52 protein-coding genes, 2 tRNA genes, 3 rRNA genes, 2 pseudogenes and 1 riboswitch (1 of these 60 running past the window's edge) are annotated in these 55,573 nt (G+C 59.9%); of the genes and pseudogenes, 32 read left to right on the plus strand and 27 right to left on the minus strand.

Annotated features, from left to right (window positions below):
* Positions 1–171 precede the first annotated feature (171 nt).
* Both folE2 and ACG2K1_RS04275 read left to right on the plus strand, forming a co-directional pair.
* A complete protein-coding gene (gene folE2 / locus ACG2K1_RS04270) occupies positions 172–945 on the plus strand; it encodes a GTP cyclohydrolase FolE2 (RefSeq protein WP_395429379.1) in 774 nt (257 codons plus the stop codon).
* Between the two features lie 125 nt (positions 946–1,070).
* The gene (locus tag ACG2K1_RS04275; protein WP_395429380.1) at positions 1,071–1,682 is read left to right on the plus strand and encodes a glutathione S-transferase N-terminal domain-containing protein; all 612 of its coding nucleotides are present in this window, start codon (positions 1,071–1,073) and stop codon (positions 1,680–1,682) included.
* A gap of 29 nt (positions 1,683–1,711) precedes the next feature.
* On the opposite strand, the gene ACG2K1_RS04280 is transcribed toward ACG2K1_RS04275, so the two are convergent.
* Positions 1,712–3,529, minus strand: a complete 1,818-nt coding sequence (locus ACG2K1_RS04280) for a monovalent cation:proton antiporter-2 (CPA2) family protein (protein WP_395429381.1) — start codon at positions 3,527–3,529, stop codon at positions 1,712–1,714.
* 172 nt (positions 3,530–3,701) lie between these two features.
* Between ACG2K1_RS04280 and truA the strand changes: the two genes are divergently transcribed.
* The 5 genes from truA to ACG2K1_RS04305 all read left to right on the plus strand — a co-directional run bounded on the left by truA (position 3,702) and on the right by ACG2K1_RS04305 (position 8,097).
* The gene (gene truA, locus ACG2K1_RS04285; protein ID WP_036495862.1) at positions 3,702–4,535 is read left to right on the plus strand and encodes a tRNA pseudouridine(38-40) synthase TruA; all 834 of its coding nucleotides are present in this window, start codon (positions 3,702–3,704) and stop codon (positions 4,533–4,535) included.
* A gap of 76 nt (positions 4,536–4,611) precedes the next feature.
* Entirely contained in the window at positions 4,612–5,235 is a 624-nt protein-coding gene (locus tag ACG2K1_RS04290; RefSeq protein ID WP_395429382.1) for a phosphoribosylanthranilate isomerase, read from the plus strand.
* Positions 5,236–5,317: 82 nt separating this feature from the next.
* Positions 5,318–5,716, plus strand: coding sequence for a hypothetical protein (locus ACG2K1_RS04295; RefSeq protein ID WP_009425839.1), 399 nt, complete (start codon positions 5,318–5,320; stop codon positions 5,714–5,716).
* A gap of 90 nt (positions 5,717–5,806) precedes the next feature.
* Complete coding sequence (thrC, locus tag ACG2K1_RS04300; protein WP_009425840.1) at positions 5,807–7,216, plus strand: threonine synthase; 1,410 nt, start codon at positions 5,807–5,809, stop codon at positions 7,214–7,216.
* An 86-nt stretch (positions 7,217–7,302) separates the two neighbouring features.
* The gene (locus ACG2K1_RS04305; protein ID WP_395429383.1) at positions 7,303–8,097 is read left to right on the plus strand and encodes a hypothetical protein; all 795 of its coding nucleotides are present in this window, start codon (positions 7,303–7,305) and stop codon (positions 8,095–8,097) included.
* Between the two features lie 421 nt (positions 8,098–8,518).
* Here the strand turns inward: ACG2K1_RS04305 and mnmC are convergent, their stop codons facing one another.
* A complete protein-coding gene (gene mnmC, locus ACG2K1_RS04310) occupies positions 8,519–10,087 on the minus strand; it encodes an FAD-dependent 5-carboxymethylaminomethyl-2-thiouridine(34) oxidoreductase MnmC (RefSeq protein ID WP_395429384.1) in 1,569 nt (522 codons plus the stop codon).
* Between the two features lie 185 nt (positions 10,088–10,272).
* Between mnmC and eno the strand changes: the two genes are divergently transcribed.
* The 5 genes from eno to ACG2K1_RS04335 all read left to right on the plus strand — a co-directional run bounded on the left by eno (position 10,273) and on the right by ACG2K1_RS04335 (position 15,065).
* Entirely contained in the window at positions 10,273–11,559 is a 1,287-nt protein-coding gene (eno, locus tag ACG2K1_RS04315) for a phosphopyruvate hydratase (RefSeq protein WP_009425846.1), read from the plus strand.
* A gap of 9 nt (positions 11,560–11,568) precedes the next feature.
* Positions 11,569–11,847 (plus strand): cell division protein FtsB, encoded by a 279-nt coding sequence (gene ftsB / locus ACG2K1_RS04320; RefSeq protein WP_009425847.1) that lies wholly within the window; start codon positions 11,569–11,571, stop codon positions 11,845–11,847.
* Between the two features lie 222 nt (positions 11,848–12,069).
* Positions 12,070–13,329, plus strand: a complete 1,260-nt coding sequence (locus ACG2K1_RS04325; RefSeq protein WP_395429385.1) for a glutamate-5-semialdehyde dehydrogenase — start codon at positions 12,070–12,072, stop codon at positions 13,327–13,329.
* A 117-nt stretch (positions 13,330–13,446) separates the two neighbouring features.
* Positions 13,447–14,280 (plus strand): YoaK family protein, encoded by an 834-nt coding sequence (locus ACG2K1_RS04330; RefSeq protein ID WP_009425849.1) that lies wholly within the window; start codon positions 13,447–13,449, stop codon positions 14,278–14,280.
* Positions 14,281–14,384: 104 nt separating this feature from the next.
* Positions 14,385–15,065, plus strand: a complete 681-nt coding sequence (locus tag ACG2K1_RS04335; protein WP_009425850.1) for an OmpA family protein — start codon at positions 14,385–14,387, stop codon at positions 15,063–15,065.
* A 179-nt stretch (positions 15,066–15,244) separates the two neighbouring features.
* Here the strand turns inward: ACG2K1_RS04335 and rng are convergent, their stop codons facing one another.
* Both rng and ACG2K1_RS04345 read right to left on the minus strand, forming a co-directional pair.
* Entirely contained in the window at positions 15,245–16,738 is a 1,494-nt protein-coding gene (gene rng / locus ACG2K1_RS04340; protein WP_036495867.1) for a ribonuclease G, read from the minus strand.
* Positions 16,739–16,849: 111 nt separating this feature from the next.
* The gene (locus ACG2K1_RS04345) at positions 16,850–18,016 is read right to left on the minus strand and encodes a trans-sulfuration enzyme family protein (protein WP_395429386.1); all 1,167 of its coding nucleotides are present in this window, start codon (positions 18,014–18,016) and stop codon (positions 16,850–16,852) included.
* Positions 18,017–18,228: 212 nt separating this feature from the next.
* Between ACG2K1_RS04345 and ACG2K1_RS04350 the strand changes: the two genes are divergently transcribed.
* The gene (locus tag ACG2K1_RS04350; RefSeq protein WP_009425853.1) at positions 18,229–18,960 is read left to right on the plus strand and encodes a LytTR family DNA-binding domain-containing protein; all 732 of its coding nucleotides are present in this window, start codon (positions 18,229–18,231) and stop codon (positions 18,958–18,960) included.
* Positions 18,961–19,211: 251 nt separating this feature from the next.
* Here ACG2K1_RS04350 and ACG2K1_RS04355 read toward each other — a convergent pair whose 3' ends face one another.
* Together ACG2K1_RS04355 and ACG2K1_RS04360 are read right to left on the minus strand one after the other, a co-directional pair.
* A complete protein-coding gene (locus ACG2K1_RS04355; protein WP_157697509.1) occupies positions 19,212–19,754 on the minus strand; it encodes an energy transducer TonB in 543 nt (180 codons plus the stop codon).
* A 260-nt stretch (positions 19,755–20,014) separates the two neighbouring features.
* Positions 20,015–20,875, minus strand: coding sequence for an RnfABCDGE type electron transport complex subunit B (locus tag ACG2K1_RS04360; protein WP_036495887.1), 861 nt, complete (start codon positions 20,873–20,875; stop codon positions 20,015–20,017).
* Positions 20,876–21,167: 292 nt separating this feature from the next.
* On the opposite strand from ACG2K1_RS04360, the gene ACG2K1_RS04365 reads away from it, so the two are divergent.
* Positions 21,168–22,961, plus strand: coding sequence for a 2-isopropylmalate synthase (locus ACG2K1_RS04365; RefSeq protein ID WP_395429387.1), 1,794 nt, complete (start codon positions 21,168–21,170; stop codon positions 22,959–22,961).
* Between the two features lie 232 nt (positions 22,962–23,193).
* Here the strand turns inward: ACG2K1_RS04365 and ACG2K1_RS04370 are convergent, their stop codons facing one another.
* Positions 23,194–23,808 carry a riboflavin synthase subunit alpha gene (locus ACG2K1_RS04370; RefSeq protein ID WP_395429388.1) on the minus strand — a complete coding sequence of 205 codons (615 nt, stop codon included), beginning with the start codon at positions 23,806–23,808 and terminating at the stop codon, positions 23,194–23,196.
* Positions 23,809–23,956: 148 nt separating this feature from the next.
* Positions 23,957–24,880, minus strand: coding sequence for a homoserine kinase (gene thrB / locus ACG2K1_RS04375; protein WP_395429389.1), 924 nt, complete (start codon positions 24,878–24,880; stop codon positions 23,957–23,959).
* Between the two features lie 402 nt (positions 24,881–25,282).
* Here thrB and ACG2K1_RS04380 point away from each other — a divergent pair.
* From ACG2K1_RS04380 to ACG2K1_RS04405, 6 genes are all read left to right on the plus strand, one after another.
* A 16S ribosomal RNA gene (locus tag ACG2K1_RS04380) occupies positions 25,283–26,823 on the plus strand.
* Between the two features lie 59 nt (positions 26,824–26,882).
* Positions 26,883–26,959: transfer RNA gene (locus ACG2K1_RS04385), tRNA-Ile, on the plus strand.
* Positions 26,960–26,995: 36 nt separating this feature from the next.
* Positions 26,996–27,071, plus strand: a tRNA-Ala gene (locus ACG2K1_RS04390).
* A gap of 354 nt (positions 27,072–27,425) precedes the next feature.
* Positions 27,426–30,317, plus strand: a 23S ribosomal RNA gene (locus ACG2K1_RS04395).
* Positions 30,318–30,440: 123 nt separating this feature from the next.
* Positions 30,441–30,553 (plus strand): 5S ribosomal RNA (gene rrf, locus ACG2K1_RS04400).
* Together the 16S, 23S and 5S rRNA genes with 2 tRNA genes alongside form the textbook arrangement of a ribosomal RNA operon.
* Positions 30,554–30,916: 363 nt before the next feature.
* A complete protein-coding gene (locus ACG2K1_RS04405; RefSeq protein ID WP_395429613.1) occupies positions 30,917–31,243 on the plus strand; it encodes a ComEA family DNA-binding protein in 327 nt (108 codons plus the stop codon).
* 117 nt (positions 31,244–31,360) lie between these two features.
* Here ACG2K1_RS04405 and ACG2K1_RS04410 read toward each other — a convergent pair whose 3' ends face one another.
* Both ACG2K1_RS04410 and ACG2K1_RS04415 read right to left on the minus strand, forming a co-directional pair.
* Positions 31,361–32,218, minus strand: a complete 858-nt coding sequence (locus ACG2K1_RS04410; protein ID WP_395429578.1) for an EamA family transporter — start codon at positions 32,216–32,218, stop codon at positions 31,361–31,363.
* Between the two features lie 119 nt (positions 32,219–32,337).
* Entirely contained in the window at positions 32,338–33,000 is a 663-nt protein-coding gene (locus ACG2K1_RS04415) for an NAD(P)H-dependent oxidoreductase (protein ID WP_395429579.1), read from the minus strand.
* Between the two features lie 107 nt (positions 33,001–33,107).
* On the opposite strand from ACG2K1_RS04415, the gene ACG2K1_RS04420 reads away from it, so the two are divergent.
* Entirely contained in the window at positions 33,108–33,623 is a 516-nt protein-coding gene (locus ACG2K1_RS04420; protein WP_395429580.1) for a MarR family winged helix-turn-helix transcriptional regulator, read from the plus strand.
* A 283-nt stretch (positions 33,624–33,906) separates the two neighbouring features.
* On the opposite strand, the gene ACG2K1_RS04425 is transcribed toward ACG2K1_RS04420, so the two are convergent.
* The 6 genes from ACG2K1_RS04425 to ACG2K1_RS04450 form a co-directional block, all read right to left on the minus strand.
* The gene (locus ACG2K1_RS04425; RefSeq protein WP_395429581.1) at positions 33,907–34,722 is read right to left on the minus strand and encodes a symmetrical bis(5'-nucleosyl)-tetraphosphatase; all 816 of its coding nucleotides are present in this window, start codon (positions 34,720–34,722) and stop codon (positions 33,907–33,909) included.
* Between the two features lie 187 nt (positions 34,723–34,909).
* Complete coding sequence (gene recX, locus ACG2K1_RS04430; protein ID WP_395429589.1) at positions 34,910–35,377, minus strand: recombination regulator RecX; 468 nt, start codon at positions 35,375–35,377, stop codon at positions 34,910–34,912.
* 184 nt (positions 35,378–35,561) lie between these two features.
* Entirely contained in the window at positions 35,562–36,278 is a 717-nt protein-coding gene (locus ACG2K1_RS04435; RefSeq protein WP_009426484.1) for a phosphoglycolate phosphatase, read from the minus strand.
* Positions 36,279–36,435: 157 nt separating this feature from the next.
* The gene (locus ACG2K1_RS04440) at positions 36,436–37,140 is read right to left on the minus strand and encodes a 5'-methylthioadenosine/adenosylhomocysteine nucleosidase (protein WP_395429582.1); all 705 of its coding nucleotides are present in this window, start codon (positions 37,138–37,140) and stop codon (positions 36,436–36,438) included.
* Positions 37,137–37,589 (minus strand): S-ribosylhomocysteine lyase, encoded by a 453-nt coding sequence (locus tag ACG2K1_RS04445; RefSeq protein WP_009426487.1) that lies wholly within the window; start codon positions 37,587–37,589, stop codon positions 37,137–37,139. The genes ACG2K1_RS04440 and ACG2K1_RS04445 overlap by 4 nt, the downstream gene beginning before the upstream one ends.
* Positions 37,590–37,723: 134 nt before the next feature.
* On the minus strand, positions 37,724–38,527 hold the full coding sequence (locus tag ACG2K1_RS04450; RefSeq protein ID WP_009426489.1) for an RNA methyltransferase: 804 nt from the start codon (positions 38,525–38,527) through the stop codon (positions 37,724–37,726).
* Between the two features lie 264 nt (positions 38,528–38,791).
* Between ACG2K1_RS04450 and ACG2K1_RS04455 the strand changes: the two genes are divergently transcribed.
* Entirely contained in the window at positions 38,792–39,589 is a 798-nt protein-coding gene (locus ACG2K1_RS04455) for an inositol monophosphatase family protein (protein WP_009426491.1), read from the plus strand.
* A gap of 121 nt (positions 39,590–39,710) precedes the next feature.
* On the opposite strand, the gene ACG2K1_RS04460 is transcribed toward ACG2K1_RS04455, so the two are convergent.
* From ACG2K1_RS04460 to ACG2K1_RS04490, 7 genes are all read right to left on the minus strand, one after another.
* Entirely contained in the window at positions 39,711–40,499 is a 789-nt protein-coding gene (locus tag ACG2K1_RS04460; protein ID WP_036496249.1) for a thiazole synthase, read from the minus strand.
* Positions 40,500–40,539: 40 nt separating this feature from the next.
* The gene (thiS, locus tag ACG2K1_RS04465; RefSeq protein ID WP_009426493.1) at positions 40,540–40,734 is read right to left on the minus strand and encodes a sulfur carrier protein ThiS; all 195 of its coding nucleotides are present in this window, start codon (positions 40,732–40,734) and stop codon (positions 40,540–40,542) included.
* 10 nt (positions 40,735–40,744) lie between these two features.
* Positions 40,745–41,323: a flavin reductase family protein gene (locus ACG2K1_RS04470; protein ID WP_395429583.1), complete on the minus strand. Its 579-nt coding sequence runs from the start codon at positions 41,321–41,323 to the stop codon at positions 40,745–40,747.
* A 91-nt stretch (positions 41,324–41,414) separates the two neighbouring features.
* The gene (locus ACG2K1_RS04475; protein WP_009426495.1) at positions 41,415–41,849 is read right to left on the minus strand and encodes a DUF6636 domain-containing protein; all 435 of its coding nucleotides are present in this window, start codon (positions 41,847–41,849) and stop codon (positions 41,415–41,417) included.
* Positions 41,850–41,924: 75 nt separating this feature from the next.
* Entirely contained in the window at positions 41,925–42,539 is a 615-nt protein-coding gene (thiE, locus tag ACG2K1_RS04480) for a thiamine phosphate synthase (protein WP_395429584.1), read from the minus strand.
* A gap of 118 nt (positions 42,540–42,657) precedes the next feature.
* The gene (locus tag ACG2K1_RS04485) at positions 42,658–43,104 is read right to left on the minus strand and encodes an META domain-containing protein (protein ID WP_395429585.1); all 447 of its coding nucleotides are present in this window, start codon (positions 43,102–43,104) and stop codon (positions 42,658–42,660) included.
* 134 nt (positions 43,105–43,238) lie between these two features.
* Entirely contained in the window at positions 43,239–44,372 is a 1,134-nt protein-coding gene (locus ACG2K1_RS04490; RefSeq protein ID WP_395429586.1) for an FAD-dependent oxidoreductase, read from the minus strand.
* 58 nt (positions 44,373–44,430) lie between these two features.
* Positions 44,431–44,543, minus strand: a riboswitch (TPP riboswitch).
* 193 nt (positions 44,544–44,736) lie between these two features.
* Here ACG2K1_RS04490 and ACG2K1_RS04495 point away from each other — a divergent pair.
* From ACG2K1_RS04495 to ACG2K1_RS04540, 10 genes and pseudogenes are all read left to right on the plus strand, one after another.
* Positions 44,737–45,159 carry a PTS sugar transporter subunit IIA gene (locus tag ACG2K1_RS04495; RefSeq protein ID WP_009426500.1) on the plus strand — a complete coding sequence of 141 codons (423 nt, stop codon included), beginning with the start codon at positions 44,737–44,739 and terminating at the stop codon, positions 45,157–45,159.
* Positions 45,153–45,422, plus strand: a complete 270-nt coding sequence (locus tag ACG2K1_RS04500) for an HPr family phosphocarrier protein (RefSeq protein ID WP_009426501.1) — start codon at positions 45,153–45,155, stop codon at positions 45,420–45,422. Before ACG2K1_RS04495 ends, ACG2K1_RS04500 begins: the two co-directional genes overlap by 7 nt.
* 2 nt (positions 45,423–45,424) lie before the next feature.
* Complete coding sequence (gene ptsP, locus ACG2K1_RS04505) at positions 45,425–47,176, plus strand: phosphoenolpyruvate--protein phosphotransferase (protein WP_094031198.1); 1,752 nt, start codon at positions 45,425–45,427, stop codon at positions 47,174–47,176.
* A 292-nt stretch (positions 47,177–47,468) separates the two neighbouring features.
* Positions 47,469–47,726 (plus strand): hypothetical protein, encoded by a 258-nt coding sequence (locus ACG2K1_RS04510; protein WP_395429587.1) that lies wholly within the window; start codon positions 47,469–47,471, stop codon positions 47,724–47,726.
* 87 nt (positions 47,727–47,813) lie between these two features.
* Entirely contained in the window at positions 47,814–47,915 is a 102-nt protein-coding gene (locus ACG2K1_RS04515) for a hypothetical protein (protein ID WP_369799227.1), read from the plus strand.
* Between the two features lie 91 nt (positions 47,916–48,006).
* Positions 48,007–48,129: a hypothetical protein gene (locus ACG2K1_RS04520; RefSeq protein WP_395429588.1), complete on the plus strand. Its 123-nt coding sequence runs from the start codon at positions 48,007–48,009 to the stop codon at positions 48,127–48,129.
* A 12-nt stretch (positions 48,130–48,141) separates the two neighbouring features.
* A pseudogene (locus ACG2K1_RS04525) lies at positions 48,142–48,823 on the plus strand (IS1595 family transposase).
* A gap of 344 nt (positions 48,824–49,167) precedes the next feature.
* A complete protein-coding gene (locus tag ACG2K1_RS04530) occupies positions 49,168–50,034 on the plus strand; it encodes an alpha/beta fold hydrolase (protein WP_395429620.1) in 867 nt (288 codons plus the stop codon).
* 68 nt (positions 50,035–50,102) lie between these two features.
* On the plus strand, positions 50,103–50,882 hold the full coding sequence (locus ACG2K1_RS04535; RefSeq protein ID WP_395429619.1) for a hypothetical protein: 780 nt from the start codon (positions 50,103–50,105) through the stop codon (positions 50,880–50,882).
* Positions 50,883–51,294: 412 nt separating this feature from the next.
* Positions 51,295–52,142: pseudogene (locus ACG2K1_RS04540) on the plus strand (IS630 family transposase).
* Positions 52,143–52,257: 115 nt separating this feature from the next.
* Here the strand turns inward: ACG2K1_RS04540 and ACG2K1_RS04545 are convergent.
* The 4 genes from ACG2K1_RS04545 to ubiB all read right to left on the minus strand — a co-directional run.
* The gene (locus ACG2K1_RS04545; RefSeq protein ID WP_395429552.1) at positions 52,258–52,953 is read right to left on the minus strand and encodes a thiol:disulfide interchange protein DsbA/DsbL; all 696 of its coding nucleotides are present in this window, start codon (positions 52,951–52,953) and stop codon (positions 52,258–52,260) included.
* 28 nt (positions 52,954–52,981) lie between these two features.
* Positions 52,982–53,749 carry an SPOR domain-containing protein gene (locus ACG2K1_RS04550; protein WP_395429553.1) on the minus strand — a complete coding sequence of 256 codons (768 nt, stop codon included), beginning with the start codon at positions 53,747–53,749 and terminating at the stop codon, positions 52,982–52,984.
* Between the two features lie 151 nt (positions 53,750–53,900).
* Positions 53,901–55,394 carry a YifB family Mg chelatase-like AAA ATPase gene (locus ACG2K1_RS04555; protein WP_395429555.1) on the minus strand — a complete coding sequence of 498 codons (1,494 nt, stop codon included), beginning with the start codon at positions 55,392–55,394 and terminating at the stop codon, positions 53,901–53,903.
* Between the two features lie 58 nt (positions 55,395–55,452).
* Positions 55,453–55,573: the final stretch of a ubiquinone biosynthesis regulatory protein kinase UbiB gene (gene ubiB, locus ACG2K1_RS04560; RefSeq protein ID WP_395429556.1), read on the minus strand. The gene runs 1,391 nt beyond the window's last position; the window shows 121 of its 1,512 coding nt (coding positions 1,392–1,512); its start codon lies off the right edge, out of view; its stop codon occupies positions 55,453–55,455.

Here is a 55,573-nt window from a genome sequence, read left to right on the forward strand (position 1 = left end):
TCCTTTTTATCGGCAGGGGGTGGCAAAAGGCCGCGATTATACCGTATCGGCAGAAGGCCGTCTGAAAAGAGCGGGGGCTTTTTAAGACGGCCTGCCGCCCGTTGCCGCCCGCACGGCGCATCTATATACTCGCGCCTTTCCCGCACACGCACCCCAAAGGACAAAAAACGCATGAACGCCATTGCCGACGTGCAAAGCAGCAAAGACCTGCGCAACCTGCCGATCAACCGCGTCGGCATCAAAGACCTCCGCTTCCCCATACAAATCGCCGCCGCCGACGGCACGCAGTCCACCGTCGCCCGCCTCACTATGACCGTGCGCCTGCCCGCCGACCAAAAAGGCACGCATATGTCGCGCTTCGTCGCCCTGATGGAAGGGCAGCAGCGCGCGCTCGATTACGGCGAAATGCAGAACCTCACGCAGCAGATGCTCGAACTCTTGGGCGCAGACGCGGGCGCCATCAGCGCCTCGTTTCCCTTTTTCCGCCGCAAATCCGCGCCCGTGTCGGGCATCCAGTCTTTGCTCGATTATGATGTCACCCTCGGCGGCGAAGTGGAAAACGGCGTCTACCGCCACACGCTGAAAGTGCTCGTTCCCGTCACCAGCCTGTGCCCCTGCTCCAAGGAAATCTCGCAATACGGCGCGCACAACCAGCGCTCGCACGTTACCGTCTCCCTCGTCTGCCGCGAACACGTCGCCATAGAAGACATCATCGACATTGTCGAAGAACAGGCCTCCTGCCAGCTCTACGGCCTGCTCAAACGCCCCGACGAAAAATACGTCACCGAACGCGCCTACGAAAACCCGAAATTCGTCGAAGACATGGTGCGCGACGTGGCCGTCGCTCTGCGCGGCGATGAGCGCATCGCCTCGTTTGTCGTCGAAAGCGAAAACTTCGAGAGCATCCACAACCATTCGGCCTACGCCTATATCGCCTATCCGTAACCCTTGCCAAGCGGCAAAAGGCCGTCTGAAAGTCTGCAAAACGGGCTTTCAGACGGCCTTTTGGCACGCTAAGGGCGCGGGCGTACAATCGTACCTTTCCCGACCTTACCGAAAAGGAGAAAACCGTGAAACTCTACACCAGCACCACCTCGCCGTATTCCCGCGCCATCCTCCTCGCCGCCCTCGCACAAGGCGGCCTCGACGGCCTGCAACTCGTTTATGCCGACCCGTGGGCGACGCCCGACGAACTCACCGCCGCCAACCCGCTCTCGCAAGTGCCCGCCCTGATAACCGACGATGGAACGGTTATCTGCGGCACGGCCTACGTCGCGGATTTCCTGCTCGGACACCCGCTGCAAAACGCCGCCCAAGCTGCCGTTGCGGGCTATGCGCAGGCGCTGCTCGACCAAGTTGTCAAAGCCTTTTCGCTGGCGAAATTCCTGCCGCAAGGTCAGGCCGAACACCCGCACATCCCCCGCGCCCGCGAAGCCGTCGTGCGCGGCCTCGAACACGCGCCGCAGCTGGACGCGCAATGCAGCGGCTTCGACCAGCACCTGCTCGCCATGGCTGTTTCCTATGCCGAGTTGCGCCACCCGACCCTGTTCCCGCATCTGAACGAGGCCAACCGCGCCGCCTTTGCCGCATACCAACAGCGCCGCGACGTGCAGGCCGTGTCCATCGAATCCTTGGAGCGCAAACCTGCCAGCCTCGCCGCCGTGCGCGCCGCCGCCGCGTAAGCCTTAGGCCGTCTGAAAGACAAGAGGCCTTACACGCTCTCGTCTATCTCTTCTTCGCCGCGCAGCAGCGCCTGTACGGCTTCGGCGATAAGGCGGTCTTGGCGCAGGCCTTCTTCGAGCATGGCCTGGTTGGCAAACGATTCCAGCTCGGGGTTGTAGAGTACGGCCATTTTATGCATGCCGTTTCTGTCCATGCGGAAGAACAAATCGCCCGCTTTTTCGGCGGTTTCGTGCGGCAGCCCCAGCATTTCCAACGCCCGCTTGCCCGCGCGGATGCCCGAATCAAACGTCTCGCGCACGATTTCGTCGGCATCGGCCTGGAAGAGCTTGAAGGTATGGATGCGGTCGTAGGCGCGGGCAACGATTTTGATGTTGGGATTGGCTTCGCGGGCAAATTCTACGATTTGCAAAATCTGCTCGGGATCGTCAATCGCCACCACCAGCACGGCGGCTTTTTCAATGCCGGCGGTGCGCAGCAGCTCGGGGCGCGAGGCGTCGCCGAAATAGGTTTTCACGCCGTATTTGTTCATGCCGGCAACGGTTTTTTCGTCTTTATCAATGATGGTGATGGAATAGCTCGCCGCGTTGAGAATGTAATACACAATCTGCCCAAACCGCCCAAAGCCCACTTGTAAAATGGCGTGTCGCTCGTCAATTTTGTCTGCTTCGCGCTCGGCGGCGGCTTTTTTCGGCAGCTTGCCGTGCAGGATCATAAACAGCGGCGTGAGCACCATAGACAGCACCACGATGGCGGTCATATTGGCGTTGTTGGTGTCGCTGATTACGCCTTGCAATGTGGCGGCGGTGAACAACACAAAGGCAAATTCGCCGCCCTGCGCCATCAACACGGCGCGTTCTAAGGCTTCTTCGTGATTGCTTTTTGCCAAGCGGGCAACCAAGTAGATGCACACGGCTTTGGCGGCCATCAGCGCGAGCACGCTCGAAACAATCAGCGGCCAGTTGCGCGCAACGACATTCAAATCCAGCGACATGCCCACGGCTAGGAAAAACAGCCCCAAGAGCAGCCCGCGAAACGGCTCTACATCGGCTTCAAGCTGGTGGCGGAAATGCGATTCAGACAGCATCACGCCCGCCAAAAACGCGCCCATCGCCATAGACAAGCCGCCTTTTTCCATCAACACGCCTGCGCCCAGCACCACCAACAGCGCGGCGGCGGTCATCACTTCGCGCGCCTGACTGCGCGCCAGCAGCCTGAAAAGCGGGTTGAGCAGCCAACGCCCTGCCGCCACCAATACTGCCACGCAGCCCAGCGCAATGCCGATGCTCTGCCAAACAGGCTGGCTGCTTTCGGTGTGATGCGGCGACAAAAAGGCGACGATAGCCAGCAGCGGCACAATCAGCAGGTCTTCAAACAACAGAATCGACACTATTTTCTGCCCGCCCGGGCTGTCGATTTCGCCCCGCTCGCCCAGCACCGACATCACAATCGCGGTGGAGGTGAGCACGAAGCCCGATGCGGCGATAAAGGAAATCTGCCACGAAAAGCCGAACAGCATTCCCACAATGGTCAGCAAAATGGCGGCCACCACTACCTGCATGCTGCCCAAGCCGAAAATCTGCTTGCGCAGATGCCAAAGGTGCGACGGCTTCATCTCCAAGCCGATAACGAATAGGAAAATCACCACGCCCAATTCGGCGACGTGCAAGATGGTGTGCCCGTCTGAAAACAGCCCTAAGCCGAACGGCCCGATGGCAAGCCCTGCCGCCAAATAGCCCAATACCGAGCCTAAGCCGAGCCGCTTGAACAATGGCACGGCAACCACCGCCGCGCCCAACAGGGACACGACCTGGATGATGCTGATGCCGCTTTCTGCCGCTGCCGACATAAAAAACTCCTGTGTGTTTGTGAAAAAAGCCGTTTCAGACGGCCTTTTTTATGATTAGAAAAAAAGGAGCGCTATTATACAGAATCCCGCCCGCATGAAACGTTTTTCCGTTTGGCAGGCCGTCTGAAAAGTTCGGACGTATAATGCCGCCTTTTTTCCGACAGCTCCCGCCATGACCGACACCCCGCCCGAACGCAGCCGCTGGGCGCTCACCCTCGCTTACGACGGCAGCCGCTTTTTCGGCTGGCAGAAACAGGCCGGCGGCGTGCCCACCGTTCAGACGGCCTTGGAAGACGCGTTGGCCGCCATTGCGGGCGAACCCGTAGCCGTCACCGCCGCAGGCCGCACCGACACCGGCGTGCACGCCGCCGCCCAAGTCGTCCACTTCGACACAGGCGTCCGCCGCGCCGCCCAATCGTGGATACGCGGCACCAACAGCCTGCTGCCCGCGGGCGTTGCCGTGTTGCACGCGCAGATTGTCGCGCCGCATTTTCATGCCCGCTTCGACGCCTGCGGCCGCCGCTACCGCTACCTGCTGCAATCCTCGCCCGTGCGCTCGCCGCTGCTGGCGGGCAGGGCAGGGTGGACGCACACCCCGCTCGACATCCGCGCCATGAGCCGTGCCGCCGCCCTGTTGGCAGGCGAACACGATTTTTCCGCTTTCCGCGCCGCCCAGTGCCAGGCCAAATCGCCCGTCAAAACCCTTTATTCCGTCCGCCTCAGCGGCACGCCAAGCCTGATGGCACTCGATCTGCACGGCAACGCCTTTCTGCACCATATGGTGCGCAACATCGTCGGCGCGCTGGTTTATGTCGGCAACGGCCGTCTCAGCGTCGAAGGCTTCGCGCGCCTCTTGGCGGAAAAAAACCGCCTCAAAGCCCCGCCCACCTTTATGCCCGACGGCCTCTACCTCACCGGCGCCGATTATCCGCCCGAGTTCGGCATAACAACCCCGCCGCTGCCCGACTGGCTGTGGCCGAACTTAGAGATCGTCAAGGCCGTCTGAAACGGCGCAACCCCTTTTCAGACGGCCTTCCGCACCGTCAATGCCGTCTGAAAAACCGAAACAAGGAATCCGCGATATGAAAACCAAAATCCGCACCAAAATCTGCGGCCTCACCCGCGCCGAAGACGCCGCCGCCGCCGCCGCGCTCGGTGCGGACGCCGTCGGGCTGGTGTTTTACGAAAAAAGCCGCCGTGCCGTCACGGCGCAGCAGGCCGCGCAGATTGCCGCCTCGCTGCCGCCTTTCGTCTGTGCCGTCGGCCTGTTCGTCAACGAAAGCGCCGACAACATCCGCGAAGTGCTGCGCCGCGTGCCGCTTGACGTGATTCAGTTTCACGGCGACGAAGATGATGAGTTTTGCCGCCAGTTCTCCCTCCCTTACCTCAAAGCCGTGCGCGTGCGCTCGGCGGAGGACATTCAGACGGCCTCAAACCGCTTTCCGAACGCCCGCGCGCTGCTGTTCGACGCCTACCATCCGCAGGAATACGGCGGCACGGGGCAGAGCTTCGATTGGACGCTTTTGCGCGAATACGCGGGCAAACCGTGGATACTGGCGGGCGGGCTGACGCCGCAAAACGTGGCCGAAGCCGTGCGCGTTTCGGGCGCGGCGGCGGTGGACGTGTCCGGCGGCGTGGAAAGCGCGGCAGGCATCAAAAGCGCGGAGAAAATGGCCGCGTTTTTGCGGGCGGTGCAGGCCGTCTGAACAGGGCGGCTGTGATGCCGCGGGCGCTTTGCGGTAGAATGCGCGCTTTGGCAAACCGTGGATTAGATTAAAGGAAAACGCGATGAAAAAATTTGCATATTTGGCGGCGCTTGCCGTGTTGTTGTCGGGCTGTGCGGACGCGGGCGGCGGCAATATGTCGCTGGGCAGCCTGATGGGCGGCGGTTCGCAGCAGTCGGCAGGCGGTCTGGCCGGTTCGCTGGTGAAAAGCGTGATTAACAACCAATGCGTCAGCGAGCTGCAACAGCGCAAGGAATGGCGCATGATCGCGCTGGCGATGAGTGCCGAAAAACAGGCCGAGTGGGAACGTAAAATCTGCAGCTGTGCCAGCGAGGAAGCGCCCAACCAGCTTTCGGCCAACGACCTGATGAGCCTGGCGACCAACCGCGACACCGTGCCGCAAACCGTGGCGAACATCACCGCGAAAACGGTAACCGCCTGCTTCAAACGCCTCTACCGCTAAACCCTTTTCAGACGGCCTCCATTAAGCCATGCAGGCTGTGGAGGCCGTCTGAAAACACGTTACCCATCCCGAACAGAAAAAGACCAGAACATGAAATACATCAGCACGCGCGGCAACACCGCGCACAAAGCATTCAGCGAAGTTTTACTGATGGGGCTCGCCCCCGACGGCGGCCTGATGCTGCCCGAGCGTTATCCGCACATCGACGCGGCCACGCTGCAAAAATGGCGCGGCCTGAGTTATGCCGAACTGGCCTTTGAAATCATCAGCCTGTTTGCCACCGACATCCCCGCCGAAGATTTGCGCGACATCGTCAGCCGCACCTACACCGAAGCAACTTTCGGCACGCAAGCCATCACGCCTGTACGCACTCTTTCAGACGGCCTCAAAATCCAAGCCCTCTCCAACGGCCCGACGCTGGCGTTTAAAGACATGGCGATGCAGTTTCTCGGCAACGCGTTTGAATACGTGTTAAACAAAGAGGGCAAAACGCTCAATATTCTGGGCGCAACCAGCGGCGACACCGGCTCGGCTGCCGAATACGCGCTGCGCGGCAAAAAAGGCATCAATGTGTTTATGCTTTCGCCCGAGGGCAAAATGAGCGCGTTCCAGCGCGCGCAAATGTACAGCCTGCAAGATGCAAACATCCACAATATCGCCGTGGAGGGTATGTTTGACGACTGTCAGGACATCGTTAAAGCCGTGCAAAACGATGCCGCGTTTAAAGAGCAATACCACATCGGCACGGTCAATTCCATCAACTGGGGGCGCATCGTCGCGCAGGTGGTGTACTACTTCGCCGGCTATTTCAACGCCACGCAAAACAACGGCGAAACCGTCAGTTTCTGCGTACCCAGCGGCAATTTCGGCAACGTCTGTGCCGGACACATCGCCAAACAGATGGGCTTGCCGATAGGCCGTCTGATTGTCGCCACCAACGAAAACGACGTGCTCGACGAGTTTTTCAAAACCGGCCGCTACCGTCCGCGCAACGCGGCGCAAACCCATGTTACGTCCAGCCCGTCGATGGACATTTCCAAAGCATCCAACTTCGAGCGTTTCGTGTTCGACCTGATGGAGCGCGATGCGGGCGAAATCGAAACGCTGTGGGCAGAAGTGGGCGTGGGCAAAGGCTTCGATTTGCATTTTGCGCTGGACAAAGTGCGGCAGAAATACGGTTTTGTTTCCGGCAAATCCACCCATGCCGACCGCCTCGCCACCATCAAACAGGTGTATGAGCAAGACGGCGAACTCATCGACCCGCACACCGCCGACGGCGTGAAAGTCGCCCGCCAAGTGCGTGAAAACGGCGAAATTATCGTCTGCCTCGAAACCGCGCTGGCGGCCAAGTTTGAAGACACCATCCGCGAAGCCGTGGGCAGCGTTGCCGTTCCGCGCCCCGAAAAGCTCGCGGGCTTGGAAAACCTGCCGCAGAAAGTGCAGAGCGTGCCCAACAGCGCGCAGGCCGTGAAAGACATTATCCGCGCCGCATCGGCATAAACCCGTCGTTTGACATCCCGCAGTACGACAGCCGATTCCGCGCCTGCGGTTCGGCTTTTTTTATCCGCAGCACAAGCAAAAGAAAGATGAACGAAACAGACACCCCGCAGCACAACTTTGCCGCCGAACTCGCCCGCCTCGCCGCCGCGCAGAAAGGCGGCATCGCCCGCTACACCTTTTCAGACGGCCTCACCGTCTGGATACGCAAGGCGGGCAGGCGCAATGCCGCGTGGCGCTACGCCCTGCTGGGCATGGTTACCAAACCCCTGCGTTTGGGCGTACTCAAACCCGTGCCCAACCTCGGCGGCGAAAAAGCCGTCGCCACCGAAGCGCGCCGCCTGCGCGAACTGAAAGCGGCGGGCGTCAATGTGTCCGAACTTCTGGCGCAGCAGCCCGACGCCCTGATGATCGGCAATCTCGGCGGCATCCAGCTCGATACGCAAATCGAACAGGAAGCCAAAGGCCGCCACCTCGCGGCATGGACGGCAGGCTTGGACGCGATTGCCGATGTGCACGCCAAAGGACAGTTTCTCAGCCAGGCCTTCGCCCGCAACATGATGATTGCGGACGGCACGGTCGGCTTTCTCGATTTTGAAGACGACCCCGCCGAAGTGCTCACCCTTACCGAATGCCAAAGCCGCGACTGGCTGTGCTACCTGCATTCCACCGCCCTGCTGCTCAAACGCCACGGCCTGCTGGCGCAGGCGGCAGCGCTGTGGCACGACAAACTGCTGGCGCAGCCCGAAGAAGTGCGCCGCCTCGTTTTGCAAACCGAAAAACCCGTCGCCTGGCTGCACTGCCTGAGCCACTCGCGCTGGGGACGCGACGTCCTGCGCCTCGCCGCCCTCGCCGCTCTGTTTGCACTGGCGGATTTGGACTGACGGCGCTCGTGCAGGCAAAAAGGCCGTCTGAAAAGCCGATTTCAGACGGTCTTGAACCGCGTGCATGGCAGAGCCACACACCCTACATCATGCAGGCTACGCTTGCTAGCAAGCGTAGTTCGGTAGGTCGGGCATTTATGCCCGACAAGCATGGCGCACAAACGGGCGAGCGTCGGGCATAAATGCCCGACCTGCGCGGCTGCCGTATCGGGTGGCACGCCGTGCCACAACAGCGCGTTTTGCACGCGGCGCAGTTCGCGGCGGATGTGTTTGGCGTGCTCGGGATGGGGCGGTTTTTTTGTGTCGTCTAAAACTGCGCCTGCAGCAAGCGTAGCCCTTATGCCGTAGGGTGTGTGGCTCTGCCACGCACGCGGTTTTTGCCATCGGGAAGGCCGTCTGAAAGGCATTCAGACGGCCTGTGTTATGCCGCCTCGTGCCCGCGCACGAGGGCGCGGACGATGTGGCGGTTGGGGTGCAGGGCTTCGCGCAGGCGGCGGGAGAAGGGTTGCGGCAGGCCGAGGATTTCGGCGGCGGTCTGTTCGGCGCACCAGGGGGCGGTGGCGAGGCCGCGGCTGCCGTGGGCGGCGTTGACCCAGGCGTTCGGCAGCCAGGGACAGGGCTCGTCGAGCGGGTAGTTTTTGTCGTGGGCGAGTTTGGCGTACAGGTGCTGCATGGCGGCGTAGTCGGCGATGCGGCCGACTGCGGGCAGGTGGTCGGGGCTGTCGCAGCGCACGGCGGCGTGGCCTGCGGCGGTCGGTTCGGCAAGCAGCGAGGCGGCAAGCTGCGGGTGCAGGCGTTCGAGTTCGCAGCGGTTGTGTTCGGCGTCGGCCTCGCGCCAATCCGTGCCGCTGTCGTGCGGGGTGAAGCTGGCGCCGTAGCAGTGCTGTCCCTGCCATGCGGGGCTGATGTAGCTTGCGGCGGACAGGGCGGTTTTCAGACGGCCTGAGTAGGGCGTGGCGGCGGCGAGGTTGGTCTGGCCGCGTATCATCTGCCAAGGCAGGGCGGCGAGGGCGGGGAAACGCGGGCTGTCGGCGCCAGTGCAGTAGACGATGTGGCTGGCGGACAGGGTGCGCGCCGGGGTGGACAAGTGCCATGCGCCGCCGCGGTGTTCGGCGGACAGGAGCGGCTCGTGTTCGCACAGGGTGACGGCGGGATGGGCGAGCAGGGCGCGTACCAGCGCGGCGGGGTGCAGCCATGCGCCCTGCGGCCAGTAGAGGCCGTCTGAAAGGATGTCGATGCCGGCGATGGCGGAGGCTTCGGCGGCGGTGACGCCGCGATAGAGGTGGGCGTGGCGGGTTTGCGCGGCGAGTTGCTTGTTTCGGCGGGTTTCGGCGGCGTTGTGGTTGAGGTGGAGCAGGCCGCAGGGCTGCCAGTTTTCCTGTTCGGGCAGCAACTCGTCGAGCAGGCGGCGGCTGTGGCCGTAGCCGCCCAGCAGCAGCTCGGTTTGTTCGGTGTCGTGTGCGGAGATTTTGGCGTAGAGCAGACCCTGGCGGTTGCCGCTGCCCGCCTGCGCCGCAGCACCCGCTTCGAGCACGGTGACGCGCACGCCGCGCGAGGCCAGCGCGTAGGCCGTGGCCGCGCCCGCGATGCCTGCGCCGATTACGGCAACGTGTTCCGGCGGGGAAACGGGGTTTTCAGACGGCCTGTACCACGGTTTGTACGGTGCGGCGGCGGTTTGCGGCACGGACTCGGTCTGCCAGTGCAGGCCGCCTGAAAAATGTTCGTGCAGATGCTCGGCGCAGGCGGGCGGCATCAGCCACAGCTCGCAATCGGGCAGCAGTCCGCGCAGGATGTTGGGCGCGGCAAATTGCAGGCAGGCGGACTGCTGCGGCCAGGCCGCAAGAAAATGCCGCTCTCTGCCGCAGGGTGCGGCGGAGGCGGCAAATTCGGGCAGGCGAAAATCGGGCAGGCAGACAATCAGGCAGCGGTGTGTTTCGGCGGCGCGGATGAGTTCTGCGGCGGGGAGCGGGGCGTTCCAAACGGCGGTCATGCGGTTTTCCTTGCGAATACGGCGGCGGCAGTATACACCGCCTTGCGCGAAAACCGCTGCCGCGCATGGTTTTCAGACGGCCTTAACGGGTATAATCGCGCCTTTTCGCCGCAGGGCTTTTGCCGTGCGGCCGTTTGAAAGCTATCCGTTTCGATTCCAACCCATTTACATTTAGGAGAGACCCCATGAGTGCCATCATCGACATCTTCGCCCGCGAAATCCTCGACTCGCGCGGCAACCCCACAGTGGAATGCGACGTGCTGCTGGAAAGCGGCGTTATGGGACGCGCGGCCGTGCCCAGCGGCGCGTCCACCGGCCAGAAAGAAGCCTTGGAGCTGCGCGACGGCGACAAAACCCGCTACCTCGGCAAAGGCGTGTTGCAGGCCGTCGAGCATGTGAACAACGAAATCGCCCAAGCATTAATCGGCATCGATGCCTCCGAACAGAGCTACATCGACAAAATCATGATCGAGCTGGACGGCACGGACAACAAAGGCCGCCTCGGCGCCAACGCCACGCTGGCCGTTTCCATGGCCGTCGCCCGCGCCGCCGCCGAAGACGCCGGTCTGCCGCTTTACCGCTATCTCGGCGGCGCCGGCCCGATGTCCATGCCCGTGCCGATGATGAACGTGATCAATGGCGGCGCACACGCCAACAACAGCCTCGACATCCAGGAATTCATGATTATGCCCGTCGGCGCCCCCACCTTCCGAGAAGCCCTGCGCTGCGGCGCGGAAGTGTTCCATGCCCTGAAAAAACTGTGCGACCAAAAAGGCTATCCCACCACCGTCGGCGACGAAGGCGGCTTTGCGCCCAACCTCGCCAGCCACGAAGAAGCCCTGCAACTGATGCAGGAAGCCGTCGAAGCCGCAGGCTACAAAACCGGCGAAGACGTGCTGTTCGCCCTCGACTGCGCCTCCAGCGAATTCTATAAAGACGGCAAATACCACCTCTCCGCCGAAAAACTCGCCCTGACAAGTGAAGAATTCGCCGACTACCTCGCCAAACTGGCCGGCAAATACCCCATCATCTCCATTGAAGACGGCATGGACGAAAACGACTGGGCAGGCTGGAAGCTGCTCACCGAAAAACTCGGCGGCAAAGTCCAGCTTGTCGGCGACGATTTGTTCGTCACCAACCCGAAAATCCTCGCCGAAGGCATCGAAGCGGGCGTAGCCAACGCCCTGCTGGTGAAAGTGAACCAAATCGGCACGCTGAGCGAAACCCTCAAAGCCGTCGAGCTGGCCAAGCGCAACCGCTACGCCGCCGTGATGAGCCACCGATCGGGCGAAACCGAAGATGCCACCATCGCCGATTTGGCCGTCGCTACCAACTGCATGCAGATCAAAACCGGCTCGCTCTCGCGCTCCGACCGCATGGCCAAATACAACCAGCTTCTGCGCATCGAAGAAGAGCTGGGCGAAGCCGCGCACTACCCCGGCCGCGCCGCGTTTTACCAAAGCGGCAAATAAGGCAGCGTTATGAAGTGGGTGACACTTGTTCTGATTTCGGCCTTTGTCTTCTTCCAATACAAACTGTGGGCGGGCAAAGGCAGCTATCAGGATGCGGCCAGAATGGAAAAACAGCTTGCGCTGCGCCAAACCGCCAACGCCGCCCTGCGCCTGCGCAATGCCGCCATGTCGGCCGAAGTGGCCGACTTGCAGGAAGGCAGCGAAGCCATCGCCGAAATCGCCCGCGTCGATTTGGGCTATATCGAAGAGGGCGAGATTTACTACCGTCTCGTCAAGCCCGCCAAATAGCCTGTAAAGGCCGTCTGAAAAACCGTTTTGCGGCTTTCAGACGGCCTTTTTCGTTGCCTTTGCGGCGTGCCGCCCGGCGGTGCGCGGGTTTGCCGTACCGAACCGCATCCGGAGGCCGTCTGAAAGCCCTTTTCAGACGGCCTTTCCGTTTTCAGACGGCCTTCGTTCGTTTATTATCCGAATCCTGTACAACGACGCACAACGACAAAAAAGGAGAATCCCATGCAGGACACCGCCGCCTACGTCCGCGCCAAAGCCGCCGCCGCCCGCGCCGCTTATTTTCAGACGGCCGCCGCCCCCGGCGCAGTGAAAAACGCCGTGCTGCTGCGCGCCGCCGAACTACTCGACAAACACCGCGCCGCCGTTCTCGCCGCCAACCGCCAAGACTGCGACAACGCCGCCGCCAAAGGGCTGGACGCCGCCATGCTCGACCGCCTGCGCCTGACGGATGCGGGCATAGACCACATCCGCGAAGGCCTGCGCCAGATTGCCGCACTGCCCGATCCCGTCGGCGAAATGGACGAATTCCGCACCCGCCCCAACGGCCTGCAAATCGGCAAAATGCGCGTGCCGCTGGGCGTTATCGGCATCATTTACGAATCGCGGCCGAACGTTACCGCCGATGCCGCCGCCCTGTGCCTGAAATCGGGCAACGCCTGCGTGTTGCGCGGCGGCAGCGAGGCGGTAAACAGCAACGGCGCGATTGCCAAACTCATCCGCCAGGCACTGCACGAAAACGGCCTGCCCGCCGACGCCGCGGCTTTTATCGAACACACCGGCCGCGAGGGCGTCGGCGTGATGCTGCAAAGCCCCGATTTGATCGACGTCGTTATCCCGCGCGGCGGCAAATCGCTGGTGTCGCGCATCGCCGCCGAAGCCCGCGTGCCGGTTATCAAACACCTCGACGGCATCTGCCACGTCTACCTCGACGAGTTCGCCGACGCCGAAAAAGCCGTCAACATCGCCTTCAACGCCAAAACCTCGCGCTACGGCACCTGCAACACCATGGAAACCCTGCTGGTGCACGAAGCGCGCGCCGTCGAGCTGCTGCCGCCGCTGGCCGCGCGCTACCGCGAAAAAGGCGTGGAACTGCGCGGCTGCCCGCGCACGCTGGCCGTTCTGCCCGACATTCAGACGGCCTCAGACGAAGACTGGGACACCGAATACCTCGCCCCCGTTTTGTCGGTGAAAATCGTTGACTCGGCGCAAGAAGCCGTCGAACACATCAACCGCCACGGCAGCGGCCACACCGACAGCATCGTCACCGAACACCTCGGCCGCGCGCAAACGTTCCTGCGCACCGTCGATTCGGCCAGCGTGATGGTCAACGCCTCCACCCGTTTCGCCGACGGCTTCGAATACGGCCTCGGCGCGGAAATCGGCATCTCCACCGACAAAATCCACGTCCGCGGCCCCGTCGGTCTGCACGGCCTCACCTCGCAAAAATGGATCGTGCTGGGCGACGGGCAGATACGCACCTGAGTCGCACCGGCAGACCTTAAGCCGTCTGAAAACTCCGGAAAAACCTTTCAGACGGCCTTTTCAGACGGCCTCAAACCGTTTCCCGACAAACTTTCACTCCACCCGAATCCGACCACCATGCAAGCGCGGCCGCCGCATCAGAAACCGATCTACCGCCCCCACCACCAGCCCTTCTGGCAGGCCGACAAGCCCTACCTGCACAACTGCGAAATCACCGTTTCCGGTTTCCGCGCCCTGTGCGGCATCATGGCCTTTCTGGCCGGCGCGATTAACGCGGGCGGCTTTTTCGCCGTCAAAAGCTACACCTCCCACGTCAGCGGCGCGATGTCCGGCGCGGCTGATGCCGCCTTTCTCGGTGACTGGGAAGGCGCGGCGGTGATGATGGCGGGCGTGTTCGCCTTTTTGCTGGGCGCGGCGCATTCGAGCTGGACGATACTGTGGGCCAAGCGCCAGCGCTTCCGCAGCGGCTACGGCCTGTCGATGTGGCTGGAAGGCTTCTACCTGCTGGTGTTCGGCCTGCTCGGTGTCGCCTTGGCGCACTACGGCAAAATCTTCGCCCCGCCCACCCTTCTGCTGTTGTGCTTCATCATGGGCATGCACAACACCGTCCTCACCGTCCTCTCCGGCGGCGTTATCCGCTCCACCCACATGACCGGCACCGTCACCGATTTGGGCATCGAGCTGGCCAAAGTCCTCTACTACCGCCGCAGCGACCATCCCCGCCTGACCGACGTGCGCGTCAACAAACCGAAAATGCGCCTGCTTCTTTTGCTGGCCGCCGCCTTTCTCTGCGGCGGCTTCACCGGCGCGTGGGGCTACCACCGCCTCGGCTACCATTTCACCCTGCCCGTGTCGGCGCTCCTCTTTTGGTTCGGCGCAGGATCGGTGGGTTACGACGTCAAAATCCGCTGGCGCATGTACTGGCGGCAGCGAAAACGCGCCAAACGGTAAAGCGCGGGTAATTTCACGTTAAGGCCGCTTCTGCCGCCCGCGCCCTCGGGCTATATTCCGCCGCTCCGCAATCTTTACATTACCGATTTTAGAAAGGACGACACATGAAACTGTTTAACTCTCTCACCGTCACCGCTATTGCCGCATCCCTCGCTCTCAGCGGCTGCATCACTTACGCCGACGGCACGCAGAAAGCCAGCAAAACCGCCTCCTTTGGCCTCGGCGGCGCCGCCGTCTGCGGCATCATCGGCGCATTGAGCCACGGCAGCAAAGGCGCGCGCAATTCCGCGCTGGCCTGCGGCGCCATCGGCGCGGGCATCGGCGGCTACATGGACTACCAGGAGAAAAAACTGCGCGAAAACCTCGCCAACACCGGCGTGAACGTCGAGCGCAGCGGCAACCAAATCAAACTGGTGATGCCCGAAAACGTGACCTTCCCGACCAACAGCGCCACCCTCAGCACCAACGCGCAAAACGCCCTCGCTGCCGCCGCGCAAACCCTCACCCAATACCCCGACACCACCCTCACCATCAACGGCCACACCGACAACACAGGCTCCGACGCCATCAACGATCCGCTGTCGCAGCGCCGCGCCCAAGCCGTCGCCACCTTCCTGCAATCGCGCGGCGTCAGCGGCTCGCGTCTCGCCACCTACGGCCACGGCTCGCGCCAGCCGGTTGCCTCCAACGCCACCGCCGAAGGCCGCGCGCAAAACCGCCGCGTCGAAATCCTGATCAACCCCGATCAGAACGCCGTGCGCGCCGCGCAGCAGCAGATACAGTAAAACGCCGTTTGAGGCCGTCTGAAAGCGCGGCTTCGGCGCAGCCAAAACGGCAAAGGCCGTCTGAAAGGTTTTTCAGACGGCCTTTTGTATAGTGAACCAACACGGAAAGATACAAGGCAGCAACGCCGTAGATTTTCGTGTTGTTTCACTATATGTCGGCAAGTCAAACGGTTGGCTGGCTAAACCAACACCACGTCAAACTGCTCCTGCGTGTAACTGTTTTCCACTGCCAGCGACACGGGTTTGCCGATAAAGTCGATCAACATCGCCAGCGACTGGGATTCTTCGTCAAGAAACAGGTCGATCACTTCGGGCGAGGCGAGGATGCGGAATTCTTTGGCGTCGAAGCGGCGGTTTTCGCGCACGATTTCGCGTTGGATTTCGTAGCAGACGGTTTGCGGCGTTTTCAGACGGCCTCTGCCCTGGCAGGCGGGGCAGGGCTCGCACAAGACTTGGTTGAGGTTTTCGCGCGTGCGTTTGCGCGTGAGTTCGACCAGGCCGAGGCTGGTGAAGCCGTTGAGGGTGACGCGGGTGCGGTCGAAGCTGAGGGCTTTGGCCAATTCCTGCAACACGGCTTCGCGGTGGGCGTCGGAGGCCATGTCGATGAAGTCGATGATGATGATGCCGCCGAGGTTGCGCAGGCGCAGTTCGCGGGCGATGGCGTGGCAGGCCTCGAGGTTGGTTTTGAAGATGGTTTCGTCGAAGTTGCGCGCGCCGACAAAGCCGCCGGTGTTGACGTCTATCGTCGTCATGGCTTCTGTGGCTTCGATGATGAGGTAGCTGCCGAAATTGAGGCTGACGCGCGGTTGCAGGGCGCGGTTGATCTCGGCTTCGACGTTGTGGGTTTCAAACAGCGGACGCTCGCCGGAGAAGAGTTTGATTTTGTCGGCCGCATCCTGCACGTATTGGGCGGCGAAGTGCTGCATTTTGGCGAAGTTTTCTTTGGAATCGACGAGGATTTCGCGGGTGTTGCCGCTGAACATGTCGCGCAAAACGCGCAGGCTCAGGGGCAGGTCTTGATAGAGCAGCGAACCGGCGGGTAGGGTTTTGGCCTGCTGCTGGATGTCCTGCCAGACTTTGGTGAGATAGCCGATGTCGGCCTGCAATTCGGCGTCGGTGGCGGTTTCTGCGCTGGTGCGGATGATGTAGCCGTGGGCGGAGTCGGGCGGCAGCAGGCTGTTGAGGCGGCCGCGCAGGTTGTGGCGCTCGCCGTGGTCTTCGATGCGCTGCGACACGCCGATGTGCTCTTCCTGCGGCAGGTGGACGAGGAAGCGTCCGGCCAGCGAAATCTGCGTCGACAGGCGCGCGCCTTTGCTGTTGATGGGGTCTTTGATGACTTGGACGAGCAGGGTCTGCCCTTCAAACAAAACGTGTTCGATGCGCTGGGTTTCTTCGGGGTTTTTGCGCTGTTCGAGGATGTCGACGATGTGTAGGAAGGCGGCGCGTTCCAGGCCGATGTCGATAAAGGCGCTCTGCATGCCGGGCAGCACGCGGCGCACCACGCCCAGATAGATGTTGCCCACCAGGCCGTGGCCGGAATTGCGCTCGATGTGCAGCTCGCAGATGTTGTTTTCTTCGAGGATGGCGACGCGGGTTTCCTGCGGGGTGATGTTGACGAGGATGGTTTCGGGCGGGCGGACGATGTCTTTGTGGAGTGGGATGCCGGGTATCATGATATGCTTTCTTTGCGAAGCCGCCATGATACCGAAACGGCAGGCCGTCTGAAAGGAAGAGGCCGTCTGAAAATATTTTTCAGACGGCCTTTATATGTGGCGGAAAGCGCTTTACAGCGTGGTGTCCAGCGCGGCGGAGATGTCCGCCCAGATGTCTTCGATGTCTTCGATGCCGACGGAAAAACGCAGCAGGCCGACGCGGATACCCAGTTCGGCTTTCACTTCGGGCGGCACGCCGCTGTGCGACTGGGTGTAGCAGTGGTTGACCAGGCTTTCGACGCCGCCGAGGCTGGAAGCCATGCGCACCAGTTTCATGTTTTTAATCACGCTGTTGGCGGATTCGCGGCTGTCGTTTTTCAGATAAATTGTCACCACGCCGCCGCAGCCTTTGGCCATCTGCCGCTGCGCCAAATCGTGATGCTCGTGCGAGGGCAGGCCGGGGTAGAACACTTTTTCCACCGCCGGATGCGCTTCGAGGCGGCGGGCGGTTTCCAGCGCGTTGGCGCAGTGCCGCTCCATTCTGAGGGCAAGGGTTTTGATGCCGCGCAGCACCAGCGAGCAGTCGGCGGGGCCGGCCACCGCACCGGTGTTCACCATCATGGCGTGCAGCGGTTTGGCCAATTCGGGTGTTTTGGCGACGACGATGCCCATCAGCACGTCGGAATGGCCGCACAGGTATTTGGTGGCGGAGTGGAAAACGATGTCGCAGCCCATATCCAGCGGCTGTTGCAGATAGGGCGTGGCAAAGGTGTTGTCGATGCCGGTGAGCGCGCCTGCAGCCTTGGCTTTGGCGGCCAGCGCGGCGATGTCGACCAGGCGCAAAAGCGGGTTGGACGGCGTTTCCAGCCAAACGAGTTTCACCTTGTTGTTTTCCGCCAGGGCTTTGTCGAGATTGGCGGGGTCGGTGAGGTCGGCAAACACCACGTTCACGCCCCAGGCGGCGTACACCTCCGTCAGCAGATCGTAGCTGCCGCCGTAGATGTCGCTGACGGCGATAATCGTGTCGCCCGGGCGTAAAAAGGTGCGGAACACGCAGTCTATGCCCGCCATGCCGCTGGCGAAGGCGAAACCGGCCGCGCCGTTTTCCAGCGCGGCGGCGGTGTCTTCCAGCACCTTGCGCGTCGGGTTGGCGAGGCGGGCGTAGCGGAAGGGGATTTGTTCGCCGATTTCCTTCATGGCGAACATGGAATTCTGGTAAACGGGCGGCATGATGGCGCGGTTGTGCTCGTCGGGATTGTAGGCGGCGTGGATGGCTTCGGTGGCGAATCGGCGGGTCATGGCAAAACTCCTCTGGATGGGTGGAGCGGCGGATTTTAGGCCGTCTGAAAAGGGCGGGCAACGGAAAAGGCCGTCTGAAAGCGCAGCTTCAACGGAGTGAAAAGCCCTCCGCATCCGCGCCTTCGCCCGAAAAGCAGGCAAAACGGTTGCAGAGGGCGGGCTAACCCGCTACGATTGCGCCCCAACGAAAATCAGCAAACGGTATCAAAACTATGCCCAGTGCAATCATAGTCGAAGACGAAATTCTGGCGGCCGAACGCCTGCGCGTCCTCTTGGACGAATGCGGAGTGGTGTTGCTCAAAACATTCGCCCACGCCAAGCCCGCCCTCGAATGGCTGAGCGTACACGAAACCGACATCGTGTTTACCGACATCAACATGCCCGAAATCACCGGCCTCGATTTTGTCGAACGCATCAAACGCATCGCCAAAAAACAGCCACACGTTATTTTCACCACCGCCTACGAAGAACACGCCCTGCGCGCCTTCGAGCTGGCGGCGGAAGACTACCTGCTCAAACCCATCAAAATCGCCCGCTTGCAGGCCGCCTTGGCGCGCGTGCAGGGCAATATCGAAGAATCTGCCGACGAATTCAAAAGCTTCCAAGTGTTTAACCGCGAACGCATGGTCGAAATCCCCTGGCAGCAGGCGCGCTATCTGCAGGCCGACCAGAAAACCGTCTTCCTCATCACCGGCGACGGCTCGCGCTACGAGCTGCCCAAAACGCTGGTGCACTGGGAAGAGCTGCTCGGCGAGAAAGTTATCCGCGTCCACCGCAACGCGCTGGTGATGCGCCACACGCTCGACAGCCTCATCCGACTCGACGGCGACGAAGACGAAGGCAACGCCAGCTGGGGCGCGAAAGTGCTGGACGTGGAAGAAGTTCTGCCCGTCAGCCGCCGCCAGCTCTCCGCCATCCGCCGCATCCTGCGCGACGGCGCGTAAGGCGTTTCGCCCGACGGCATCGGAAAAGCCCGCAGTATTCCGCTGCGGGCTTTTTGCGTTCGGGCAGGCGGCAGAGGCCGTCTGAAAACGGGGCGAGGGCAGTTTCAGAAGGCCTCAATCCGCTCTTTGCCGCTTCGGTATCGCCGCCTGACGGCGCAATATCCGCGTCAAGAATCGGACAGGCCGCCATGCAGGGAAGAGGCCGTCTGAAAACCCGCATCGGGTTTCAGACGGCCTCTTTGCATTTTCCGTCAGACGAATTGGAAACGGACAAACCAGTAGTAGTGGCTGTTTGCTTTGCCGTTTCCTCGGCCTGTCAATGCGGCAGCGGCGCGGGCGGCGGCCTTGTTGAGGCGGGGATGGGGCGAAGCTTCGAGGATGCGGCTGCGGCGGATACGCCCGCGCGCGTCGGTGTCCAGCCCGATGAGTATTTCGCCTTCCTCGCCGTTTTCAAGCGAGGCGGCGGGGTAGGGCGGGCGGCGCAGGTCGGGAATGATTGCGTGGACGGATTGGTCTGCGGCGGTGAAGACGATTTTTCGCGCGGGCGGCGGCGGATTGCGGCGCAGGAAGTCTTCCGCCTGCCGCAGAAAGCGGACGGACGAGCCGTAGAGGATGAAAACGGGTTGGTCTGTTTGGCAGCCTGCCGTGTCAGGGAAAACGGCGCTGACGTGGCCAATGCCTGCGCGGTCGCTGCCGCCGATTTCCTGATAGAGGACGGCGGGAATATCGCTTGCAGCGGCGGGGCGGATGAGGCAGGCGGCCAGAAAAAGGGCGGCGGAGAGTTTGCGGAGCATGGTTTCTTTAAAAATGACGGGCTGTCGGAGGCCGTCTGAAAGAACGGCGGAACGGGTTGGTAAAATGCCGTCTGAAAAGCGGGGAGGTGGTTTGCGGTTCGGAAAACCTGTTTTCAGACGGCCTTTTTGTTTCAATAGATGCAGTCGGACACCGACCGCAACTTGACATGTGCAAACGGACAAAGGCAGTCTGAAAGCAACATCCATGAAGTGAAAACATGTGTTCAGACGGCCTTTCCGCATATCCGACAGGCGGACGGTCAAGCGCCGTTTTCCTGTTCTTGTGTTTCCTTGTGCCGACGCAGCCATTCGAGGGCAGCTGCTTTTTCCTCCGGGCTGCCGTATTGCGCGTCGCGGCGGTAGCGGCGCAGCGCGGCTTTTTCTTGGGCGGCCTGCAACTGCTGCGCTTTGAAACGGTCGCGGTTGGCGGGGGTGCTGCGCTGTGCCTGTTGCGCGTTGGCGCGCGCCATGGCCTGCGCGATGAGGTCGGCGGGGTTGATGGCGGATTTGGCGGTGTTTGCGGCTGCGGTTGCGGCGGATTGGGCGCGTAGGGCGGCGGCTCCTTTGGCGGCACGTTGGTTTTGTCTGGCTTCGGCCTCGCGGGTTTTACGCGTTTCGCGGTTCTGCCAGCGGGTGCGGGCGTGGGCGGCGGCGGCAAAGCGCGGGTCGGTTTCGTTGTCGGACAGGGTGCGCGCCTGCGGCAGGAAGGTGTCGGCAGACGGGTTTTCAGACAGCCTCATGTGGATGCAGTCGACGGGACAGGGGGCGACGCACAGGCCGCAGCCGGTGCATTCTTCGGCGATGACGGTGTGCATGAGTTTGGATGCGCCCATGATGGCGTCGACGGGGCAGGCGCGGATGCAGGCGGTGCAGCCGATGCAGGCGGACTCGTCTATCCAAGCCAGAGCGGGGGTTTGCGTTTTGGCGGGGGCGAGCGGCGGTTTGCCGAGCAGCCGGGCGATGTCGAGCATCACCGCTTCGCCGCCCGGTGCACACAGGTTCACTGCCGCTTTGCCCGCTGCGAGTGCTTCGGCATAGGGCAGGCAGCCGTCGTAGCCGCATTCGCGGCATTGGGTTTGCGGCAGCAGGCGGTCGATTTGGCGGGCGGATACGGCGGTCATGGCGGAATCGGGTTGGGGTCGGTGAAAAAGGGGCGGCATTGTAACAGATGGATTCGCAAGGCGTTTGTTTTGGCTCACTATAACTTTGTTGAAATTTTGCTTTCAGAAACGTCATTCCCGCAAAGGCGGGAACGGCCTGCTGCGTTTTTATTTGTTGTGGACAAAATGTATAAAAATTTTGCTGTTTGGACCGTCTGAAAAGAAAATCTGACGGATTCTGTTGCCACTTTGTCCAATTTCAGTATAATCGCCTCTTCTTTGAAGAAACTGCCCGATGACGATTGGACAAAAAATGCAATTGAACATAGACCGCTTAATCGCCTATTTCGGCGGCGTGAACGCGCTGGCCGAGGCTTTGAAGCAGCAAGACCCCGAAAACGCCGCCAGCACGGCCGCCATCTACAAATGGCGCGTGCGCGGCTCGCTGCCGCTTTCGCAGTTGAACAAACTGCTGGCGCTGGCCGAGTCGCAAGGCCGGTCTTTGGATTTGAACGCTTTTATGCAGCAGCAAACCACCTTGGAGAAAAACACCATGACCACCAGCCAAAACAACCGCGTCATCATATTCGACACCACCATGCGCGACGGCGAACAGTCGCCCGGCGCATCCATGACTAAAGAAGAGAAAATCCGTATTGCCCGCCAGTTGGAAAAAATGGGCGTGGACGTGATTGAAGCAGGCTTTGCCGCCGCCAGCCCGGGCGATTTCGAATCGGTGAACGCGATTGCCAAAATCATCACTAACGCCACCGTCTGCTCGTTGGCACGTGCCGTTGAAAACGATGTCCGCAAGGCGGGCGAAGCCGTTTCCCCCGCGCCGAAAAAGCGCATCCACACCTTCATCGCCACCAGCCCCATCCATATGGAGCACAAACTGAAAATGAAGCCGCAACAGGTGATTGATGCGGCGGTGAAAGCGGTGAAAATCGCCAAAGAATATACGGATGATGTGGAATTTTCCGCCGAAGACGCGGTTCGTTCCGATTTGGACTTTTTGGCTAAAATTTTTACGGCGGTGATTGAAGCGGGCGCGACTACCATCAATATTCCCGATACCGTCGGCTACTCCATCCCTTCCGTTTGGTATGAGCGTATCAGCAATATCATTAAAAGTGTGCCCAACAGCAATAAGGTCATCTGGTCTACACACTGCCACAATGACTTAGGCATGGCGGTCGCCAATTCGCTGGCCGCCGTTCAGGCAGGCGTGCGCCAGGTGGAATGCACCATCAACGGTTTGGGTGAACGCGCGGGCAATGCCAGCTTGGAAGAAATTGTGATGGCTCTGAAAGTACGCCACGATTTGTTCGGCTTGGAAACGGGCATCGACACCACGCAAATCGTGCCGGCATCGAAACTGGTGTCCACCATTACCGGCTATCCCGTGCAGCCCAACAAGGCGGTGGTCGGCGCAAACGCCTTTGCGCACGAATCGGGCATCCATCAGGACGGCGTACTGAAACACCCCGAAACTTATGAAATCATGACTGCCGAATCGGTCGGCTGGGCCACCAACCGCCTGACCTTGGGCAAATTGTCTGGCCGCAGCGCGTTCCGCAGCAAATTGGCAGAATTGGGCATCGAATTGGAAAGCGAAGAAGCGTTGAATGCCGCGTTTGCCCGCTTCAAAGAACTTGCCGACAAAAAACGGGAAATCTTCGACGAAGACCTGCACGCGCTGGTGTCCGACGAAATGGTCAGCCTCAATGCCGAAAGCTACAAATTCGTTTCGCAGAAAATCACCACCGAAACCGGCGAAATGCCGCGCGCCGAAATCGTGTTCAGCGTGCGGGGCGAAGAAAAACACGCCTCGGCGACAGGCTCGGGTCCCGTCGATGCGATTTTCAAGGCCATCGAAAGCGTGGTGCAGAGCGGCGCAGTGTTGCAGATTTACTCGGTGAACGCCGTGACGCAGGGCACGGAAAGCCAGGGCGAAACCAGCGTGCGCCTGGCTCGCGGCAACCGCGTCGTCAACGGACAGGGCGCGGACACCGACGTGCTCGCCGCCACCGCCAAAGCCTATCTGTCGGCTTTGAGCAAACTGGAATTCGGCGAGGAAAAAGTGAAAGCGCAGGGCGATATTTAAACCGCCGCCGCGCAAAGAGGCCGTCTGAAAGCAGGGTTTCACTTCGTTGAAGCCTTGCTTTCAGACGGCCTTAGTCCGTTTGTGTACGTCAAGTTTGCGGGCGACGCCCAACTATCTATTATTAAACCAGCCGCTATACATAAAAGAGGCCGTCTGAAAAACAGTTTTCCACTCCGGTGGCGCATTGTTTTCAGACGACCTCAGCCCGTTTGCAGGCATACATAAAAGATGTTTAAGCGCCTTTGCCTGCCAAGACGCGTGCCACGGTGTCGACCACGGCCTGTGTCTGCGGGTCGATTTCCAAATTGATTTCGTCGCCTTCCTGCCGCGTGCCGAAGAGGGTGCGTTGCAGGGTTTCGGGAATCAGGTGGACGTTGAATTCCGTATCCGACACTTGGCCGACGGTGAGGCTGCATCCGTCGAGCCCGACAAAGCCTTTGGGCAGGATGTAGGGGCGCAGCGCGGCGGGCAGGGAAAACCAAACAGTGGTGTTGAGGCCGCTGCGTTCGATGCGGGTGACGGTGGTAGTGGCGGTGATGTGGCCGCTCATCAGGTGGCCGCCGATTTCGTCGCCGAAGCGGGCGGCGCGTTCGAGGTTGACCGCGTCGCCTTCTTTCAGACGGCCTAAGTTGGTTTTGTCCAGCGTTTCGCCCATCAGGTCGAATTTTGCCAGCCGTCCGCCGGTTTCGGTGATGGTGAGGCAGCAGCCGTTGTGGGCGACGGACGCGCCCGGTTGCAGGCCGTGCGCCATGTGTTCGGGCAGCTCGACGGTGTGGGTGCGGAAGTCGGCGGCGGGCTGCTCGACGGAAACGATGCGGCCGATGCCTTGTACGATGCCTGTAAACATAATCGGTCTTTCGGGAGGGGTTGCGGAAGAGGGAAGGCCGTCTGAAACGGAAAATGGGCTTTCAGACGGCCTGTTGTGTCGTGAAGATGCCTGAGGCCGTTCCCGCCTTCGCGGGAATGATGTTTTTGAAAGTGCAGCTTTAACGTATTTAAGGCCGTCTGAAAGAGAGCAGCAGGTCGCGGAAGGCGTTGGGGTCTTTGATGAAGGTCATTTCGCCTTCCTGCGGGAAGTGGAAGTCGAGCAGGCGCGACACCCAGAAGCGGACGCAGCCGGCGCGCTGTGCCACGGGAAAGTAGGCGCGTTCCGCCGCCGACAGGGGGCGCACGCTTTCGTAGCCGCGCATAAAGGCGTCGGCGAGGGCTGTGTCGAGGCGGTTGTCGGCGGTGCGCGCCCAGTCGTTGACGGCGATGGCGAGGTCGTACATGAAATTGCCGTCGCAGGCGTAATAGAAGTCGATGAAACCGGCCACGCCGTTGCCGTCTAGCAGAACATTGTCTTTGAACAGGTCGGCGTGGATGATGCCGCGCGGCAGGCCGGTATCGGGGTGCGCGTCGAGATAGGCGATTTCGTCGGCCAGTAGTTTTGCGTCTTCTTCGTTCAATACGGGATATAGCTTATTGGCCGATTCGCGCCACCAAGTGCTGTAACGCGGGTTGTCCATGTGCATGGGGAAGCTTTGCCCGGCCAGGTGCATTTTCGCCAGCATGGCTCCGGTGTTGAAGCATTGTTCCACCGTCGGCCAGCTTGTGTCCGCACCGTTTAAGCAGGTGACGAGGCAGGCCGGTTTGCCCGCCAGCACGGAATCGAAACGCCCGTCTTTGCGCGGCACGGGCGCGGGGCAGGCAACGCCGCTGCCGCTCAAATGCTGTTTCAGCAACAGGAAAAACGGCAGCTCGTGCTGCTGCAAAACCTCGAAAACCGTCAGAACGTAGCGGCCGGCGGAAGTGGTGAGAAAATAATTGCTGTTGGTCACGCCTTGGGCGATGCCGGTCAGCGAAACGAAAGCGCCCAAATCGTAGTCGGCCAGAAATGCGCGCATTTCGTCGTCGGAAACGCTGGTGTAAACGGACATGGTTACTTAACTGCCTGAATGTGGTTTCAAATGGAAATAACGTCGGAAAAAAACGGACGAATCATACTGAAAAAAACATGGCGGTGCGATATGCAAATCAGGCGGCCAAAACAGGTTTCGGATAAGGCGCAGTGTGTGCAGGTGATTTGTAAAAACAAAATTTCTTTTCCGTTCATTGATATGACGATTTTGCATTGTTTTTTCTGTTTTCCCTGCTTGACTGAAGTTTGCCGGGTCCTGTATAGTTCACATCTTCGCTGCTTCGGCGGCGCTGTTCTTTAATAAAACGATTACCGATAAGTGTGAGTGCGCGAGCCTCACACTGCGACAAAAACAGACAGAAGATGTTTTCATTGACTGTCGGTTTCTTTGAAGCAGACCAGAAGTTATAAGTTAGAGATTGAACATAAGAGTTTGATCCTGGCTCAGATTGAACGCTGGCGGCATGCTTTACACATGCAAGTCGGACGGCAGCACAGAGAAGCTTGCTTCTTGGGTGGCGAGTGGCGAACGGGTGAGTAATGTATTGGAACGTACCGAGTAATGGGGGATAACCAATCGAAAGATTGGCTAATACCGCATACGTCCTGAGGGGGAAAGCGGGGGATCTTCGGACCTCGCGTTATTCGAGCGGCCAATATCTGATTAGCTGGTTGGTGGGGTAAAGGCCTACCAAGGCGACGATCAGTAGCGGGTCTGAGAGGATGATCCGCCACACTGGGACTGAGACACGGCCCAGACTCCTACGGGAGGCAGCAGTGGGGAATTTTGGACAATGGGCGCAAGCCTGATCCAGCCATGCCGCGTGTCTGAAGAAGGCCTTCGGGTTGTAAAGGACTTTTGTCAGGGAAGAAAAGGCTTTTGATAATACCAGGAGCTGATGACGGTACCTGAAGAATAAGCACCGGCTAACTACGTGCCAGCAGCCGCGGTAATACGTAGGGTGCGAGCGTTAATCGGAATTACTGGGCGTAAAGCGGGCGCAGACGGTTTGTTAAGCAGGATGTGAAATCCCCGGGCTCAACCCGGGAACTGCGTTCTGAACTGGCAGGCTAGAGTGTGTCAGAGGGGGGTAGAATTCCACGTGTAGCAGTGAAATGCGTAGAGATGTGGAGGAATACCGATGGCGAAGGCAGCCCCCTGGGATAACACTGACGTTCATGCCCGAAAGCGTGGGTAGCAAACAGGATTAGATACCCTGGTAGTCCACGCCCTAAACGATGTCGATTAGCTGTTGGGCAGCTTGACTGCTTAGTAGCGTAGCTAACGCGTGAAATCGACCGCCTGGGGAGTACGGTCGCAAGATTAAAACTCAAAGGAATTGACGGGGACCCGCACAAGCGGTGGATGATGTGGATTAATTCGATGCAACGCGAAGAACCTTACCTGGTCTTGACATGTACGGAATCCTCCAGAGACGGAGGAGTGCCTTCGGGAGCCGTAACACAGGTGCTGCATGGCTGTCGTCAGCTCGTGTCGTGAGATGTTGGGTTAAGTCCCGCAACGAGCGCAACCCTTGTCATTAGTTGCCATCATTAAGTTGGGCACTCTAATGAGACTGCCGGTGACAAACCGGAGGAAGGTGGGGATGACGTCAAGTCCTCATGGCCCTTATGACCAGGGCTTCACACGTCATACAATGGTCGGTACAGAGGGTAGCCAAGCCGCGAGGCGGAGCCAATCCCAGAAAACCGATCGTAGTCCGGATTGCACTCTGCAACTCGAGTGCATGAAGTCGGAATCGCTAGTAATCGCAGGTCAGCATACTGCGGTGAATACGTTCCCGGGTCTTGTACACACCGCCCGTCACACCATGGGAGTGGGGGATACCAGAAGCAGGTAGGCTAACCGCAAGGAGGCCGCTTGCCACGGTATGCTTCATGACTGGGGTGAAGTCGTAACAAGGTAGCCGTAGGGGAACCTGCGGCTGGATCACCTCCTTTCTAGAGAAAAAAGAGGCTTGTGCATTCACACTTATCGGTAATCGAAAGAGCGTTACAAAGGGTTTGTAGCTCAGGTGGTTAGAGCACACGCTTGATAAGCGTGGGGTCGTAGGTTCAAGTCCTACCAGACCCACCAAAAAAACCGTACGGACAAAATCCGATGCAGCAAGACGGGGGCATAGCTCAGTTGGTAGAGCACCTGCTTTGCAAGCAGGGGGTCATCGGTTCGATCCCGTTTGCCTCCACCACATACTTTACAAATCAAAAAGGGTTGCTATAATGCGCAGCCCGTTTTGATTTGCGAAGTAGACAAAATCGAACGCATAGATCTTTAACAAATTGGAAAGCCGAAATCAACAAACAAACGAAGTAAGGTTTGTGTCTGCATGAAACAGCCGGAAGGCCGTCTGAAAGCAGGTAGTTTTAAATAACAGACAAACCGAATACAGAAATTTGGGTGATGATTGTATCGACTTAACCCTGAAACACAAAAGGCAGGGTTAAGACACAACAAGCAGTAAGCTTTATCAAAGTAAAGGCCTTAAGGAACGTAGCTAGTCAACGGCGAAACTCCAAAGTCAGAAAGGTGCTTCAAATGATAGAGTCAAGTGAATAAGTGCATCAGGTGGATGCCTTGGCGATGATAGGCGACGAAGGACGTGTAAGCCTGCGAAAAGCATCGGGGAGCTGGCAATAAAGCTTTGATCCGGTGATGTCCGAATGGGGAAACCCACCGCATTCAGTGCGGTATCCTTGTCTGAATACATAGGACAAGAGAAGCGAACCCGGAGAACTGAACCATCTAAGTACCCGGAGGAAAAGAAATCAACCGAGATTCCGCAAGTAGTGGCGAGCGAACGCGGAGGAGCCTGTATACGATAGCCGTCGGGATAGAAGAAAGAATTGGAAACTTCTGCCATAGTGGGTGATAGCCCCGTATTCGAAATTCCGGCGGTGGTACTAGGTATACGACAAGTAGGGCGGGACACGAGAAATCCTGTCTGAAGATGGGGGGACCATCCTCCAAGGCTAAATACTCATCATCGACCGATAGTGAACCAGTACCGTGAGGGAAAGGCGAAAAGAACCCCGGGAGGGGAGTGAAATAGAACCTGAAACCTGATGCATACAAACAGTGGGAGCGGATTTATTCCGTGACTGCGTACCTTTTGTATAATGGGTCAACGACTTACATTCAGTAGCGAGCTTAACCGGATAGGGGAGGCGCAGGGAAACCGAGTCTTAATAGGGCGATTGAGTTGCTGGGTGTAGACCCGAAACCGAGTGATCTATCCATGGCCAGGTTGAAGGTGCCGTAACAGGTACTGGAGGACCGAACCCACGCATGTTGCAAAATGCGGGGATGAGCTGTGGATAGGGGTGAAAGGCTAAACAAACTCGGAGATAGCTGGTTCTCCCCGAAAACTATTTAGGTAGTGCCTCGAGCTAGACACTGATGGGGGTAAAGCACTGTTATGGCTAGGGGGTCATTGCGACTTACCAACCCATGGCAAACTAAGAATACCATCAAGTGGTTCCTCGGGAGACAGACATCGGGTGCTAACGTCCGGTGTCAAGAGGGAAACAACCCAGACCGCCAGCTAAGGTCCCAAATGACAGATTAAGTGGTAAACGAAGTGGGAAGGCACAGACAGCCAGGATGTTGGCTTAGAAGCAGCCATCATTTAAAGAAAGCGTAATAGCTCACTGGTCGAGTCGTCCTGCGCGGAAGATGTAACGGGGCTCAAATCTGTAACCGAAGCTGCGGATGTACTTTTAGTGCATGGTAGGGGAGCGTTCTGTAGGCCTGCGAAGGTGTCTCGTAAGGGATGCTGGAGGTATCAGAAGTGCGAATGTTGACATGAGTAGCGATAAAGCGGGTGAAAAGCCCGCTCGCCGAAAGCCCAAGGTTTCCTACGCAACGTTCATCGGCGTAGGGTGAGTCGGCCCCTAAGGCGAGGCAGAAATGCGTAGTCGATGGGAAACGGGTTAATATTCCCGTACTTTGATTCAATGCGATGTGGGGACGGAGAAGGTTAGGTTAGCAAACTGTTGGAATAGTTTGTTTAAGCCGGTAGGTGGAAGACTTAGGCAAATCCGGGTCTTCATAACACCGAGAAGTGACGACGAGTGTCTACGGACACGAAGTAACCGATACCACGCTTCCAGGAAAAGCCACTAAGCTTCAGTTGGATCAGAACCGTACCGCAAACCGACACAGGTGGGCAGGATGAGAATTCTAAGGCGCTTGAGAGAACTCGGGAGAAGGAACTCGGCAAATTGATACCGTAACTTCGGGAGAAGGTATGCCCTCTAATGTGAAAGACTTGCTCTGTAGGCATAGGAGGGTCGCAGAGAATCGGTGGCTGCGACTGTTTATTAAAAACACAGCACTCTGCAAACACGAAAGTGGACGTATAGGGTGTGACGCCTGCCCGGTGCTGGAAGGTTAATTGAAGATGTGAGAGCATCGGATCGAAGCCCCAGTAAACGGCGGCCGTAACTATAACGGTCCTAAGGTAGCGAAATTCCTTGTCGGGTAAGTTCCGACCCGCACGAATGGCGTAACGATGGCCACACTGTCTCCTCCCGAGACTCAGCGAAGTTGAAGTGGTTGTGAAGATGCAATCTACCCGCTGCTAGACGGAAAGACCCCGTGAACCTTTACTGTAGCTTTGCATTGGACTTTGAAGTCACTTGTGTAGGATAGGTGGGAGGCTTAGAAGCAGAGACGCCAGTCTCTGTGGAGCCGTCCTTGAAATACCACCCTGGTGTCTTTGAGGTTCTAACCCAGACCCGTGATCCGGGTCGGGGACCGTGCATGGTAGGCAGTTTGACTGGGGCGGTCTCCTCCCAAAGAGTAACGGAGGAGTTCGAAGGTTACCTAGGTCCGGTCGGAAATCGGACTGATAGTGCAATGGCAAAAGGTAGCTTAACTGCGAGACCGACAAGTCGAGCAGGTGCGAAAGCAGGACATAGTGATCCGGTGGTTCTGTATGGAAGGGCCATCGCTCAACGGATAAAAGGTACTCCGGGGATAACAGGCTGATTCCGCCCAAGAGTTCATATCGACGGCGGAGTTTGGCACCTCGATGTCGGCTCATCACATCCTGGGGCTGTAGTCGGTCCCAAGGGTATGGCTGTTCGCCATTTAAAGTGGTACGTGAGCTGGGTTTAAAACGTCGTGAGACAGTTTGGTCCCTATCTGCAGTGGGCGTTGGAAGTTTGACGGGGGCTGCTCCTAGTACGAGAGGACCGGAGTGGACGAACCTCTGGTGTACCGGTTGTCACGCCAGTGGCATCGCCGGGTAGCTAAGTTCGGAAGAGATAAGCGCTGAAAGCATCTAAGCGCGAAACTCGCCTGAAGATGAGACTTCCCTTGCGGTTTAACCGCACTAAAGAGTCGTTCGAGACCAGGACGTTGATAGGTGGGGTGTGGAAGCGCGGTAACGCGTGCAGCTAACCCATACTAATTGCTCGTGAGGCTTGACTCTATCATTTGAAGGACTTTAAAACCTTTAAGATAATGCTTACATCGGACTTGTTCCGATACTTTCATCACAGTTGATTTGACGACGGTTTGTAACCGTCCGGCTTTACCGATTTGACAGTTTACGTCTGGCGGCCATAGCGAGTTGGTCCCACGCCTTCCCATCCCGAACAGGATCGTGAAACGACTCAGCGCCGATGATAGTGTGGATTCCCATGTGAAAGTAGGTCACTGCCAGACACTTATTCCGAACCCCCGCAAAAAGCGGGGGTTTTTGTTTGTTCATGCCGGAGTAAGAATTCGTGCCTGTTTGTTTGTGCCGTAGTAGGGGTTTGAGGCTTTATCCCGGGTATGCGTCATTCGGGCCGGGTATGCATCATGGTGTAGGTTTCGGTCTGCTGCTATCTTTATCTTAAGCTTCTTCTGTCGGATAAAACAGAATGTTGCTCCGGGAAAATGCTTGCCGATTCGGCAGTTTTTAATTATGATATCCGTTCTTGATTGTGCCGGCCCGTCCGGTGTGTGTGCCGGAACATTATTTCGGTTGTGTGCAAAAAGAAACCGGAATGGTGTGCCGCTTATGTGTCAGAAAGGAAAATTATGATGAAGAAAATCCTGTTCGGATTGGCAGCCTATGCGCTGGCGGCTCTGGCCGCCGCTGCGGTTAATATCAATACGGCAACGGTGGAGGAGCTGAAAGCCCTGCCGGGCATCGGCCCGGCCAAAGCCCAGGCCATTGCCGACTACCGTAAGGAAAACGGTGATTTCAAATCGGTTGAGGATTTGAAAAAGGTCAAAGGCATCGGCGAGGGTATCTTCGGCAAGCTCAAGGATGAGGCTACCGTCGGTTCCTCACCCAATGCCAAAGCAGCCAAACCCGCCGCACCTGCCGCCAAAAACGTACCGCCCGCTCCCGCCGCCAAAAAGTAGACGGGAAAACCCGTATCCGCAGCCGCCGGGAGCTTCACTGCCGGCGGCTTTGCCTTGGGTGGAAGCCCTCCGGTACTGCGCGGGAGAATGTCGCCTTAAAAATGCAGAACGGAGCGCTCAGCCTGCGCGCAGGGATCTTTGGATGCCGAAAATCGAGAGTAGGGACAGTAGAAAACCGAAGAGGGATTTCATATCCATGCCTTGGCTGATAAACAGCCAGCCCAGTATGAAGGCACATACCGGGCTGAGCAGTCCCAGCGATGAAGCCACTGCGGGCGGTAATTTGGTAATGCCACGGAAAAACAGCGCGTAGGCAAATACTGCACCAAAAAGACTCAGATAGACGAAGCCACCGATATTTTTTGCCGTCAGCGTGGCGGGCGCTGTTTCCAGCGCGAGTGTAAACGGCAGGATAAACAGACCGCCGAACAAAAGCTGCCAGCCGGTAAATGCCAGCGCGGGCAGTTTGATGCGCCAGTGTTTTGACAGGTACACGCCCAAGGACATCGATGCCGCTCCGGTCAGTGCTGCCGCGATACCCAAGCCGTCAAAGGCGGCCTGTGGAGAAAGCACCATCAGAGCGATGCCCGCCACGCCTGCTGCCGCCCAAGCCCAAGCAGCTTTGGGCGGCATGGTTTTGCCGATGAGCCAAGTCAGGAACAGCACCATCAGCGTCTGTGTCGCGCTGAGCGTGGCTGCCAGTCCGCCGGGCAGACGGTAGGCGGCCACAAACAACATGGCCTGAAACAGGCCGATATTGAGTACACCCAGCAGCACGGTTTTTGCCCACTCGCCCCGTGCCGGTGCACGGCGCGACAAGGCAATCAGCAGCAATCCGGCCGGCAGTACGCGGACAAACGCGGCGGTAAACGGAATGCCGGAAGGTAGAAATTCGGTGGTCACCAGATAAGTGCTGCCCCAAATCAACGGGGCAAGTGCGGTAACTAACAGATCGCGGGTACGGAAGGCATGCATGGCGGTTTCTCTGATGTTGTGTATTTGAATGTCGGCACAATACGGCGGACAAGGCCGTCTGAAAGTGGAGCAAAACGGAAACCTGCCTTTCAGACGGCCTGATTCTGTTGCGAACTCCCTTATTCTATCCACCGCACCACATCTTCGGCCGCGCGGCGGGTTTTTTCGCGCGGTTCGGCGGCACGGTAGCCGAAAGCGGCCATCACAGCGGCTTGAAACTCGTCGGGATTTATCAACCCGTTTTCCGCCAGCAGGTTGTTGGTGCGGCGCATATCGAAACCTTCGATCGGCGTGGAATCGATGCCGATCAGCGCGGCGGCGCTCATCATGTTGGCCAATGCGATGTAGCACTGCTTCGCCGCCCAGTCGTCGAAAGCGCGCGGGTTTTCGTACAGCGCGAAATCGTGTTCGGCAAAATTTTTAAAAAAGCCTTCGCGTTGGACAACGGTTTCAGACGGCATTCCGTGCACGCCGCCCCACATTTCGCGGCGGTAATCTGAGCGCATGGCGGCTTCTTTGCGCGAGAGTAAAACGACAAAATGGCTGCAATCGGCGATTTTTTCCGCTGCGCCCCATGCGGTGTCGCGTAGGGCTTCGCGCAGGGCGGGGTTTTGGACGACCAAAAACCGCCAAGGTTCCAAGCCGAACGAGCTGGGCGACAGGCGCGCGGCTTCGAGGATAAAGTCGAAATCTTCCGCACTGATTTTCTTGGTAGGGTCGTATTTTTTGCAGGCGTGGCGGAAGAGAAAGGCATTTAAAACGGCGGATTTTTCGACAAACATCGGTATGCTCCTGTAAGTTATCTTGAATACGAGATAAATTATAGTGCCGTTTGTCTTTGTGTCAAGATAAAATAGCAGCCTGTTTGACAGGTTTTCAGGAGCAGAATGTGGCTAAGACCAAAGATGCGGTGGATGAAATCGCCGCCCAATGGCGCAGAGAGTTGCCCGATTTGGAAGCGGAAAACATGATACTGATAGGCCGTCTGAAACGCTGCGCCGCGCTGGCCGAGAGCGAATTGGACAAAGTGTTTGCCGCGCACGGCTTGGGCGGCGGGCTGTTTGACGTACTTGCCGCCCTGCGCCGCAGCGGTGCGCCCTACAAGCTCACGCCTACGGAGCTTTATTCCTCGCTGATGGTTACGTCGGGCACGATGAGCACGCGGCTGAAAAAGCTTGAAGCCGAAGGCTGGATCGAGCGTCTGCCCAACCCGCAGGACGCGCGCAGTATGCTGGTGCGCCTCACCGACAGCGGCAAAACCCTGGTTGAGAAGGCTGTGTATCCGCACGTTGCCAACGAAAAACGCCTGCTCGACAAGCTCGACGGCGAAACGCGCCTGATATTGGAGCGCGGTTTGGCCGCGCTGCTGCGGGCTTGGGAGGGCGGGACGGATGAGGCCGTCTAAAAGATCGGCCGCAACGGAGTGAAAATAGGCTGTGCAGACGAAAAAAGGCCGTCTGAAAGCATGGAAACGCTTTCAGACGGCCTTTGCATGGCGACCCCGTGTTTTGCCTGCTGTTCTGTTACCGTGTTCCGAATGAGGGAGGCCGCTCCCGCCTTCGCGGAAATGACGTTTCTGAAAGCTGTTTTGACTTTGCAGACGGAAAAGGCCGTCTGAAACGGTAATCAAGCCGTCTGAAAGCGTCTCTGTACTTTCAGACGGCCTCTTGCCGCATCCGGCGGCGGGCTTACAGGCTCAGGCGGCCGTGTGCGGCTTCCTGCGTGATGCTGTGGTCGGCGAGGTCGGCGGCGGTGAGGCAGCCGCCCCAGAGGGCGCCGGTGTCGAGGGCGAGGACGTTTTTGGCGTCGATGAAGCCGAGCGCCGACCAGTGGCCGAAGACGACGGTGTGGTCGAGGTGGCGGCGCTCGGGGCTGTCGAACCAGGCGTGCAGGTCGGCGGGCATGTCGGACAGGGTGCTTTTGAAGTCGAAGTCGAGGCTGCCGTCGGCGTTGAGGGCGCGCATGCGGGTGAAGGCGTTGGTGATGAAGCGCAGGCGGTCGTCGCCTTCGAGGCCGTCGTCCCAGGCGGCGGGCCGGTTGCCGTACATATTGGCGAAAAAGGCGGCGGCGCCGCTGCCGCGCAGGCGGCGGGAAACTTCGGCGGCCAGTGCGGCGGCCTGCTGCACCGTCCATTGCGGCAGGATGCCGGCGTGGGTCATGACGTGGCGTCTGCTTTGGACGAGCAGGGGTTGGGCGCGCAGCCAGTCGCGCATTTTGCCGGCGTTTTTGTGGGAGACGATGGTGTCTATGGTGTCGCGGCGTTTCATGCTGCCGTGGCCGTAGAGAACGGCGAGCAGGTGAAGGTCGTGGTTGCCGAGCACGATTTGCACGCTGCTTTCGTGCTTTATGCAGAATTTGAGGGTTTCGAGGGATTTGGGGCCGCGGTTGACGATGTCGCCGGTGAGCCAGAGGGTGTCGCGGCCGTGGTTGAAATCTATTTTGGCGAGGAGGGCGGCCAGTTCGTCGAAACAGCCTTGGATGTCGCCGATTGCGTAGTGTGCCATGGGGTTTGCCTTGTTTTCGCTTTCAGACGGCCTTTGCCGTGCGCCGCCGTGTCTTGATGTGTTTTCGGGTTGTGCTCTTACCGGCACGCGGCGGAGCGGCCGTTTACGCTTTCGCGGGAATGACGTTTCTGAAAGCATGGTTACGCGTTTTCATTTCGTCGGCGTTTGGCTTTCAGACGGCCTGCCGTCATTCGTCGTCCCATTCGTCGCGCCAATCCGACCAGGCTTGGCGCAGGGCGCGGCGGACGGTGTCGCCGTCGAAGCCGCGGTAGGCGAGAAAGCGTATCTGTTTTTGTTTTTCCGCGTAGTCCTGCGGCGGGGCTTTGAATTTTTTCTGCACGGCGGCCACGGCGGCGGCGAGTTCCTGTTCCGCGTCGGGCAGGAGGGCGCGGACGGTGTCGCGGTCTATGCCCTGCTGTTCGAGGTCGCGGCGCAGGCGCAGGCTGCCGTGTTTTTGGCTTTTGCTGTGGATGTAGGCTTCGGCGTAACGCTCGTCCGACTGCCAGCCGCGTTCGGCCATTTCGTTTAAGACGGCCTCCAACTCTTCTTCGCTTTGGGCATACGGGGCGAGTTTGCGTTTGAGGGCGGCGCGGCCGGTTTCGCTGCGGGCGAGGATGTCGAGGGCGCGGGCGCGCAGGGATTTTTGCGGTTTCATCGGTTTCAGACGGCCTCGGGGGAGGGCGGTTTGGGCCAGGGATTTGCGTCGGAAAATCTCTAATGCCGTCATTCCCGCGCAGGCGGGAATCTTATTTCGGACTCGGTATCTGATTGTTTTTCAAAAATTGTCGAATATCTGCCAGGATTCCCGCCTGCGCGGGAATGACGTCCGGCAGACGGCCTCAGGTGTTTTCGGGGTCTTGCGTTTTCTGCGGCCGCAGGTGTTCGTAGATTTCGGGCAGGGAGCGGATCAGCCAGTCGGGGCGGGTGGCGGGGTTTTGCGAGAGCAGGGTCATGTCGCCGTAGCCGTAGGTGACGCCGACGGCGGTGCAGCCGGCGGCTTTGGCGGCGAGGATGTCGTTGCGCGAGTCGCCGACCATAATCATGTTGGCATGGTCGACGCCCAGCACTTGCGCGGCGTGCAGCAGCGGCGCGGGCGAGGGTTTTTTTTCGGGCAGGCTGTCGCCGCCGAGGATGAGGCTGAAATAGTCGGCCAGACCGAGTTCGCGCAGCAGCTTCACGGCCAGCATTTCGCTTTTGTTGGTGACAACGGCCAGCGGGATGCCGAGGGATTTGAGCAGGCCGAGACCGGCTTCGACGTCGGGGTAGGGGCGGGTGGCGTCGGCGATATGCCCGGCGTAGTGGCGCACGAAGAGGGTGAAGCCTTCTTCCCATTGCGCGGGCTCGGCCCGGCCGTGGAAGTCGGCGGTGAGGGCGCGGTGGACGAGGGAGGCGATGCCGTCGCCGACGTAGCTTTCGATGGTTGCCTGCGGCAGCGGACTCAGGCCGAGGGCTTGGCGCATGGCGTTGGCGGCGGCGGCGAGGTCGGGGATGGAGTCGCAGAGCGTGCCGTCGAGATCGAAGGCGGCGGCTTGGACGTGGTCGATAGCGGGCTGCATGGGGCTTCCTTTTTTGGGGATTGAGGCCGTCTGAACACGCTTTCCGTCTTTCAGACGGCCTCGGGGGCGTAATCCGAATGGGGCGCGTTCGTCGCTTAGCGACACACCCTACGGGAGGCCGTCTGAAAGTGAGGCAGGCTTTCAGACGGCCTGTGGTTTACAGGGCGGCGATCATGCGGCCGACCATTTCCGCCGAGTGGACGGCGGCGGTTTCTAAAAACTGCTCGAAGCTGACGTCGGCTTTTTCGTCGGCAGAGTCGGACAGGGCGCGGATAACGACGAAGGGGACGCCGAGTTGGGCACAGGTTTGGGCGATGGCGGCGGCTTCCATTTCCACGGCCTGCACGGCGGGGAAGTCGGCACGGATGGCGGCGGCGGCTTCGGCACTGTGGACGAATTGGTCGCCGCTGGCAATCAGGCCGCGTGTGACGGCGGCGTGCGGGAAGGCTTCAGCGGCTTTTTCGGCGGCGGAGATCAGGGCGGCGTCGGCGGCGAAGGTCGGGGGAAGCTGCGGCACTTGGCCGGGGGCGTAGCCGAAGGCGGTGGCGTCGACGTCGTGGTGGACGGTTTCGCTGCCGATCACGACGTCGCCGACTTTCAGGCCGCTGCCGAGGCCGCCCGCGCTGCCGGTGTTGATAACGCAGTCGGGGGCGAATTGGAGGACGGCGGCAGCGGTGGCGGCGGCGGCGTTGGCTTTGCCGATGCCGCTGAGGGTGAGGACGATGCGTTTGCCGTGCATCTCGCCCGTGTGGATTTCAAACGCGCCGAAGCGGTGGCTTTCGCGGCCGTTCAGACGGCCTTTGAGCAGCTCGATTTCGGGCGGCATCGCGCCGATAACGGCGATGGTGCGCATTTGTGTCATGCGAACACCTCTTCCCATTCTCCGCGTTTGTCGAGCAGGTAGCGGGCGATTTTCTGCGCGCCTTCGAGGCTGTGGCTGGCCGCCCAGCCGCATTGGACGACGTTGCAGGCGGGCACTTCTGTGGCGGCGGTGACGTCGTGCAGGGTTTTTTCGATTAAGTCGAGGGCGTCGCGGTATTCGGGCAGGTTGAGCAGGGTGATGTAAAAGCCGGTTTGGCAGCCCATCGGGCTGATGTCCACAATCTTGTCGGAATGGTTGCGCGAGAGTTCGGCCATCAGGTGTTCGAGGGAATGCAGGGAGGGCATGTCCATGTGGTCTTGGTTGGGCTGGCAGACGCGCAGGTCGTATTTGTAGATGATGTCGCCGTGGTCGCCGTCGGTAATGCAGGCGAGGCGGACATAGGGGGCTTTGACTTTGGTGTGGTCGAGGTTGAAGCTCTCGACGTTCATTTTCTTTTCGGCGGTGATGGTGTTCACGGCGGCTGTCCTCAATGTTGGAAAGGCGCGGATTATAACGCAGGCAAAAGGCCGTCTGAACAGCCCTACAGGTTTTTCAGACGGCCTTTTGCCTTATCCGGATGGGTTTATTTTCCGTCGAGGCGTTTTCTGACGGTGTTGAAGAAGCCGCGCAAAAGGTCGATGTCTTCGGTTTCGGGATGGGCGCGGGCAAAGAGGTTGTGCAGGCGGCGGATAATGCGTTCGCCGTTGCGGCGGTTGAAGAAGCCGATGCCGTCCATCAATTCGGCCATGTGGGCGCTCATGCCCGCAACCTGCGCGTGCGATGCGGGGTGTTTGGGCGGGACGAGGTGGGAGAGGTCGGCGTCGGTTTGGCTGTAGATTTCGTAGGAAACGACCTGCACGGCCTGGGCGAGGTTGAGGGAGAAATAGGCGGGGTTGCCGCTGATGGTCATCAGGCGGTTGCAGCTTTGCACTTCTTCGATGCTCAGGCCGAAGGTTTCGTTGCCGAAGACGAGGGCGGTTTGTTGTCCGGCGCGGGCGCTTTGCAGGATTTCGGGGGTGAGCTGGCGCGGGGTTTGCAGCGGGGCGGTGAGCTCGCGTTTGCGGCTGGTGAGGGCGCAGCTGACAACGGTGTCGGCGAGGGCTTCGTCCAGCGTGGCGGCGATGCGGGCGGCGTCGAGGACGTCGGCGGCGCCGGAGGCGAGGATGCGGCTTTCTTCGGGCAGAACGAAATCCTGCGGCTTTTGCGGGTCGAAAACGGGCGGCTCGGGGGTCATGGGCGTGGCCATGAGATTGGGGGCGACGAGGACGAGGCGGGTCAGCCCCATGGTTTTCATGGCGCGGGCGGCCGAGCCGATATTGGCGGGATGGCTGGTGCGGGTGAGGACGACGCTGATGTTGTCGAGATAGGCGGGGGCGGCGGGAGTCATGGTGGCTGGTGTCCGGTCGGGATGGGTTTCAGACGGCCTTCTGCCTGCCTGAGGCCGTCTGAAAACAAAAACAGGCGCCCGGTTTGGCAAACAAACCGCCGTAGCCTGCTCTGTCTGTATTGCGTATAATCCGCCGCTTTTCGCGGCTGCGGAAAAAGGCGCGCATTTTCACACAAAACCGCCGCCGCCCGCAAAGATACGTTCTTTCACAACCCTAGATTTGCCGTTTTCAGACGGCCTTTTCCCCTCCACCGAAGGAAAGCCATGAACCCCGTCCTCAACACCGCCTTCAAAGCCGCCCGCAAAGCGGGCGACATGATGATACGCGCCTCCAAAGACCTCGGCCGCGTCAAAGCCGAGAGCAAAGCCTTCAACGACTTCGTTTCCGACATCGACAAAACCGCCGAAAGCATCATCGTCGAAACCCTGCTCGAAGCCTATCCCCAGCACAAAATCACCGCCGAAGAAGGCGGCAGCCTCGGCAACCCCAAAGCCGAATACGAATGGATCATCGACCCGCTCGACGGCACGACCAACTATCTGCACGGCCATCCGCAATACGCCGTTTCCATGGCGCTGCTCTACAAAGGCCAGATACAGGAAGCCCTGGTTTACGCGCCCGAGCGCAACGACCTCTACATGGCCTCGCGCGGCAAAGGCGCGCTGCTCAACGACCGCCGCATCCGCGTGTCCAACCGCATCGAACTCAACCAATGCCTGATCGGCACGGGCTTTCCCGTTGTCGACCAAAGCATCGCCGACACTTACCTCGCCATCCTGAAAGACATCATGGCCAAAACCGCAGGCGCGCGCCGCGAAGGCGCGGCCTCGCTGGATTTGTGCTCGCTGGCCGCCGGACGCTTCGACGCCTTTTTCGAGTTCAACCTCAAACCGTGGGACATCGCCGCCGGCGCGCTGATCGCCAAAGAAGCGGGCGCCATCGTCACCGATACCGAGGGCGAACAAAACTGGCTCGAAAGCGGCAACATCGTTGCCGGCAATCCGAAAGTGCTGGCGCAGCTCTTGCAGATTATCGGCAACCACACGCAGAAGGCCGTCTGAAAGAAGTAAAGTTCCAATGAAACGGGAAAACGGCGGCATCCGTCTGTTTTACCGTCATAAAAGGCCGTCTGAAAACGGGTTTTCCCGCTTTCAGACGGCCTTTTTGTTCAGACGGCCTCTTCTAATATTCCGCAGAATGCCAAAACGGCTGCCCCACCGTCGGCGTACTCGCCTGCGCCTGTTCGCGCGGCGGCACGGGGTCGGACTCGAACGCGGTGCGGCCTGCTTCCACCGCCAGCGCAAACGCCCGCGCCATGTCCGCGGGGCTGCCCGCTCGGGAAACCGCCGTGTTGAGCAGCACGCCGTCGTAGCCCCACTCCATCACCTGCGCCGCCTGCGAGGGCAGCCCCAGCCCGGCATCGACAATCAGCGGCGTGTCGGGCAGACGCTCGCGCAACACGCGCAGGGCGTAGGCGTGCACCGCGCCCAAGCCCGTGCCGATGGGCGCCGCCCACGGCATCAGCGCTTCGCAGCCCGCATCGAGCAGTCGGCGGCAGGCAATCAGGTCTTCCGTGCAGTAGGGCAGCACTTTGAAGCCGTCTGAAATCAGGATTTTCGCCGCTTCGACCAGTTGGAACACGTCGGGCTGAAGCGTGTCGTCGTCGCCGATCAGCTCCAATTTAACCCAATCGGTTTCAAACACTTCGCGCGCCATCTGCGCCGTGGTAACGGCCTCCCGCACGCTCTGGCAGCCTGCGGTGTTGGGCAGCACGGGAATGCCGGTTTGCCGCAAAAGTTCCCAAAAACCCTGCCCGTGCGAGCCGTCGGCACTTTGCGCGCGGCGCAGGGCGACGGTAATCATTGCGGGCGCGGCGGCCGCGACGGATTGACGCAGGATTTCGGGGCTGGGATAGGCGGCCGTGCCGAGCAAGAGGCGCGAGGGGAAGGCTTGGCCGTAGAGTGTGAGCATGGTTTCTTCCTTTATATTTGTATTGTTTTTTTCAAACGGCCTATCCGCCGACAACGGGGCGCACGATGTCGATACGGTCGTTTTCTTTTAACGCGGTATCGGCATAGGCCGGTTTGGGTACGAACACGGTGTTCACCGCCGCGGCAAAAGGCGTTGGCGGCGCGGTCTCGGCAATCAGGTCGGCAAGGGTTCGACCTTGCAGCGCAAAGTCCTCTCCGTTGAGCAAAACGTTCATTCAGACGGCCTCACTCTTTGTCGTAGCCTGCCACGGTCAGCGGCGCGCCGATGGTATAGAAATGGCCGCCGGCCACATAATGCAGCGTGCGCCATTCGTCGCCGGCGGTTTCAAAGTGCCAATGGCCGTCGAACACGGCATCGTCCGCCCACGCCGCAAGCACTTCGCCGACAAACAAATCATGCTCCTGTTGCATGGTTTCGTTGGGCATGACGCGGCACAACAGCCAGCCCGCGCAGCCTTCGATAAGGGGCACGGGGCAGCCTTCGGGCTTAAACGTTTTTGCGCCGCTCTCTTCGATTTTGCGCGGATTGTCGCGCCCGCTGCTGCTGCCGAGTTTCAACACCGTTTCGGCCTGGCGGGCAACGGGGATTTGCAGCGCAAACAGGCCGTTTTGCTCAATCAGCGAGCGCGTGAATGCGGCTTTGTCGAGCACCACGCTCACTTTGGGCTTGGGCATATAGTCCACCGCGCAAGCCCAGGCGGCGGCCATCGCGTTGGCGCGGCCTTGCGCTTCGGCCGACACCAATACGGTCGCGCCGATGTTGAGCAGGAGGTAGCATTTTTCGAGGGGGACGGGGCGGATCATTTTGGGTTTCCTGTGGACAATGGTTTCAGACGGCCTGTGTGTTTTGAGGCTGCTCCCGCCTTTGCGGGAATGACGTTTCTGAAAGCAGGTTTTAAAACAGACGCTGCCGCTTACGGTTAATATCGAAACCATGGCCGCTTTGGTTTTTGCACATCATGCCGCTTGGGCGGCCGGTGCACTGCCAGCCTTGGCCGCGTATGGTTTGGCCGTATCGGAGCACGCGGCTGTCTGCCAGCGCGACGGTGTCGCCGTGGCAATAGACTTCGGCGCGGCCTTTGGCACCGAGGGCGAAGCCGTCGCCCCAGTCGAGGTCGCAGTCGTCGGGGCGTTTTTGCGCGGGGCGGATGTTTTCGCGGTGGCCGCGGATTTCGCAGCTGACACCGGCGCTGACTTTGCCGCTGTCGATGTCGCGGTAGTCGCCCATGCAGTGGATGTTGCCGCCGGGGCTGCGGAAAGCCACACCGGATTTGGCTTGGGCGGCGCAGGAGATGGCGAGGGCTGCAAGGAACAGGATTTTGCGTTTCATGGTTTTCCTTTATGAGTTGGGATGGAAAGCGGGACTGCAACGCAGTGAAAACGGAAAAGGCTGTTTCAGACGGCCTCAATCCCACAAGGCGCGGAAGGATTGTACAACGGCTTCGGGATCGGCCGCTTCGGTAACGGCGCGGACAACCGCCAGCGACGATACGCCCGTTGCCAGCACCGCCGCCGCGTTGCCCAAATCAATGCCGCCGATGGCAACCACGGGCGTATTGCCGGCCTGCTTCACATATTCGCGCAGCTTGTCCAAGCCCTGCGGCGCGGTGGGCATCTGCTTGGTGGCGGTGGGAAAAATCGCGCCGCTGGCGACATAGCTCGGATTTACCGACAAGGCGCGGTCAAGTTCGGCCGTCGAATGCGTGCTCAAACCGAGCCGCAGCCCTGCGGCGGCGATGGCGGACAAATCGGCGCCCTCCATATCCTCCTGCCCCAAATGCACGCCGTATGCGCCCGCCGCTATCGCTTCGCGCCAATGGTCGTTGATAAAAAGCTGCGTTCTGCTGCCTTCGCAGGCGGCAACACAGCGCGTGATTTCGCGGCGCAGCGCCTCGCCCGACAGGGTTTTGCAGCGAAGCTGCACCGTATCCGCCCCTGCCTTCACCATGCGGACAACCCGGTCGGCATCGGGCACGACGGCGTAGAACTTGAGCGGGGATTTGAGCGGCGGGAAAGTCATGGGTGTTCCTTGTGTTCACTATCGAAGCGGGGAAAAGCGGTTTGTACGGGGTAAAAATATCCGACTGCACAAAAAGGCCGTCTGAACCCCCAAAACGGCGTTCAGACGGCCTCGGTCTTTATTTCACATCCGCGCGTACGGCTTTGAGCAGCGGCTGTTTTTTCGCGTCCGACAACACCAGCGTGTTACCGTCAACAAAGTAAGACGCGGTGTGCTGCAAAGCGTCGGTCATGGCCTGTTCGCGTTTCATCAGCGCGGGTTCGCACAGCATCCGCGTTGAGGCGGTGCCCGCAAATTCGAGGCGGCCTGCGGTTTCGGTGTAGCCGCCGAACAGGCGGTTGCAGCCTGCCGTACCGCTGAACGACGAGCGGGCGGAGTCGAAAGCGAGCGATGCGTCGGCGTCGGCAGGCAGCGCGGATTGGCCGATCTGCACCACGCGCCAGCCGCCTTCAAGCGGAGCGGCGGATTGGGTTTGCGGCTGCGCGGCGGCAGGCGAACCGGATTCGGCGGGGGCGGCGGCGGGGGCGGCCAGCAGGAGGGCAGCGGGGTAAAGGACGGATTTCACGGATGTTCTTCTTATAGGTTGGTTAAACGGGCAGCGCAAGGCCGTGTGTCGGAATGATGGGATTTCGGCGGATTGTTCAATCGCACTGACGCGGGTTTGCGGTGGGGCCGTCTGAATCTCCGTTTTCGGAAATGTCATTGCCGCGAAGGAGGAACGGCCTCTGCCGTATCGATATACGCCAGCCCGCTTTCGGCATCGCTCTCAGGCACGCGGCCGCCGCCGATGAGTGCTTCGGCCAGCCGCACGGCGGCGGCGGCAACGGCAGGGGCGATCATAAAGCCGTGGCGGTAGAGGCCGTTGGTTTCGATGGTGCGGGTTTGCGCGTTGTAGCGGATTTCGGGGTTGTGGTGGTCGAGCGCGGGGCGCAGGCCGCTTTGGATTTGCAGGATTTGCGCTTCGCCGAATGCGGGGTGCACGGCGTACAGGGCAGAGAGCAGTTCCAAACCCGAGCGCACGCTCGCGGGCGCGGTGCTTTCGCTTTCGATTTGGGTGGCGCCGACGACAAACAGGCTGTCGGGCTTGGGCGCGATATAAATCGGATAACGCGGATGCAGCAGGCGCACGGGGCGGCGCAGCGAAACTTCGGGCGCATACACGCGCAGGACTTCGCCGCGTATGCCGCGCAGGCGGCTTGACGGGCTTTCAGACGGCCTGTTCCAAGTGTGTTTCGCGCCGGTGCCGCGGCAGTCGACAATCAGGCCGTATTTGCCGCTTTGGCGCAGGGCGTCGGGCGAGGATTCGGTGTGCCACAGGGTTTCGACGTTTAATCCGTCCAAACGCCCGGCCAGCGCGGCGAGGATTTGGCGGTTGTCGAGCTGGCCTTCGGCGGGCAGGAAGAGGCCGTCTGAAAAGCGTCCCGCAAGCTGCGGCTCGTGTTCGGCGATGTCCTGCGCATTCCAGCGTACGCTCTCGGCACGGGCGCGCGCCAGTTGCCGTTCAAACTGCACGGCCAGCGGCCGCTCCTGTGCGTGCCACACAATCAGGCTGCCGTTTTGCTGCATGAACACGGGTTGGCCTGCGTCGTTCAGACGGCCTGCGATGTCGCGCCAAAGCGGTATGCTTTTTTTGCCGAGCAAAACGGTTTCGGGCGTGGCATCGGCCGCTTCGGCGGCGGGCGCGAGCATGGCGGCGGCGATGTGGGCGGCGGCTTCTTCGCCTGCACGGCTGCCTTTGTCGATCAGGGTAACGCGGTGTCCGCGTTCGGCAAGCATCATGGCGGCAAGCCGGCCGCAGAGGCCGCCGCCGAGTATGGCGGTGTCGGTTTTCATGGTGTTTTTCGGAAAAAGGGGGAAGGGCAGGGGAGGACTGCGCAAGAGTGCCGGAAACGGCGGTTGACGGCTTGAATTCCTACGCAGGCATAACCCCGACAGGTTCGACGGATTCCGCAGAGGCGGTCTCAGCACCCGATACATTCGGCGGGGGCACTCCGACAAGACGGGCGCGAGTTTACACAAGGCAACGCAATTTGGCAAAAGGACACCAGGCCGTCTGAAAGCCGTCCGACTGGTTTCAGACGGCCTCTTCCCGCCCGCGGGATACCGCTTTCACATATAATGCTGTTTTTTACACAACAAGGCCGTCTGAAAGCCAAGCTCCTGCGAAGCGAAACAGGACGGCAGAACAGAACACACCATGATAGGCATAGTTATCGTCACCCACGAAAGCCTCGGCCGCGCCTACGCGCAACTGGCGCGCCACTTTTTTTCCGCCGTGCCCGAACACATCCGCATCCTCGGCGTCGAGCCCGACGAAGACCACGATGCGGTGATCCGCCGCACGCAGCAGGCCGTTGCAGAATCCTCGGCGCAGGCGGCGCACGGCGTTTTGGTGCTGGCCGACATCTTCGGCGCCACACCGTGCAACGCCGCCCGCCGCCTCGTCGTGCCCGAAAAAGTGGCCATCCTCACCGGCCTCAACGCCCCCATGCTGGTGAAGGCCGCGCAGTATTCCGCCGCCGCCGAAGATCTGGCGGCCTTTACCGAAGCCGTGCGGGAAGCCGCTGTCGGCGGCATCATCGCCGTCACCCGTCCGCCCGAAGGAGAAAACCCGTGCTGAAACAAGACATCGAAATCATCAACAAACTCGGCCTGCACGCCCGTGCGTCGAGCAAATTCGTTCAGACGGCCTCGCCGTTTGCCTGCGAAGTCTGGGTAACGCGCAACGGGCAGCGCGTCAACGGCAAAAGCATTATGGGACTGATGATGCTCGCCGCCGCCAAAGGCAGTACGGTAACGCTGGAAACCGACGGCGCCGACGAAGCGGCCGCCATGCAGGCGCTCACCGCGCTGATTAACGACTACTTCGGCGAAGGAGAATAAACATGGGCATCGTGCTGCACGGCGTGGCGGCGGGCAAAGGCATCGCCATCGGCCGCGCCCATCTGGTGGTGCGCGGACACGAAGAAGTGCCGCAATACGATTTGGCGGAAAACGAAGTGTGCGCCGAAGTGGCCCGCTACGAGGCCGCCGTGAAAACCACCCGCCGCCAGCTAGAACAAATCCGCAGCGCCATCCCCGAAAATGCCCCCACCGAACTGGGCGCCTTCATCTCGCTGCACCTGATGCTGCTCACCGACGTCACCCTGTCGCGCGAACCGGCCGACATCATCGAAGAGCAGAAAATCAACGCCGAATGGGCGCTGAAAATCCAAACCGACCGCCTGTCCGCCCAGTTTGACGCCATCGGCGACGAATACCTGCGCGAGCGCAAACAGGACATGCTGCAAGTGGCCGAGCGCATCCACAACAACCTCATCGGCACAGGCAACGAGCTCAACCTCGACGCCAACCTCCTCGACGACACCATCATCATCGCCCACGACCTCTCGCCTGCCGACACCGTCCAATTCAAAGAACAGCGCGTTACCGCCTTCGTCACCGACGCCGGCGGCCCCACCAGCCACACCGCCATCCTCGGCCGCAGCCTCGACATCCCCTCCGTTATCGGCCTGCGCCAGGCACGCAGCCTCATCAGCGAACACGAATGGGTCATTGTCGACGGCATCAACGGCATCGTCATCATCAACCCCGACGACATCGTCACCGCCGAATACCGCCGCCGCCTGCGCGCCTACAAAAACAAACAGCGCGAACTGAGCAAACTCAAAAAAACCGCCGCCACCACCGCCGACGGCACCCAAATCGAACTTCTGGCCAACATCGAAAGCACCGAAGACGTCAAAGCCATGCACGCCCTCGGCGGCGACGGCGTCGGCCTCTTCCGCAGCGAATACCTCTACCTCAACCGCGACACCCTGCCCGACGAAGAAGAACAGTTTGCCGTGTATTCCGCCATCGTCAAAAAACTCAAAGGCAAACCCCTCACCATCCGCACCGTCGATCTGGGCGTCGATAAAAACCCGCGCTGGTTCGGCCAGAACGGCACGCCCAACGGCAGCCTCAACCCCGCCCTCGGCCTCACCGGCATCCGCCTGTGTCTGGCCGAGCCCGTCATGTTCCGCACCCAGATGCGCGCCATCCTGCGCGCCGCCGCCCTCGGCCCCGTCAAAATCATGTGGCCGATGATAGGCTCGCTGGCCGAACTCAAACAATGCCACGTCCACCTCGAAACCGCCCGCCGCCAACTGGCCGAACGCGGCGAAACCTTCGGCAGCGTGCAGACCGGCTGTATGATCGAAATCCCCTCCGCCGCCCTCACCGTATCCAGCCTGCTCAAACACACCGACTTCATCTCCATCGGCACCAACGACCTCATCCAATACACCCTCTCCGTCGACCGCGGCGACGACGCCGTCAGCCACCTCTACCAGCCCGCCCACCCCGCCGTTTTGCGCCTGCTCGCCCACATCCTGCGCACCGCCCAACGCATGAACAAACCCGTCTCCCTCTGCGGCGAAATGGCCGGCGATACCCTCTACACCCGCCTTCTGCTCGGCATGGGTCTGCGCGGCTTCTCCATGAATACCAACAACCTCCTGGCCGTGAAAGACATCGTCATCCACAGCCACATCGACCGCCTCGAACAAGACATCCTGCGCATCCTGCGCAACGAAGACCCCGACAAAACCGACAAACTGCTCAAACAACTCAACGGACAGGAAGAGGCCGTCTGAAACCCCGTCTGCGGTTTTCAGACGGCCTTAAAACGCCCTGCGCCGCACGTTTCATGCCACTTGCGGGCAACCCCCCGCCGAAAGGCCGTCTGAACAGCCGCTACAACGGAGTACACAGACCGTCGTGCCGTTTCAGACGGCCTTAAACCCCGTAGGGCGCGCCGCACGCGGTTCATGCCGCCACGGACGAAGGCTGTCTGAAAGACCGGAAAAGGCCGCCCCATTTCGCGGAATGACGTTTCTGAAAGCGCCGCTTCAACGAAGTTCAAAACCAAAAAACCGAAATCCCGCCATGCCCAAACGCCCCCGCCAACCCGTCTTTCCGCCGCCGCTGTTCCCCGCCGTGCTCCGTGCCGACGATGCCCTGTTGCGCCGCATCGCCGCCACCGCCGACAGCGGCGCGGAAGCCGAACGGCACTACGCCGCCCTGCGCCAAACCGTGCGCGAACAAAACGGCTTTCTTACCCACCAACAGGGCTACTACCCCGCCGGTGCCGTCGAACCGGCCGCCGAAAACGCCGCAGACCCCGCCGCCTTCGTGCTGGGCTAGCTCATCATCATCCAAAGCGAAGCCGCCTACGCTCTTCGCTACCTTCAACAACAGCGTCCAAGCACTCGGCAAAGTCAGTAGCATCCAATGCATCACCCTTTCTCCAAAGAGCAATGGCAGCAAATCAACAAAGCGATAGAATATGGGAAGACTCATAATATTAATGTTAAAGTAACGGAGATTAAATAATGGAAAACAAGCTAGAAAATCAATATTTTGCAAGTTTATATGCAAATGAAAAGCGTTCGTCGTGCAAACGCAATCTGGATTTAGATTGTTAATGTTAGACACCTTATTCCCACCTCATATTTTACTTCCGGATATTGATAACAATCTGCTTGGGCAAGCTGTTTTTAAGGCATTAAAAAAGGGGCTTAGGAAGCAAAATCGCCAAAAACAGTGATAAGCTTCTGAAATGAAATTAAAAAACAAGTATCAAAAGTTCAGCAAAATTTCCGAACCGCAATTTCGTCAAATCCTGCGGCTGTTTGCTTTGGATTTGACCGCCTCCGATACTGCCGGGCTAACCGGTATCAGCGTCCGAAGCATCAACACGCTCTTTCCTGAAATTGCGCCGGCGTTTGGCTGTCGAAAGCGAGCGGCAAACCCCTTTTGACGGCGTTGTGGAACTTGACGAATCTTACTTTGGCGCAAAGCGCATCCGTGGTAAACGCGGGCGCGGTGCCGGTGGCAAAACCGTCGTTTTCGGCGTACTCAAACGGGGCAACAAGGTCTATACGGAAATCGTTCCTGATGCGTCCAAAGCCACACTGCAAAAGGTAATACGCGGGCACATTTCTGTTGAGAGTGTTATCAATACTGATGGCCGGCGTGGTTATCACGGCTTGGTTGATATGGGTTTTGCAAAGCATTTCAGGGTGCGTCACGGGCAGAATGAATTTGCCCGAGGAGCGCAGCATATCAACGGTATCGAGTCGTTTTGGAGTTATGCAAAACACCGTCTGATACAATTTCACGGCGTAGCACGACATACGTTTTACCTGCACTTGAAAGAAACCGAATTCCGCTTTAATCACAGGCATGATGATTTGTACAAAGTGCTGCTGAAAATGCTGCGAAAAGATCCTTTGAAATGATTTTTGCTTCCTAAGCCCCTTTTATAAATTTCTTAAAGTACCGTCAAACCCAAAGCAGCCCGAAAGAAATACGCTCTTTGAGGTGTTGCAGCAAACGGGAGCGGGAATTCTGTTGCCGACAGGCTTCAGACGGCCTTAAAGGAAACATCCTGTAGGTCAGATACCCGTATCCGACATTTTTAGGCCGTCTGAAACCGCCAATCCCGCCGCGTACCAAACTCTCCCTGCGCCCCAATTGCGGGAAGAGGGTAGGTAGCATTTGCAGAACTACGTTTTGCCGATGTCCTGAAAGTGTTGTCCGAAAGTGCAAAAGGCCGTCTGAAACCCGCAAGAAAGGACAAACCATGCACAGCCAGGGAAGCCCCGAATACATCCCCGTCGACGGCGCGCGCTGTCTGTTTGCCCAAGTGCTGCTCGCGCGGCAGGACTGCGGCACGCTGGTGGTGTTTGAAAGCGGCGGCGCGTCCACCCGCTCGATTTGGGCGCCGGTGCAGGCGCAGACCGCCGCCTTCGCCCGCGCCGTCGTTTACGACCGCGCCGGACTCGGCCGCTCCGACCCCGACCCGCACGGCCGCACCCTTGCGCGCATGGCCGCCGATCTCAACCGCCTGCTCGATTATTTCGCCGCGCCCTGCTGCATACTCGTCGGCCACAGCGCCGGCGGCGCCATCGTCCGCCTGGCCGCCGCCGAGCGTCCCGAACGCATCACCGGCCTAGTGCTGGCCGACCCCGCCGACGAAGCCGACGACACCCTGTTTTCCCCCGCCTTCCGCCGCGCCGAGCGCATCGGCATCGCCGCCCACCGCCTGCTCGCCCATGCCCGCCTGCTGCCGCTGCTCTACCGCCGCCTGCTCGCCGCCCTGCCCGCCGATGCCGCCGCCGATTTGCGCCGCGACGGCATGACGCCCGCCGTGTTCCGCACCTGCGCCGAGCAGTCGCGCACCTTTCTCGACGAACTCTACGCATGGCGGCGCAACCCGCCCGACACCGGCGCCATCCCGCTGACCATCGTCTCCGGCGCCCTGCCCGGCAGCGGTATCAGCCGCAAAGCGCGCGCGCACCTAAACGCACTGCACGAACAACGCGCCCGCGCCGCGCCGCACGGCCGCCACATTACCGCCCCGCATTCCGGCCACTACGTGCCGCTGGACGACGCCGAACTGCTGGCAGCGGAAATCCGCCGCTTGGCCGTGGCGGATAAGGACGTCTGAAAGCGGGCAATCTGCCGCGCACCTGACTCCTTCCCCCGAGAACCCCCAAAACGCCTGCAAGTCCAACCATGTCCGCCGCCGACCTCCCCGCCCTAATCGAAGAAGCCTACCGCCTGTTCGCCACCTGCCGCGCCGCCTTCCCGCTGGCTATTTGCGGCTGCCCCTGCTGCTCGCCCCAAGATTTCCAGCGCGAACTACTGAGCTTTCCCCTGCGGCAAATCCCCGAAGACTGTCTGCAAACCTATCTCGGCAGCGTTCCTTCGGACTACGAAGCTGCCACCGCCCGAGACATGAAATACTTTCTGCCGCGCATACTCGATGGCATCGCACGCGGCGAAGACATCCCCAGTCTGGAAGAAATGCAGCTCGACAAACTGCGCTGCGACCTGTCCGAAGTCTGGTCGGCTGCCGAATTGGACTTTATGCACCGCTTCGCCCGCGCTTGGTTTGCCCGCCGGCTCACCGCACCCGACGGCAACCCCGCCGCCGCGCTGCTGATGTTCCACTACGCCGATTTGGACATCACCGCCGAACTGCTCGACATCTGGACGCAGCACGCCGACCGCCTGCCCGCTCTTGCCGCCTTTGTCGAAACGTGGACGGCGCTGCCCGTCGGCAGCAAAAAATGGCGGCAGGATTTTTATCTGCCCGCCGGCCGCCGCCAAGATCCTGCGGTCTTCAACCAAGCCTTCGAGGAATGGTTCGCCCGACCCGCTACCCGCGCCGCCTTCCATGCCGCCCTTGAAACCGCGCTGCTGGCAGGAAGCGTTCCCGGCGACGAAGTGCCGCTGTGGGAATGCTGCTACGATGGTCTCGAAAGCAGCCTGAAAGTATCAAAGGCCGTCTGAAAACGTCAAACCCGCCGCGTACCAAACTCCCTCCCCTGCGCCCTAAGCGCGGGGAGGGCAGGGGTGGGGGTGGCAGTTCGCAGAACTGCTTTTATTTTCGCCCCGCAAAGTTTTCGCAACGGCCGACGCTTCCGCCCTGTACAACACGACTTTCTCCGCAAGCGTGAGAGGAAACTCTTTCGGCCGACGGGTTTCAGACGGCCTTAACGGCGGTCTGGAAAAAAGAGGAGCCGCAGTTAAGATATAGTGAGCCAAAATAAAAAATATACGGCGTTGCTGCGCCTTGCCGTATTACCCATACTGTCTGCGGCTTGCTGCCTTGTATCTTTTCTATTTTGGCTCACTATAGTTAAACAAAACAAAAAGTATATAATTCTCTCCCTTAACTCCACACCTTACCCGTTCCCGTTTTATGGCCTACTCTATCGATTTCCGTCAAAAAGCATTAGACCACTACGAACAGCACGGCAACATCAGCCAAACCGCACGCACCTTCCGCATTACCAACCGAACCCTTTACCAATGGATTGCCCTCAAAAAGGAAACAGGTTCGCTGCAACACCGCACCAAAGGCGGCAATTCGGAACGTATCGACAAAGAAGAACTGCGCCGCTATGTGGCAGAACATCCCGATGCCTATCAATACGAAATAGCACAGCACTTGGGCTGCACCGCATCCAATGTCGGCTACCTGCTCAAAACACTCAAGATCACGCGTAAAAAAAGACAACCGTCTACAAAGAACAAGACCTCCAAAAAGTAACCGCCTACCAAAAACAGCTGGAACAATATTCAGAAATGCCAAAGGTTTACTTGGATGAAACGGGTTTTGATACTTTCTATTACCGCCCGTATGCCTATGCCTTGAGGGGACAGATTGTCAAAGCGCGGATTTCCGGCAAGCGCTATGAAAGAATGTCATTGGTTGCCGCCCGTGCGGATGGGAAACTGATTGCGCCGATGGTTTACAAAGGCACAATGGACAGCAGCTTGTTTGAAGCGTGGTTTGGGCAGTTTCTGTTGAAGGAACTTAAAGAGCCTTCGGTCATTATTATGGATAACGCCCGTTTTCACAGGATGGCGGTACTGCGTGAAATGGCGCAGAGGGCAGGACATATCATTCTGCCGCTGCCGCCATATTCGCCTGAGTTGAACCCGATAGAAAAGGTGTGGGCGAATATCAAACGGCATCTGGGGGAAGTGATGTCCGGCTGTTTGTCTTTTGAGCAGGCTTTGTTGGATATTTTTTATTTTGTTTGACTATATAAAACTGCCGCCCCGTCTGAAAGCGCTGTTTTTTCACACTATGCAAAAAGGGGCCGTCTGAAAACCGCAAACGGGTTTTCAGACGGCCTTTTTGCCGCAGGCGTCGGCTTTATTTGTTGGCCGCTTTGGCCAGTGCCGCGCCTTTGCTGCGGACGGCGGCCTGCGGGGCGGGGGCTTTCATGCCGCGTTCTTTGCGTACTTTGTCGATGATTTCTTCCACTTTTTTCATCGAGGCGTCCCAGTCGCCGCCGGTAAAGATAACTTGGTATTTGCCGCCGACGATGAAGGTGGGTGTGCCGTCGATGCCCATTTGTTCGGTCAGCTCGGCCATTTGTTTGGCTTGCGCCTGGTTGCCGAAGGAGTCGTAGGCGGCGGTGAGTTTCGCGCCGTCGAAGGAGGTTTGCGCGGCTGCCCATTGTTTGAAGGCGGCGGGGTCGGACAGGTTGAGGCGCTGTTCGTAAATGGCTTTGAACACGGGCAGGTTGGCCTGGTATTTCATGCCGCTGCTGTTGACGGCGGCGGCGATGCGCGCCATGCCTTCCATTTCGGGCTGCCAGACGACGTGGATGGGGCGGATGTAGGTGTCGCTGCTCCATTTTTTGCTGTGTTTCTGCAAAACGGGTTCGAGGTGGAAGCAGTGGACGCAGAAGTAGCCGAAAAATTCCGCCACTTCGATTTTGTCTTGCTGCTGCTGCGGCAGGGGTTTTTTCAGGACGGTGTAGTCGGTGCCTTCTTTCACTTCGGCGTGGGCGGCGGCAAGGCCGAGGGCGAGGGCGGCGGCCAGGAGGGTTCGTTGCAGTTTCATGGTGTTTGTTTCCTTGTGTGTCGGTGGGTTAGCGGGCGGGACGGGCGAAGCTGTCTATGCCTTTCTGTTGCAGGGTTTGGCGGGTGTTGGCGGCGGCATCGGCGGTCAGCGGGGCGGTTTGCACGCGGTACATGGTTTTGCCCTGTACTGTGGCTTCGGCGACGTGGGCGTCTACGCCGGCCATGGCAAGTTTGGCACGCTGCACTTCGGCTTTGTCGCGGCTGCCGTAGGAGCCGGCCTGGACGATGATGCGGCCTTTGCCGCTGCCGCCGCTTTGCGCTTCGCTTTTGCCGGCATGGCCGTTGAGGGCGTCTTGGGCTTTTTTGCGCTCGGCTTCGCGGTCGGTTTTGGCCTGGTTTTTGCCTGCTTTGCCGTTGAGGATTTGCTCGGGCGTGGGCTTGGCCTGCGGTTTGTCGGTTTTTTTGCGTTCGGGTTTGGGTTTGTCGGTTTTGTGCGGCGGCAGGGCGTCGGGGATGCCGATGATGTCGGAGGGTTCGGTGTCGTCCTGCGCTTTGGGCTCGGAAGCGGGGATTTCTTTGGGCTCGCTCGCGCTGATGCTCTGCGGCTCGGAGGCGGGAAGCGGCTGGGGCGGCGGCACAGGTTCGGCCGGTTTTTTTGGTGTGAGGATTTCGGGCGGCGGCAGTTCTTTTTCTACCACGGGGTCTTTGAAATCGCGTTTGCGGCCGGTTTCGAGTACGTAAACCACGCCGCCGATAATCAGGGTGGCCAAAAGCAGGCCGATAATGAAGCCGGTAAGGCCTTTACCGTAGGGTTTCTCTGTTTTCATAAAGTTCATAAAGTGCAAACTACCTTTTTTGTTTCGATGTGTAGAGGCCGTCTGAAAGGGGATGCGGCAAACGGCGGCGTATTCTAGCAAATATTCAGACGGCCTGTTGCGCTTGTTTTAACTTCGTTGAAGCTGCGCTTTCAGACGGCCTCTACGGTTTTTACATGGAGCGGCGGAAGCCTACGGCGCGCAGGATGTGGCCGCGCGCCACTTCGGTGTCGCCCGCGAGGTCGGCGATGGTGCGGGCGGTGCGCATGATGCGGTGGAAGCTGCGGGCGGAGAGGGAGAGTTTTTCCAGTATGCCGCCGAGGGTTTCCCTGGCTTCGGCGGATATGCCGGCGGCGGTGTCCAGCTCGGTGGGGGAGAGGGCGCGGTTGAGCTTGCCCTGCCGCACGTTTTGGCGTTCGCGGGCGGCGAGGACGCGTTCGAGCACAGCCGCGCTGGGTTCGCCCGCTTTGGCGCTGACGAGTTCGTCGGCGGGGAGGGCGGGAACTTCGATGACGAGGTCGATGCGGTCGATGAGCGGGCCGGAGATTTTGCTGCGGTAGCGCAGGATGGCGTCGGGCGTGCAGCGGCAGGGTTTGGCGGGGTGGCCGTGGTAGCCGCAGGGGCAGGGGTTCATGGCGGCGATAAGTTGGAAGTCGGCGGGGAACACGGCCTGGCGGGCGGCGCGGGAGATGTGGATTTCGCCGCTTTCGAGGGGCTCGCGCAGGGCTTCGAGCACTTTGCGGTCGAACTCGGGCAGTTCGTCGAGAAACAGCACGCCTTTGTGCGCCAGCGAGATTTCGCCGGGACGGGGGTCGGAGCCGCCGCCGACAAGGGCGACGGCGCTGGCGGAGTGGTGCGGGCTTTTGTAGGGACGGTTGCGGCTGTGTTTTTGCGCGTGGTGCGGCAGCAGCGATTGCAGCGTCCACACTTCTATCAGTTCGTCGTCGGTGAGCGGCGGCAGGATGGAGGGCAGGCGTTGGGCGAGCATGGATTTGCCGGTGCCGGGCGGGCCCATCATCAGCAGGCTGTGGCCGCCTGCGGCGGCGATTTCGAGGGCGAGGCGGGCGGTGTGCTGGCCTTTGACGTCGCGCAAGTCGGGCAGGACGGCATTTTCAGACGGCCTTACTTCTGCGGCTTCGGCGCGGGGCAGAGTTTCGATGCCGTTGAGGTGGGCGGCAACGGCGGCGAGGCTGTCCGCGCCGTAGGCTTCCACGCCCTGCATCACGGCGGCCTGCGCGGCGTTTTCAGACGGCATGATGAAGGCGCGTTTTGCCTGTTTGGCCTGCCAGGCCATGGCCGGTGCGCCGCGTATCGGCCGCAGCAGGCCGGAGAGGGCGAGTTCGCCGGCAAATTCGCAATGCGGCAGTTTTTCGGGGGAAATCTGGCCGGAGGCGGCGAGAATGCCGACGGCGATCGGCAGGTCGAAGCGGCCGGATTCTTTGGGCAGGTCGGCGGGGGCGAGGTTGACGGTGATTTTTTTGGCGGGAAACTCGAAGCCGCTTTGGATAAGGGCGGCGCGCACGCGGTCGCGGCTTTCCTTCACTTCGGTGTCGGGCAGGCCGACGATGTTGAACTGCGGCAGGCCGTTGGCCAGATGGGTTTCCACTTCCACGGGCGGGGCGTTCATGCCTTCGAGGGCGCGGCTGTGGGCGACGGCGAATGTCATGCGCTTTCCTTTTTAATGTCGGCAGGAGGCTGTCTGAATGCTTTCAGACGGCCTGCGTTTATTTGAACAGCAGCATCAGCAGCAGCGCAATAGCGATGGCAGCGAGCCACAGGCTTTGGCGGTGTTGGATTTTCACCAGATGCAGGTAGGCGTCGCGCATTTCTTTTTGGCGGTTTTCG

Source organism: Neisseria sp. 23W00296 (assembly GCF_044772855.1).
Classification (GTDB): domain Bacteria; phylum Pseudomonadota; class Gammaproteobacteria; order Burkholderiales; family Neisseriaceae; genus Neisseria.

Coding starts and splice junctions, on each gene's coding strand:
- folE2 (WP_395429379.1), top strand. CDS start 172: ATGAACGCCATTGCCGACGTGCAAAGCAGCAAAGACCTGCGCAACCTG.
- ACG2K1_RS04280 (WP_395429381.1), bottom strand. CDS start 3,529: ATGTCGGCAGCGGCAGAAAGCGGCATCAGCATCATCCAGGTCGTGTCC.
- truA (WP_036495862.1), top strand. CDS start 3,702: ATGACCGACACCCCGCCCGAACGCAGCCGCTGGGCGCTCACCCTCGCT.
- ACG2K1_RS04290 (WP_395429382.1), top strand. CDS start 4,612: ATGAAAACCAAAATCCGCACCAAAATCTGCGGCCTCACCCGCGCCGAA.
- ACG2K1_RS04295 (WP_009425839.1), top strand. CDS start 5,318: ATGAAAAAATTTGCATATTTGGCGGCGCTTGCCGTGTTGTTGTCGGGC.
- thrC (WP_009425840.1), top strand. CDS start 5,807: ATGAAATACATCAGCACGCGCGGCAACACCGCGCACAAAGCATTCAGC.
- ACG2K1_RS04305 (WP_395429383.1), top strand. CDS start 7,303: ATGAACGAAACAGACACCCCGCAGCACAACTTTGCCGCCGAACTCGCC.
- mnmC (WP_395429384.1), bottom strand. CDS start 10,087: ATGACCGCCGTTTGGAACGCCCCGCTCCCCGCCGCAGAACTCATCCGC.
- eno (WP_009425846.1), top strand. CDS start 10,273: ATGAGTGCCATCATCGACATCTTCGCCCGCGAAATCCTCGACTCGCGC.
- ftsB (WP_009425847.1), top strand. CDS start 11,569: ATGAAGTGGGTGACACTTGTTCTGATTTCGGCCTTTGTCTTCTTCCAA.
- ACG2K1_RS04325 (WP_395429385.1), top strand. CDS start 12,070: ATGCAGGACACCGCCGCCTACGTCCGCGCCAAAGCCGCCGCCGCCCGC.
- ACG2K1_RS04330 (WP_009425849.1), top strand. CDS start 13,447: ATGCAAGCGCGGCCGCCGCATCAGAAACCGATCTACCGCCCCCACCAC.
- ACG2K1_RS04335 (WP_009425850.1), top strand. CDS start 14,385: ATGAAACTGTTTAACTCTCTCACCGTCACCGCTATTGCCGCATCCCTC.
- rng (WP_036495867.1), bottom strand. CDS start 16,738: ATGATACCCGGCATCCCACTCCACAAAGACATCGTCCGCCCGCCCGAA.
- ACG2K1_RS04345 (WP_395429386.1), bottom strand. CDS start 18,016: ATGACCCGCCGATTCGCCACCGAAGCCATCCACGCCGCCTACAATCCC.
- ACG2K1_RS04350 (WP_009425853.1), top strand. CDS start 18,229: ATGCCCAGTGCAATCATAGTCGAAGACGAAATTCTGGCGGCCGAACGC.
- ACG2K1_RS04355 (WP_157697509.1), bottom strand. CDS start 19,754: ATGCTCCGCAAACTCTCCGCCGCCCTTTTTCTGGCCGCCTGCCTCATC.
- ACG2K1_RS04360 (WP_036495887.1), bottom strand. CDS start 20,875: ATGACCGCCGTATCCGCCCGCCAAATCGACCGCCTGCTGCCGCAAACC.
- ACG2K1_RS04365 (WP_395429387.1), top strand. CDS start 21,168: ATGCAATTGAACATAGACCGCTTAATCGCCTATTTCGGCGGCGTGAAC.
- ACG2K1_RS04370 (WP_395429388.1), bottom strand. CDS start 23,808: ATGTTTACAGGCATCGTACAAGGCATCGGCCGCATCGTTTCCGTCGAG.
- thrB (WP_395429389.1), bottom strand. CDS start 24,880: ATGTCCGTTTACACCAGCGTTTCCGACGACGAAATGCGCGCATTTCTG.
- ACG2K1_RS04405 (WP_395429613.1), top strand. CDS start 30,917: ATGAAGAAAATCCTGTTCGGATTGGCAGCCTATGCGCTGGCGGCTCTG.
- ACG2K1_RS04410 (WP_395429578.1), bottom strand. CDS start 32,218: ATGCATGCCTTCCGTACCCGCGATCTGTTAGTTACCGCACTTGCCCCG.
- ACG2K1_RS04415 (WP_395429579.1), bottom strand. CDS start 33,000: ATGTTTGTCGAAAAATCCGCCGTTTTAAATGCCTTTCTCTTCCGCCAC.
- ACG2K1_RS04425 (WP_395429581.1), bottom strand. CDS start 34,722: ATGGCACACTACGCAATCGGCGACATCCAAGGCTGTTTCGACGAACTG.
- recX (WP_395429589.1), bottom strand. CDS start 35,377: ATGAAACCGCAAAAATCCCTGCGCGCCCGCGCCCTCGACATCCTCGCC.
- ACG2K1_RS04435 (WP_009426484.1), bottom strand. CDS start 36,278: ATGCAGCCCGCTATCGACCACGTCCAAGCCGCCGCCTTCGATCTCGAC.
- ACG2K1_RS04440 (WP_395429582.1), bottom strand. CDS start 37,140: ATGACACAAATGCGCACCATCGCCGTTATCGGCGCGATGCCGCCCGAA.
- ACG2K1_RS04445 (WP_009426487.1), bottom strand. CDS start 37,589: ATGAACGTCGAGAGCTTCAACCTCGACCACACCAAAGTCAAAGCCCCC.
- ACG2K1_RS04450 (WP_009426489.1), bottom strand. CDS start 38,527: ATGACTCCCGCCGCCCCCGCCTATCTCGACAACATCAGCGTCGTCCTC.
- ACG2K1_RS04455 (WP_009426491.1), top strand. CDS start 38,792: ATGAACCCCGTCCTCAACACCGCCTTCAAAGCCGCCCGCAAAGCGGGC.
- ACG2K1_RS04460 (WP_036496249.1), bottom strand. CDS start 40,499: ATGCTCACACTCTACGGCCAAGCCTTCCCCTCGCGCCTCTTGCTCGGC.
- thiS (WP_009426493.1), bottom strand. CDS start 40,734: ATGAACGTTTTGCTCAACGGAGAGGACTTTGCGCTGCAAGGTCGAACC.
- ACG2K1_RS04470 (WP_395429583.1), bottom strand. CDS start 41,323: ATGATCCGCCCCGTCCCCCTCGAAAAATGCTACCTCCTGCTCAACATC.
- ACG2K1_RS04475 (WP_009426495.1), bottom strand. CDS start 41,849: ATGAAACGCAAAATCCTGTTCCTTGCAGCCCTCGCCATCTCCTGCGCC.
- thiE (WP_395429584.1), bottom strand. CDS start 42,539: ATGACTTTCCCGCCGCTCAAATCCCCGCTCAAGTTCTACGCCGTCGTG.
- ACG2K1_RS04490 (WP_395429586.1), bottom strand. CDS start 44,372: ATGAAAACCGACACCGCCATACTCGGCGGCGGCCTCTGCGGCCGGCTT.
- ACG2K1_RS04495 (WP_009426500.1), top strand. CDS start 44,737: ATGATAGGCATAGTTATCGTCACCCACGAAAGCCTCGGCCGCGCCTAC.
- ptsP (WP_094031198.1), top strand. CDS start 45,425: ATGGGCATCGTGCTGCACGGCGTGGCGGCGGGCAAAGGCATCGCCATC.
- ACG2K1_RS04510 (WP_395429587.1), top strand. CDS start 47,469: ATGCCCAAACGCCCCCGCCAACCCGTCTTTCCGCCGCCGCTGTTCCCC.
- ACG2K1_RS04515 (WP_369799227.1), top strand. CDS start 47,814: ATGCATCACCCTTTCTCCAAAGAGCAATGGCAGCAAATCAACAAAGCG.
- ACG2K1_RS04520 (WP_395429588.1), top strand. CDS start 48,007: ATGTTAGACACCTTATTCCCACCTCATATTTTACTTCCGGATATTGAT.
- ACG2K1_RS04530 (WP_395429620.1), top strand. CDS start 49,168: ATGCACAGCCAGGGAAGCCCCGAATACATCCCCGTCGACGGCGCGCGC.
- ACG2K1_RS04535 (WP_395429619.1), top strand. CDS start 50,103: ATGTCCGCCGCCGACCTCCCCGCCCTAATCGAAGAAGCCTACCGCCTG.
- ACG2K1_RS04545 (WP_395429552.1), bottom strand. CDS start 52,953: ATGAAACTGCAACGAACCCTCCTGGCCGCCGCCCTCGCCCTCGGCCTT.
- ACG2K1_RS04550 (WP_395429553.1), bottom strand. CDS start 53,749: ATGAACTTTATGAAAACAGAGAAACCCTACGGTAAAGGCCTTACCGGC.
- ACG2K1_RS04555 (WP_395429555.1), bottom strand. CDS start 55,394: ATGACATTCGCCGTCGCCCACAGCCGCGCCCTCGAAGGCATGAACGCC.